This is a genomic window from Streptomyces sp. NPDC007905 (genome assembly GCF_042959345.1).
Taxonomy (GTDB): domain Bacteria; phylum Actinomycetota; class Actinomycetes; order Streptomycetales; family Streptomycetaceae; genus Streptomyces.
Map to the genome: position 1 here is coordinate 1 of NZ_JBIBKS010000012.1, position 56794 is coordinate 56794.

At 70.8% G+C, this 56794-nt stretch carries 52 protein-coding genes and 1 riboswitch (1 of these 53 cut by a window edge); of the genes, 18 read left to right on the forward strand and 34 right to left on the reverse strand.

The features are described from left to right. From ACFZDC_RS21685 to ACFZDC_RS21695, 3 genes are all read left to right on the forward strand, one after another. A partial coding sequence (locus ACFZDC_RS21685; protein WP_391326103.1) for a transposase occupies positions 1-391 on the forward strand: 391 nt, incomplete at its 5' end. 355 nt (positions 392-746) lie between these two features. Then, positions 747-2675, forward strand: coding sequence for a Stk1 family PASTA domain-containing Ser/Thr kinase (pknB, locus tag ACFZDC_RS21690; protein WP_391326105.1), 1929 nt, complete (start codon positions 747-749; stop codon positions 2673-2675). A 58-nt stretch (positions 2676-2733) separates the two neighbouring features. Beyond that, complete coding sequence (locus ACFZDC_RS21695; RefSeq protein WP_391326107.1) at positions 2734-3633, forward strand: deoxyribonuclease IV; 900 nt, start codon at positions 2734-2736, stop codon at positions 3631-3633. Between the two features lie 21 nt (positions 3634-3654). Here the strand turns inward: ACFZDC_RS21695 and ACFZDC_RS21700 are convergent, their stop codons facing one another. Then, on the reverse strand, positions 3655-4287 hold the full coding sequence (locus ACFZDC_RS21700) for a molybdopterin-dependent oxidoreductase (RefSeq protein ID WP_391326108.1): 633 nt from the start codon (positions 4285-4287) through the stop codon (positions 3655-3657). Positions 4288-4464: 177 nt separating this feature from the next. Between ACFZDC_RS21700 and bfr the strand changes: the two genes are divergently transcribed. Then, entirely contained in the window at positions 4465-4944 is a 480-nt protein-coding gene (gene bfr / locus ACFZDC_RS21705; RefSeq protein WP_391326110.1) for a bacterioferritin, read from the forward strand. On the opposite strand, the gene ACFZDC_RS21710 is transcribed toward bfr, so the two are convergent. Beyond that, positions 4941-5201 (reverse strand): (2Fe-2S)-binding protein, encoded by a 261-nt coding sequence (locus ACFZDC_RS21710; RefSeq protein WP_391326111.1) that lies wholly within the window; start codon positions 5199-5201, stop codon positions 4941-4943. The two genes, bfr and ACFZDC_RS21710, sit on opposite strands and share 4 nt — an antisense overlap. Before the next feature lie 139 nt (positions 5202-5340). After that, the gene (locus tag ACFZDC_RS21715) at positions 5341-6693 is read right to left on the reverse strand and encodes a class II 3-deoxy-7-phosphoheptulonate synthase (protein ID WP_391326113.1); all 1353 of its coding nucleotides are present in this window, start codon (positions 6691-6693) and stop codon (positions 5341-5343) included. A 105-nt stretch (positions 6694-6798) separates the two neighbouring features. Here ACFZDC_RS21715 and ACFZDC_RS21720 point away from each other — a divergent pair, with 105 nt between their 5' ends. Continuing rightward, positions 6799-6867 carry a trp operon leader peptide gene (locus tag ACFZDC_RS21720; RefSeq protein ID WP_391326534.1) on the forward strand — a complete coding sequence of 23 codons (69 nt, stop codon included), beginning with the start codon at positions 6799-6801 and terminating at the stop codon, positions 6865-6867. Between the two features lie 90 nt (positions 6868-6957). Then, entirely contained in the window at positions 6958-8820 is a 1863-nt protein-coding gene (locus tag ACFZDC_RS21725) for a chorismate-binding protein (protein ID WP_391326115.1), read from the forward strand. Between the two features lie 55 nt (positions 8821-8875). Here ACFZDC_RS21725 and ACFZDC_RS21730 read toward each other — a convergent pair whose 3' ends face one another. The 4 genes from ACFZDC_RS21730 to ACFZDC_RS21745 all read right to left on the reverse strand — a co-directional run bounded on the left by ACFZDC_RS21730 (position 8876) and on the right by ACFZDC_RS21745 (position 12688). Further along, positions 8876-9904, reverse strand: coding sequence for an ATP-dependent 6-phosphofructokinase (locus tag ACFZDC_RS21730; protein ID WP_391326117.1), 1029 nt, complete (start codon positions 9902-9904; stop codon positions 8876-8878). Positions 9905-10027: 123 nt separating this feature from the next. Then, positions 10028-10705: a response regulator gene (locus tag ACFZDC_RS21735; protein ID WP_391326119.1), complete on the reverse strand. Its 678-nt coding sequence runs from the start codon at positions 10703-10705 to the stop codon at positions 10028-10030. Continuing rightward, positions 10702-11925, reverse strand: coding sequence for a MacS family sensor histidine kinase (macS, locus tag ACFZDC_RS21740; protein WP_391326121.1), 1224 nt, complete (start codon positions 11923-11925; stop codon positions 10702-10704). The genes ACFZDC_RS21735 and macS overlap by 4 nt, the downstream gene beginning before the upstream one ends. 31 nt (positions 11926-11956) lie before the next feature. Further along, a complete protein-coding gene (locus ACFZDC_RS21745) occupies positions 11957-12688 on the reverse strand; it encodes a 1-acyl-sn-glycerol-3-phosphate acyltransferase (protein ID WP_391326536.1) in 732 nt (243 codons plus the stop codon). 162 nt (positions 12689-12850) lie between these two features. On the opposite strand from ACFZDC_RS21745, the gene ACFZDC_RS21750 reads away from it, so the two are divergent. Beyond that, positions 12851-13630 (forward strand): alpha/beta fold hydrolase, encoded by a 780-nt coding sequence (locus ACFZDC_RS21750; RefSeq protein ID WP_391326122.1) that lies wholly within the window; start codon positions 12851-12853, stop codon positions 13628-13630. Further along, positions 13623-14186 (forward strand): hypothetical protein, encoded by a 564-nt coding sequence (locus ACFZDC_RS21755; protein ID WP_391326124.1) that lies wholly within the window; start codon positions 13623-13625, stop codon positions 14184-14186. The genes ACFZDC_RS21750 and ACFZDC_RS21755 overlap by 8 nt, the downstream gene beginning before the upstream one ends. 8 nt (positions 14187-14194) lie before the next feature. Here the strand turns inward: ACFZDC_RS21755 and ACFZDC_RS21760 are convergent, their stop codons facing one another. The 6 genes from ACFZDC_RS21760 to ACFZDC_RS21785 all read right to left on the reverse strand — a co-directional run bounded on the left by ACFZDC_RS21760 (position 14195) and on the right by ACFZDC_RS21785 (position 19844). Further along, a complete protein-coding gene (locus tag ACFZDC_RS21760) occupies positions 14195-14947 on the reverse strand; it encodes an endonuclease/exonuclease/phosphatase family protein (protein ID WP_391326126.1) in 753 nt (250 codons plus the stop codon). 129 nt (positions 14948-15076) lie between these two features. After that, a complete protein-coding gene (locus ACFZDC_RS21765) occupies positions 15077-16030 on the reverse strand; it encodes an ROK family glucokinase (protein WP_391326128.1) in 954 nt (317 codons plus the stop codon). 67 nt (positions 16031-16097) lie between these two features. Continuing rightward, entirely contained in the window at positions 16098-16583 is a 486-nt protein-coding gene (locus ACFZDC_RS21770; RefSeq protein WP_391326130.1) for a DUF5304 family protein, read from the reverse strand. 57 nt (positions 16584-16640) lie between these two features. Beyond that, on the reverse strand, positions 16641-17858 hold the full coding sequence (locus tag ACFZDC_RS21775; protein ID WP_391326132.1) for an ArsA-related P-loop ATPase: 1218 nt from the start codon (positions 17856-17858) through the stop codon (positions 16641-16643). A 620-nt stretch (positions 17859-18478) separates the two neighbouring features. Continuing rightward, positions 18479-18919, reverse strand: a complete 441-nt coding sequence (locus ACFZDC_RS21780; RefSeq protein WP_391326134.1) for an SRPBCC family protein — start codon at positions 18917-18919, stop codon at positions 18479-18481. A 127-nt stretch (positions 18920-19046) separates the two neighbouring features. After that, on the reverse strand, positions 19047-19844 hold the full coding sequence (locus ACFZDC_RS21785; protein WP_391326136.1) for a metallophosphoesterase: 798 nt from the start codon (positions 19842-19844) through the stop codon (positions 19047-19049). Between the two features lie 296 nt (positions 19845-20140). Here ACFZDC_RS21785 and ACFZDC_RS21790 point away from each other — a divergent pair, with 296 nt between their 5' ends. Further along, entirely contained in the window at positions 20141-21940 is a 1800-nt protein-coding gene (locus tag ACFZDC_RS21790) for an AMP-binding protein (RefSeq protein ID WP_391326138.1), read from the forward strand. Positions 21941-21956: 16 nt separating this feature from the next. Here the strand turns inward: ACFZDC_RS21790 and ACFZDC_RS21795 are convergent, their stop codons facing one another. Both ACFZDC_RS21795 and ACFZDC_RS21800 read right to left on the reverse strand, forming a co-directional pair. Continuing rightward, positions 21957-23594: a GMC oxidoreductase gene (locus ACFZDC_RS21795; RefSeq protein WP_391326140.1), complete on the reverse strand. Its 1638-nt coding sequence runs from the start codon at positions 23592-23594 to the stop codon at positions 21957-21959. Between the two features lie 150 nt (positions 23595-23744). Next, a complete protein-coding gene (locus tag ACFZDC_RS21800) occupies positions 23745-24887 on the reverse strand; it encodes a glycosyltransferase (protein ID WP_391326142.1) in 1143 nt (380 codons plus the stop codon). A gap of 136 nt (positions 24888-25023) precedes the next feature. Here ACFZDC_RS21800 and ACFZDC_RS21805 point away from each other — a divergent pair, with 136 nt between their 5' ends. Further along, positions 25024-26250, forward strand: coding sequence for a glycosyltransferase 87 family protein (locus ACFZDC_RS21805; protein ID WP_391326144.1), 1227 nt, complete (start codon positions 25024-25026; stop codon positions 26248-26250). Here ACFZDC_RS21805 and ACFZDC_RS21810 read toward each other — a convergent pair. Continuing rightward, positions 26214-27533 (reverse strand): MATE family efflux transporter, encoded by a 1320-nt coding sequence (locus ACFZDC_RS21810; protein ID WP_391326146.1) that lies wholly within the window; start codon positions 27531-27533, stop codon positions 26214-26216. The genes ACFZDC_RS21805 and ACFZDC_RS21810 overlap by 37 nt on opposite strands. Before the next feature lie 108 nt (positions 27534-27641). On the opposite strand from ACFZDC_RS21810, the gene ACFZDC_RS21815 reads away from it, so the two are divergent. Further along, positions 27642-28172, forward strand: coding sequence for a helix-turn-helix transcriptional regulator (locus ACFZDC_RS21815; RefSeq protein ID WP_391326148.1), 531 nt, complete (start codon positions 27642-27644; stop codon positions 28170-28172). 127 nt (positions 28173-28299) lie between these two features. Here the strand turns inward: ACFZDC_RS21815 and ACFZDC_RS21820 are convergent, their stop codons facing one another. From ACFZDC_RS21820 to ACFZDC_RS21840, 5 genes are all read right to left on the reverse strand, one after another. Continuing rightward, positions 28300-29502, reverse strand: a complete 1203-nt coding sequence (locus ACFZDC_RS21820) for a hypothetical protein (RefSeq protein ID WP_391326151.1) — start codon at positions 29500-29502, stop codon at positions 28300-28302. Between the two features lie 29 nt (positions 29503-29531). Beyond that, entirely contained in the window at positions 29532-30554 is a 1023-nt protein-coding gene (locus ACFZDC_RS21825; protein ID WP_391326153.1) for an NlpC/P60 family protein, read from the reverse strand. Between the two features lie 233 nt (positions 30555-30787). Next, on the reverse strand, positions 30788-31822 hold the full coding sequence (locus tag ACFZDC_RS21830) for an NlpC/P60 family protein (protein WP_391326155.1): 1035 nt from the start codon (positions 31820-31822) through the stop codon (positions 30788-30790). A gap of 211 nt (positions 31823-32033) precedes the next feature. Further along, complete coding sequence (locus ACFZDC_RS21835) at positions 32034-33377, reverse strand: NYN domain-containing protein (protein WP_391326157.1); 1344 nt, start codon at positions 33375-33377, stop codon at positions 32034-32036. Positions 33378-33414: 37 nt separating this feature from the next. Next, on the reverse strand, positions 33415-33654 hold the full coding sequence (locus ACFZDC_RS21840; protein ID WP_014672226.1) for a hypothetical protein: 240 nt from the start codon (positions 33652-33654) through the stop codon (positions 33415-33417). A 152-nt stretch (positions 33655-33806) separates the two neighbouring features. Here ACFZDC_RS21840 and ACFZDC_RS21845 point away from each other — a divergent pair, with 152 nt between their 5' ends. Both ACFZDC_RS21845 and ACFZDC_RS21850 read left to right on the forward strand, forming a co-directional pair. After that, positions 33807-34604, forward strand: coding sequence for a rhomboid family intramembrane serine protease (locus tag ACFZDC_RS21845; protein WP_391326160.1), 798 nt, complete (start codon positions 33807-33809; stop codon positions 34602-34604). Beyond that, on the forward strand, positions 34601-34882 hold the full coding sequence (locus ACFZDC_RS21850) for an Lrp/AsnC ligand binding domain-containing protein (protein ID WP_353605249.1): 282 nt from the start codon (positions 34601-34603) through the stop codon (positions 34880-34882). Before ACFZDC_RS21845 ends, ACFZDC_RS21850 begins: the two co-directional genes overlap by 4 nt. A 55-nt stretch (positions 34883-34937) precedes the next feature. Here the strand turns inward: ACFZDC_RS21850 and ACFZDC_RS21855 are convergent, their stop codons facing one another. The 6 genes from ACFZDC_RS21855 to ACFZDC_RS21880 form a co-directional block, all read right to left on the reverse strand. After that, a complete protein-coding gene (locus ACFZDC_RS21855; protein WP_391326162.1) occupies positions 34938-36311 on the reverse strand; it encodes an aminotransferase class V-fold PLP-dependent enzyme in 1374 nt (457 codons plus the stop codon). A 189-nt stretch (positions 36312-36500) separates the two neighbouring features. Beyond that, positions 36501-36617, reverse strand: a riboswitch (SAM riboswitch). 159 nt (positions 36618-36776) lie between these two features. After that, positions 36777-37841, reverse strand: a complete 1065-nt coding sequence (gene trpD / locus ACFZDC_RS21860; protein WP_391326164.1) for an anthranilate phosphoribosyltransferase — start codon at positions 37839-37841, stop codon at positions 36777-36779. Positions 37842-37962: 121 nt separating this feature from the next. Beyond that, the gene (locus tag ACFZDC_RS21865) at positions 37963-39600 is read right to left on the reverse strand and encodes a cytochrome b N-terminal domain-containing protein (protein ID WP_391326165.1); all 1638 of its coding nucleotides are present in this window, start codon (positions 39598-39600) and stop codon (positions 37963-37965) included. Continuing rightward, positions 39597-40655 (reverse strand): Rieske 2Fe-2S domain-containing protein, encoded by a 1059-nt coding sequence (locus ACFZDC_RS21870; protein WP_391326167.1) that lies wholly within the window; start codon positions 40653-40655, stop codon positions 39597-39599. The genes ACFZDC_RS21865 and ACFZDC_RS21870 overlap by 4 nt, the downstream gene beginning before the upstream one ends. Then, complete coding sequence (locus ACFZDC_RS21875) at positions 40652-41464, reverse strand: c-type cytochrome (RefSeq protein WP_391326169.1); 813 nt, start codon at positions 41462-41464, stop codon at positions 40652-40654. The genes ACFZDC_RS21870 and ACFZDC_RS21875 overlap by 4 nt, the downstream gene beginning before the upstream one ends. Positions 41465-41526: 62 nt before the next feature. Then, entirely contained in the window at positions 41527-42147 is a 621-nt protein-coding gene (locus tag ACFZDC_RS21880) for a heme-copper oxidase subunit III (RefSeq protein WP_366017117.1), read from the reverse strand. A gap of 146 nt (positions 42148-42293) precedes the next feature. Between ACFZDC_RS21880 and ACFZDC_RS21885 the strand changes: the two genes are divergently transcribed. Further along, the gene (locus ACFZDC_RS21885; RefSeq protein WP_391326171.1) at positions 42294-42695 is read left to right on the forward strand and encodes a hypothetical protein; all 402 of its coding nucleotides are present in this window, start codon (positions 42294-42296) and stop codon (positions 42693-42695) included. A 105-nt stretch (positions 42696-42800) separates the two neighbouring features. Here ACFZDC_RS21885 and ACFZDC_RS21890 read toward each other — a convergent pair whose 3' ends face one another. From ACFZDC_RS21890 to coxB, 4 genes are all read right to left on the reverse strand, one after another. After that, the gene (locus tag ACFZDC_RS21890; protein ID WP_391326173.1) at positions 42801-44060 is read right to left on the reverse strand and encodes an Ig-like domain-containing protein; all 1260 of its coding nucleotides are present in this window, start codon (positions 44058-44060) and stop codon (positions 42801-42803) included. A gap of 132 nt (positions 44061-44192) precedes the next feature. After that, entirely contained in the window at positions 44193-44591 is a 399-nt protein-coding gene (locus ACFZDC_RS21895; RefSeq protein ID WP_391326175.1) for a cytochrome c oxidase subunit 4, read from the reverse strand. Continuing rightward, positions 44588-46321 carry a cytochrome c oxidase subunit I gene (ctaD, locus tag ACFZDC_RS21900; protein ID WP_391326177.1) on the reverse strand — a complete coding sequence of 578 codons (1734 nt, stop codon included), beginning with the start codon at positions 46319-46321 and terminating at the stop codon, positions 44588-44590. Before ctaD ends, ACFZDC_RS21895 begins: the two co-directional genes overlap by 4 nt. Continuing rightward, positions 46318-47277, reverse strand: coding sequence for a cytochrome c oxidase subunit II (coxB, locus tag ACFZDC_RS21905; protein WP_391326179.1), 960 nt, complete (start codon positions 47275-47277; stop codon positions 46318-46320). The genes ctaD and coxB overlap by 4 nt, the downstream gene beginning before the upstream one ends. 292 nt (positions 47278-47569) lie before the next feature. Here coxB and ACFZDC_RS21910 point away from each other — a divergent pair, with 292 nt between their 5' ends. After that, a complete protein-coding gene (locus ACFZDC_RS21910; protein WP_391326181.1) occupies positions 47570-48946 on the forward strand; it encodes an aminotransferase class V-fold PLP-dependent enzyme in 1377 nt (458 codons plus the stop codon). Between the two features lie 184 nt (positions 48947-49130). Here ACFZDC_RS21910 and ACFZDC_RS21915 read toward each other — a convergent pair whose 3' ends face one another. Next, positions 49131-50105, reverse strand: coding sequence for a PfkB family carbohydrate kinase (locus ACFZDC_RS21915; RefSeq protein ID WP_391326183.1), 975 nt, complete (start codon positions 50103-50105; stop codon positions 49131-49133). A gap of 130 nt (positions 50106-50235) precedes the next feature. Here ACFZDC_RS21915 and ACFZDC_RS21920 point away from each other — a divergent pair, with 130 nt between their 5' ends. After that, entirely contained in the window at positions 50236-50445 is a 210-nt protein-coding gene (locus tag ACFZDC_RS21920) for a hypothetical protein (protein ID WP_391326185.1), read from the forward strand. A gap of 100 nt (positions 50446-50545) precedes the next feature. Next, positions 50546-52174: a hypothetical protein gene (locus tag ACFZDC_RS21925; RefSeq protein WP_391326187.1), complete on the forward strand. Its 1629-nt coding sequence runs from the start codon at positions 50546-50548 to the stop codon at positions 52172-52174. Positions 52175-52450: 276 nt separating this feature from the next. Here the strand turns inward: ACFZDC_RS21925 and ACFZDC_RS21930 are convergent, their stop codons facing one another. Continuing rightward, complete coding sequence (locus tag ACFZDC_RS21930) at positions 52451-52807, reverse strand: iron-sulfur cluster assembly accessory protein (RefSeq protein WP_006135694.1); 357 nt, start codon at positions 52805-52807, stop codon at positions 52451-52453. Positions 52808-53100: 293 nt separating this feature from the next. On the opposite strand from ACFZDC_RS21930, the gene nadA reads away from it, so the two are divergent. Next, the gene (gene nadA, locus ACFZDC_RS21935; RefSeq protein ID WP_391326189.1) at positions 53101-54285 is read left to right on the forward strand and encodes a quinolinate synthase NadA; all 1185 of its coding nucleotides are present in this window, start codon (positions 53101-53103) and stop codon (positions 54283-54285) included. 347 nt (positions 54286-54632) lie between these two features. Here nadA and ACFZDC_RS21940 read toward each other — a convergent pair whose 3' ends face one another. After that, positions 54633-56794, reverse strand: the 3' portion of a protein-coding gene (locus tag ACFZDC_RS21940; protein ID WP_391326191.1) for an efflux RND transporter permease subunit. The gene runs 955 nt beyond the window's last position; the window shows 2162 of its 3117 coding nt (coding positions 956-3117); its start codon lies beyond the right edge, outside the window — the gene reads right to left on this strand; the stop codon is at positions 54633-54635.

Here is a 56794-nt window from a genome sequence, read left to right on the forward strand (position 1 = left end):
CGGCGAACGGGAGGTGCTCGCCGCGATGCTGGAAGTGGATGCCGGGCTGGTCCGTGAACGGCTGGGGCTGTTGTTGATCACCGACAAGGGGTTCGCGTCCAAGCCGTTCGAGCGGTCACTGTCCGAACAGGGCATTACGCTGCTGCGGCCCTCCCGGAAACGAGAGGTGCTGCGGCCGGGCGAGCCGATGCTGAAGAAGGTCCGCCAGCTCATCGAGTCGGTCAACGACACCCTCAAGGGCCAGCTCGACCTGGAACAACACGGCGGACGCACTATCGAAGGCGTCTCTGTGCGCGTCGCCCAGCGCATGCTCGCGCTGGCCGCCGCGATCTGGCACAACTTCCAGACCGGGCAGGCGGTCAGCCGATCACTGACCGCCTATGACCACTGACCGTATTCGGAAAGACTCGTCTAGGGTCCGTCCGGCGGATCCGGCCGGCTCCGGGCGACGGCGTCTTGTCGGTACGGGTGAGCGGGGCACGGTGCGTCCAGCCGCAGGGCGGAGGAGGGCGCCGATGCGATGGTGGACCCCCGGCGCGAGCGCAGCCGAGCGCGGGAGGATCGGGAGCCGACGACAACGCCGCAGACAGGCGTGCCATGCCCCGCGATTTCCGGCATGATCCGCCGGACAAGCCCTGGTCGCGCGCCGGTCACGGCGGCGGCGCAAGAGTCACAGCTCTGCTGCATTCGTCACCGGAACGGCCGAGTGGGCGGGAGTGTCGGTCTCCCCTCGTACACTCGCCTGCGTGGATACGACCCTTCAGGACCCTCTCGTCGGGCAGGTGCTCGACGGCCGGTATCGCGTCGACGCGCGGATCGCGGTCGGTGGGATGGCCACGGTCTACCGGGCCGTGGACACCCGCCTGGACCGGGTCCTCGCGCTCAAGGTGATGCACCCGACGCTGGCGGCCGACGGGTCGTTCGTGGAGCGGTTCATCCGGGAGGCCAAGTCGGTCGCCCGGCTCGCCCACCCCAACGTGGTGCAGGTCTTCGACCAGGGCACCGACGGGTCGTACGTGTACCTGGCGATGGAGTACGTCGCGGGGTGCACCCTGCGGGACGTGCTGCGCGAGCGGGGCGCGCTGCAGCCGCGGGCCGCGCTGGACATCCTGGAGCCCGTGCTGGCCGCGCTCGGCGCCGCCCACCGGGCCGGGTTCGTGCACCGGGACATGAAGCCCGAGAACGTGCTGATAGGCGACGACGGCCGGGTCAAGGTCGCCGACTTCGGGCTGGTGCGGTCCGTGGACACCGTGACCAGCACGACGGGTGCCGTGCTCGGGACCGTGTCGTATCTCGCGCCCGAACAGATCGAGCAGGGCAGCGCCGACCCGCGCGTCGACGTGTACGCGTGCGGTGTCGTCCTGTACGAGATGCTGACCGGCGGCAGGCCGCACGCCGGGGACTCCCCCGCGCAGGTGCTCTACAAGCACATCCACGAGGACGTGCCGCCGCCCTCGGCGCTCGTACCGGGGCTGCCGTACGAGCTGGACGAGCTGGTCGCCTCGGCCACCGCGCGCACCCCGGACGTGCGGCCGCACGACGCGGCGGCGCTGCTCGGGCAGGTGCTGCAGGCGCGTGCCGGTCTCAGCGCCGAGCAGCTGGACGCCGTACCGCCGCAGGCGCTGTCCGCGGAGCACGACAACGCCCAGGACCGCACGAGCGTGATCCCCCGCTCGCTGACCGTACCCCGGCCGCTGCCCGTCAACGAGGAGGACGAGGCCGCGGCGGCCGTCCGGCACACCAGCCGGCTGGAGAGCGCGCCCCTGCCGCCCCGGCGGCGGCCGGCGCGGCCCCGGCGCGGACTCGTCACCCTGATCGCCGTCGTCCTGGTGGTCCTCGGCGTGGGGGCCGGGGTCTGGTACATCAACTCCGGACAGTTCACCAAGGTCCCGCCGCTGCTGGCCAAGACCGAGACGCAGGCGCGGGCGCGGCTGAAGGCGTCCGGCCTCGACGTCAAGCAGGTCAGGCGGGAGTACAACGACACGGTGAAGAGCGGCACGGTCATCAGCACCGACCCGGCGGCCGGGGCCCGCATCCGCAGCAACGACTCCGTGACGCTCGTGATCTCCCGGGGCCCCGAGGTCGTGAAGGTGCCGGACCTGCAGGGCGTCCCGCTGGGCACGGCGCAGTCGCGGCTGAGGGCGGCCGGGCTCGAGCCGGGCATGGTCAACCGGGCGTTCAGCGATGGCGTCGCCAGGGGCGCGGTGATCAGCACCGACCCGGAGGCAGGCATCAAGCGGCACGCCGGCTCGGCGATCGCGCTCCTGGTCAGCAAGGGCAGTCCGATCGACGTGCCGGACGTCACCGGGGAGGACCTGGACAGCGCCAGGCAGGACCTGGAGGGGGCGGGCCTGAAGGTGACCGTCTCCACGCAGCAGGTCAACTCCGAGTACGACAAGGGTCAGGTGGCCCGGCAGACCCCCGCGGCCGGCAACCGGGCCGCCGAGGGCGACACGGTGACGCTGACGCTGTCCAAGGGCCCGGAGATGATCGAGGTGCCGGACGTGGTCGGCTCGAGCGTCGCCGACGCGAGGAAGCAGCTGGAGGCCGCCGGCTTCCAGGTCGATGAGGACCGTGGGCTGCTCGGGATCTTCGGCGACACCGTGCGGAAGCAGTCCGTGGACGCCGGCGAGAGGGCACCCAAGGGGTCGACGATCACCATCACCATCCGGTGACGAAGTGTCCTCGCGGACCGGTGACGGGTACCCCCGCCGGGCATGACACCCTGACCGGGTGACACGTCAGCACTCCCGCTCCGCCTCCCTGCCCGCCGGTCCCGCCCGCAACCCCGTCGGCGGTCACGTCCCCGTGGCCGGCGGTCTGCACACGGTGGGGCTGTCGTACGCCCGTGATCTGCAGGCCGAGACCGTGCAGGTCTTCGTCGCCAACCCGCGCGGGTGGGCCACGCCGGCCGGGAACCCGCGGCAGGACGAGGCGTTCCGCGAGGCGTGCGCCGCGGAGTCGATCCCGGCGTATGTGCACGCCCCCTACCTGATCAACTTCGGCTCGCACACCGAGGCCACCGTGGAACGGTCGGTGGACTCGCTCAGGCACTCGCTGCGGCGCGGACGTGAGATCGGCGCGCTCGGTGTCGTCGTGCACACCGGCAGCGCGACCGGCGGGCGGGCGCGGGAGGTGGCGCTGAAGCAGGTGCGCGCACACTTGCTGCCGCTGCTGGACGAGCTGACCCACGACGACGACCCGTTCCTGCTGCTGGAGTCGACCGCCGGGCAGGGCGCCTCCCTGTGCGCGCGCACCTGGGACTTCGGACCGTACTTCGAGGCACTGGACGCCCATCCGAAGCTGGGTGTCTGCCTGGACACGTGCCACATCTTCGCCGCCGGGCACGACCTGACCGGCCCGAGCGGCATGCACCAGACCCTCGATCTGCTGGTGGACACCGTCGGCGAGGGCCGGCTGAAGCTGATCCACGCCAACGACTCCAAGGACGTCGTGGGCGCGCACAAGGACCGGCACGAGAACATCGGCGCAGGTCACATCGGCGAGGACCCTTTCCGCGCCCTGATGAGCCACCCCGCGACGGCGGGTGTACCGCTCGTCATCGAGACGCCGGGCGGCAAGGAGGGACACGCGGCGGACGTGGAGCGGCTGAAGAAGCTGCGGGACGGCTGAGCCGCCGGCCGTGAGCGGGAGTCAGAGCTCGGGGCCGTCCCCGGGCTCCTCCTGGTAGGAGTAACGCTGCTCCTTCCAGGGGTCGCCGATGTTGTGGTAGCCGCGCTCCTCCCAGAAGCCCCGGCGATCGGCGGTCATGTACTCCACGCCCCGCACCCACTTGGGGCCCTTCCAGGCATACAGGTGGGGGACGACCAGGCGGACCGGGAAGCCGTGCTCGGCGGTGAGGAGTTCGCCGTCCTTGTGGGTGGCGAAGATCGTGCGGTCGGAGGCGAAGTCCGACAGCCGCAGGTTCGAGCTGAATCCGTACTCCGCCCACACCATCACATGGGTGACGTCCGGCGACGGCGGGGCCAGGTCCAGGATCGTGCGGGCCGGGATGCCGCCCCACTCCGCGCCGGTCATGCTGAACTTCGTCACGCAGTGCAGATCGGCCACCACGGTGGTGTACGGCAGGGCCGTGAAGTCCTCGTGGTTCCAGGTGTGCTTGTCACCGCCGGCGGTCGCGCCGAAGACCCGGAACTCCCAGCGCTCGGGCCGGAACTTCGGTACGGGCCCGTAGTGCGTGAGCGGCCAGCCACGCTGGAGTCGCTGCCCCGGCGGAAGCTCGGACCCTGCCGCTGTCCCAGATTCGCGCTCCGCCGGATGACCCATGTCTCCATCCTGACAGACCTCGGGCAGTGCCCTTGACCACCCATTCGCGAATCGGACAAATATCATCAAGTCAGCGTGTACTTACTAAGTACGCACTTACTGGAACATCTCCGCCCCCGGTGCAATCATGCCGCCGCACGCCCCACCCGTCCCCTCCGTGTGGAAGGAGCCTCTGCGATGCAGGGCGACCCCGAGGTCATCGAGTTTCTCAACGAACAGCTCACCGGCGAGCTGACCGCGATCAACCAGTACTTCCTGCACGCGAAGATGCAGGAGAACTTCGGCTGGACGAAGCTCGCCAAGTACACGCGGCACGAGTCGTTCGACGAGATGAAGCACGCCGAGGTGCTCACCGACCGGATCCTGTTCCTGGAGGGGCTGCCCAATTACCAGCGGCTGTTCCATGTGCGGGTGGGGCAGACCGTCAGGGAGATGTTCGAGGCGGACCGGCAGATCGAGGTGGAGGCGATCGACCGGCTCAGGCGGGGCGTCAAGGTGATGCGCGAGAAGGGCGACATCACGTCCGCGAACATCTTCGAGGCCATCCTCGCCGACGAGGAGCACCACATCGACTACCTCGACACCCAGCTGGAGCTGGTGGACAAGCTCGGCGAGGCGCTCTACATCGCCCAGCTGATCGAGCAGCCGGACAGCTAGGCGGCTTCCGCGATCCCCGGCGTCCGGGGGGTTTCCGACGTGCGCGGGATCTCCGACAGGACCGACCTGCCCTGGTCGGCCGGTTCGCGGCTCGGGCAGGCACCGCGGCCGAGGATGGCCTGGATGCGACGGACGCACGAGCCGCAGTCCGTGCCCGCCTTGCAGGCGGAGGCCACCTGGCGGGGGGTGCAGGCACCGTTGTCCGCGTGCTGCCGGACCTGCGCCTCGGTGATGCCGAAGCAGCTGCAGACGTACACGCCGTTCACCTCCCGACGGGAATCGCTCTCTTACTGCCATCCCGTTTTTCCCGGTGAGGCAAACCTAACCTTACCCACCCTGCGGGAGCCGCGACAGTGGGAGGGGCGCGGATCCGGTGTGATCCGCGCCCCAGATCGGTCACTGGTCCCGGTACATCTCCGCGACGAGGAACGCCAGGTCCAGGGACTGGCTGCGGTTCAGACGGGGGTCACAGGCCGTCTCGTACCGCTGGTGCAGATCGTCGACGAAGATCTCGTCACCGCCGCCCACGCACTCGGTGACGTCGTCACCGGTCAGCTCGACGTGGATGCCGCCCGGGTGGGTGCCGAGGGCCTTGTGGACCTCGAAGAAGCCCTTGACCTCGTCCAGCACGTCGTCGAAACGACGCGTCTTGTGCCCGGAGGCCGCCTCAAAGGTGTTGCCGTGCATCGGGTCCGTCACCCAGGCCACCGTCGCCCCGGATGCGATGACCTTCTCGACCAGCTCCGGAAGCCTGTCCCGGATCTTGTCGGCGCCCATGCGCACGATGAAGGTCAACCGGCCCGGCTCGCGGTCCGGGTCGAGGCGGTCGATGTAGGTGAGAGCCTCCTCGGCCGTCGTGCTCGGGCCGAGCTTGATGCCGATCGGGTTGCGGATCTTCGAGGCGAACTCGATGTGCGCGCCGTCCAGCTGGCGGGTGCGCTCACCGATCCACACCATGTGCGCCGAGACGTCGTAGAGCCGGCCGGTCCGCGAGTCGACCCTGGTCAGCGCCGACTCGTAGTCGAGCAGCAGCGCCTCGTGCGAGGAGTAGAACTCGACCGTCTTGAACTCCTCCGGGTCGGCCCCGCAGGCGTGCATGAAGTTCAGCGCGTTGTCGATCTCGCGGGCGAGCTGCTCGTAGCGCTGGCCGGACGGGGACGACTTCACGAAGTCCTGGTTCCAGGCGTGCACCTGGCGCAGGTCGGCGTAGCCGCCGGTGGTGAAGGCGCGCACCAGGTTCAGCGTGGAGGCGGACGCGTGGTACATCCGCTTGAGCCGCTCGGGATCCGGGATCCGGCTGGCCTCGGTGAAGTCGAAGCCGTTGACGGAGTCGCCCCGGTAGACGGGCAGGGTGACGCCGTCGCGGGTCTCGGTCGGCTTGGAGCGCGGCTTGGAGTACTGGCCGGCGATCCGGCCCACCTTGACCACGGGCACCGAGGCCGCGTAGGTCAGCACGGCGCCCATCTGGAGCAGCGTCTTGAGCTTGTTGCGGATCTGGTCGGCGGACACCCCGTCGAATGCCTCGGCGCAGTCGCCACCCTGGAGGAGGAACGCCTCTCCCTTGGCGACGGCCGCCATCCGGGCGCGCAGCTGGTCGCACTCGCCCGCGAAGACGAGCGGCGGATACGACTCGAGGTCCGCGATCGCTGCGCGCAGAGCCTCGGCGTCGGGGTACTCGGGCTGCTGCGCCGCGGGCAGGTCTCGCCAGGTGTTGCCAGCGCTCGGGCTGGTCTTAGCGTTCACGGTCACCTCGTAAACATTACGGGGTCGTGTCGCCATATTTTCCTCCGGCTCGACTGGTGAGACGGAGTGCTCGCCTCATGGACACCACGGCCGTGCGGTAGGATTTCCCGCATGTTCGCGCCTTCGATCCAGAGCTGCTCTCAGAACTGGTGGTGGACCGCTCATCCGGCGGCCCACTGACTGCGCGTACACAAGACTGCGCGAAGGCCGCCCGAGGGGCGGCCTTCGGTGTTTTCCGGGGTCGTTCCTCTCCACTGAGAAGGATGACCCGTGAATCTCCAGGACCTCTTGCACGACCCCCGCCCCTTCGCCCTGCTCCGCCGCCGCACGCCGGGCCGCGACGAGCACACGGTGGAGGTGCTGCTCGGCCCGGTCACCTCGTGTGAGCGCCTCGCCGACCTGCCCGGCGAGGGCCTCGCGCTCGTCCCGTTCCGGCAGATCCGCGAGCGCGGCTTCGACGTCCGCGACGACGGCACCCCGCTGCTGGTGCTGACGCCCGAGGAGTCGTACGAGATCCCACTGGACGAGGCCCTGCGGTCACTGCCCGGGCACGAGGTGCGGGTCGAGGGCGGCCGCTTCGACGTCGGTGACGAGGAGTACGGCGAGATCGTCGGGCGGGTGCTGCGCGAGGAGATCGGCCGGGGCGAGGGCGCCAACTTCGTGATCCGGCGGACGTACGAGGGCGCGATCCCGGGCTTCGGCCGGGCCGACGCGCTGGCGCTCTTCCGGCGGCTGCTGGAGGGCGAGCGCGGCGCGTACTGGACGTTCGTGATGCACACCGGGGACCGGACGCTGGTGGGCGCCAGTCCGGAGGTGCACGTCCGGATGTCCGGCGGGACCGTCGTCATGAACCCGATCAGCGGGACGTACCGCTATCCCGCCCAGGGGCCGACCCCCGAGCATCTGCTGGACTTCCTCGCCGACGGCAAGGAGGTCGAGGAGCTGTCCATGGTCGTCGACGAGGAACTGAAGATGATGTGCACCGTCGGCGACATGGGCGGGGTGGTCGTCGGCCCGCGTCTGAAGGAGATGGCGCACCTCGCGCACACCGAGTACGAGCTGCGCGGGAAGTCCTCCCTGGATGTGCGGGAGGTCCTCAGGGAGACCATGTTCGCGGCGACGGTCACCGGGTCGCCGGTGCAGAACGCGTGCCGGGTGATCGAGCGCCATGAGGTCGGGGGCCGCGGGTACTACGCCGGTGCGCTGGCGCTGCTGGGGCGGGACTGCGGGGGTGCGCCGACCCTCGACTCCCCCATCCTGATCCGTACCGCCGACATCTCCGCGGGCGGCAGGCTGCGCGTCCCGGTCGGCGCGACGCTCGTGCGCGGCTCGGACCCGGCGGCCGAGGTGGCGGAGACCCACGCGAAGGCGGCGGGCGTGCTGGCGGCCCTCGGGGTGCGGCCGTCCCGGCCACGCGAGGAGCGGGAGCGGCCCCGGCTGGCCGACGACCCCCGGGTGCGGGCCGCGCTGGACGGGCGCCGCTCGTCGCTGGCGCCGTTCTGGCTGCGGATGCAGGAGCGGTCCGCGGCCCTCGACGGTCACGCGCTCGTCGTCGACGGTGAGGACACCTTCACGGCGATGCTGGCGCACGTGCTGCGCTCGGGCGGCCTGGAGGTGACCGTCCGGCGGTACGACGAGCCGGGGCTGCGGGAGGCCGTGCTCGCGCACGAGGGGCCTGTCGTGCTCGGCCCCGGCCCCGGTGACCCGTCCGACGCGGCCGACCCGAAGATGCGGATCCTGCGGGCGCTCGCCGCCACGCTGGTCCGGGAGCACTCCCACGGTGTGCTCGGGGTCTGCCTCGGCCACGAGCTGATCGCGGCCGAGCTGGGGCTGGAGATCGTACGGAAGGAAGTTCCGTACCAGGGGGCGCAGACCACGATCGACCTGTTCGGGCGGCCGGAGACCGTCGGGTTCTACAACAGCTTCGTGGCCTGCTGCGACGAGGAGGCTGCCCGGGAGCTGGCCGCGCACGGGGTGGAGGTGAGCCGGGCCGGGAACGGGGAGGTGCATGCCGTACGGGGGCCCGGGTTCGCCGGTGTGCAGTTCCACCCCGAGTCGGTTCTCACCCTGAACGGGGCCTCGGTCGTGCGGGAGCTGATCGGTCGGCTGCGCGGGGCCAGCAGGTCGAGGTGACGGAAGGGGCCTGCGGACCGCGGTCCCAGGCCCCTGCTTCGGCCCCGAGGGGCTGTCAGCCGAAGAACACCCCGACCTCCTCGTACAGCTTCGGATCGACCGTCTTCAGCTTGGCCGTGGCCTCGGAGATCGGGACGCGGACGATGTCGGTGCCGCGCAGGGCGACCATCTTGCCGAAGTCGCCGTCGCGGACGCAGTCGATGGCGTGCAGGCCGAAGCGGGTGGCGAGCCAGCGGTCGAAGGCGCTGGGGGTGCCGCCGCGCTGGATGTGCCCGAGGACGGTGGTGCGGGCCTCCTTGCCGGTGCGCTTCTCGATCTCCTTGGCCAGCCACTCGCCGACCCCGGACAGCCGCACATGCCCGAAGGAGTCCAGCGTCCCGTCCTTGAGGACCATCTCGCCGTCCTTCGGCATGGCGCCCTCGGCGACGACGACGATCGGGGCGTACGAGGCCTTGAAGCGGGAGGTGATCCAGGCGCACACCTGGTCGAGGTCGAAGCGCTGTTCGGGGATGAGGATGACGTTGGCGCCGCCGGCCAGGCCGGAGTGGAGGGCGATCCAGCCGGCATGACGGCCCATCACCTCGCAGACCAGGACCCGCATGTGGGACTCGGCGGTGGTGTGCAGGCGGTCGATGGCCTCGGTGGCGATGCCCACCGCGGTGTCGAAGCCGAAGGTGTAGTCGGTGGCGGACAGGTCGTTGTCGATGGTCTTCGGTACGCCGACGCAGGGCACGCCGTACTCGTCGGACAGCCGCGCGGCGACACCGAGGGTGTCCTCACCGCCGATCGCGACGAGTGCCTCGACCTCCTGCTTGGCCAGGTTGTCCTTGATCCTGCGAATGCCGCCCTCCAGCTTGAGGGGGTTGGTCCGCGAGGAGCCGAGGACGGTGCCGCCGCGGGGCAGGATGCCGCGCACCGCGGGGATGTCGAGGCGGACGGTGTCGCCTTCGAGAGGTCCGCGCCAGCCGTCCCGGAAGCCGACGAAGTCGTATCCGTACTCCTGTACGCCCTTGCGGACGATGGCCCGGATGACGGCGTTGAGTCCGGGGCAGTCGCCGCCTCCGGTCAGTACTCCGACCCGCATGGAAATGTCCCTTCGCCGCGGTTGCCTGACGCTGAGTCACGGTAATGGTGATTCGCGTCACACAGCGAGAGGCGGGAAGGGTGATTCCGGTGAATTACCGGGAGGCCGCTTGACCAGTCGGTTCTACGCGTCGTCGAGTCCGCGCTCTATCGCGTACCGCACCAGCTCCACCCTGTTGTGCAGCTGCAGCTTGCCAAGGGTGTTCTGCACGTGGTTCTGCACCGTGCGGTGGGAGATGACGAGGCGTTCGGCGATCTGCTTGTAGCTCAGGCCCTTGGCCACCAGGCGCAGCACCTCCGTCTCCCGCTCGGTCAGCCGGGGCGCCCCCGGCTCGTCGGCGTCCGGGGCGGGCGCGGGCTCGGAGGCCAGGCGCCGGTACTCGCCCAGGACCAGTCCGGCGAGGCCCGGCGTGAACACCGGGTCGCCGGCGGCGGTACGGCGCACCGCGTCCAGGAGGTCCTCGGTCGAGGCGGACTTCAGCAGATAGCCGGTGGCACCGGACTTCACGGCCTCCAGGACGTCGGCGTGCTCGCCGCTCGCCGAGAGGACGAGGACCCGCAGGGCGGGGTTGTGGGCGACCAGTTCCCTGCACACCTGGACACCGGGCTTGGCGGGCAGGTTCAGGTCCAGAACCAGAACGTCGGGGGCGGCCGCCTTGGCCCGGCGGACCGCCTGTTCGCCGTCCCCGGCGGTGGCGACCACCTCCAAGCCGGACTCGGTCAGATCCCGGGCGACCGCGTCCCGCCACATGGGATGGTCGTCGACCACCATGACCCTGATCGGGTCCTGCTGCCGTGTCATCGCCGCTCCGCCTTCCCCCGCGCCCGTGCGGCGCCCTTCGGTACCTTCAACTCGACTTCCGCGCCCTGCCCGGGGACGGAGATCAGCTCGGCGCCGCCGCCGAGGTCGCGCAGCCGGCCCCGGATCGACTGGGCCACGCCGAGCCGGCCCTCGCCCTCGGCCTGGGCGAGCCGGCCCTCGGGGATGCCGGGGCCGTCGTCCCGGACGGTGACGACGATCTCGTCGGGCTCGTCCTCGACCAGGATCCAGGCCCGGGCGTCCCGGCCGGCGTGCTCGCGCACGTTGTCCAAAGCGGCCCCGACGGCCGCTGCCAGCTCCCGCGCCGCCCTGGGCGGCAGCGGCACCGGGGCGCCCGGTTCGGCGAGGCTGACCCGGGCGCCGGCGAAGGGGGCGAGCAGGGCGCGCAGGTCGACCGGGCCGTCGTCGTCCGGTTCCTCGACGGCACGTACGACGGCTCCGGCGGCCGCGTCCTCCGAGACCCGGGAGAGCGGCAGCAGCCCGCCGGAGACCAGCGTGCGCAGCGCCACCTCCTGCTCCCCCGCCAGGCGCCCCAGGTCGGCCGCCTCGCCGCCGATGACCGCGCCACGCCGCTGCACCATCGCGAGCACCTGGAGCACGCTGTCGTGGATGTCCCGGGCCAGCCGCTCCCGTTCCCTGGTCGCGGCCTCGATCTCCAGGGCGCGGGCGAGGGTGCGTTCGGAGGCGCGGGCGACCTCCACGACGTAGCCGATGGCGATGGAGGCAACCCAGACCAGGATCACGTTGTGCACGGTGTCCCGGGCCGGGCTGCCGCGCTCGACCAGGTTGACGGCGGCCACGGCCGTGGAGGCCACGGCGGCCCAGCGCCAGCCGCCCTTGAGGGCGAAGGCCAGCACCGAGCCGGCGGTCCATATCGACGGCAGGGTCGGGCCGCCGCCCGCGATCCGCTCGTGGTTGTCGGCGAGCGGGGTGAGCAGGATGCCGGTGAGCGCGACGGTCAGGTCGGCGGCGAGGAAGCGCTTGGTGCAGCTCACCGCGTTCGCCACCTTGGGCAGCGTGGCCAGGGTCCACACGACCAGGACCGCGTAGTAGGCGACGGCGACCCAGGGGCGCAGGAAGTGGTCGTACGCGGTGGCGCACAGGCCGATGGCGTACAGCATCGTCAGCACCCGGTAGCCGGCGAGCGCACGCCACAGCGGCAGCTCGACCGACATGCGCATGACGCGCTCGCGCTTGACCATGGCCGCCTCCCCCGATCCCCCCGGCCGCCGGCTAGGCCTCGGCCGTCTTCTCCGCCTCCTTGGCGGCCTTCTCCGCTTCCCTGGCCGCCTTGGCCGCCTCAGCGATCTGCCGCTTGGCGGCGGTCGCGTACATGTCGACGTACTCCTGGCCGGAGAGCTTCATGATCTCGTACATGACCTCGTCGGTCACCGCGCGCAGCACGAACCGGTCGTGCTCCATGCCGAGGTAGCGGCTGAAGTCCAGCGGCTTGCCGATGCGGATGCCCGGACGCATCAGCTTGGGCATCACCTTGCCCGGCGGCTGGATCTTCTCGGTGTCGATCATCGCGACCGGGACGACCGGTGCGCCGGTGGCGAGTGCCACCCGCGCGAGGCCGCCGGGCTTGCCCCGGTACAGACGCCCGTCGGGCGAACGGGTGCCCTCCGGGTAGATGCCGAACAGCTCGCCGCGCTCCAGCACGTCTATGCCGCTCTTGATCGCCGCCTCGCCGGCACCGCGCGCCCCGGAGCGGTCCACCGGCAGCTGTCCGACGCCCTTGAAGAAGGCAGCCGTGAGCCGGCCCTTGACGCCGGGGGTGGTGAAGTACTCGGCCTTCGCGATGAAGGTGACCTTGCGGTCCAGGACCGCGGGCAGGAAGAACGAGTCCGAGAAGGACAGGTGATTGCTCGCCAGGATGGCGGGACCCTCGGCCGGAATGTTCTCCAGGCCCTCCACCCAGGGTCTGAAGGCGACCTTCAGCGGCCCTCCGATGGCGACCTTCATCGTGCCGTACAACACCCGCGTGCCTCCCGTATCCGTCGATCAGACCTTAACCCGGAGTGCCGCCAATGGGACCGACGACCCTGGTCGGTGTCAGTGCGGTCGCGTACGGTGAAGCACATCCGCCAGTTCTTCACGCCTCTCTCAGGAACAGGAGCCCGAAACGTGCCGGTTCTTCCCGGAGCCGAGCCGTACCGCCACGAGGGCGGGGAGGTGGGTGTCCTCCTCTGCCACGGCTTCACCGGCTCGCCCCAGTCGCTGCGCCCGTGGGCGGAGCACCACGCGGCGCACGGACTGACCGTGTCGCTGCCACTGCTGCCCGGGCACGGCACCCGCTGGGAGGACATGCAGGTCACGGGCTGGCAGGACTGGTACGCGGAGGTGGACCGCGAGCTGCGCCTGCTCTCCGAGCGCTGTACCCGGGTGTTCGTCGGGGGGCTGTCGATGGGCGGGGCGCTGGCGCTGCGGCTGGCGGCCGGACACGGCGAGCGGGTCGCCGGGGTGGTCGTGGTCAACCCGGCGAACCGGGTGCACGGCCTGTCGGCATACGTCCTTCCGGTGGCCCGGCACCTCGTGCGGACGACACAGGGCATCGCCAGCGACGTGGCCAGGGGCGGGGCGGCGGAGCTGGGGTACGACAAGGTGCCGCTGCACGCGGCGCACTCCCTGCGGGTGTTCCTGCGCCGGCTGGACGGCGAGCTGCCCCAGGTCACCCAGCCGTTGCTGCTGCTGCGCAGCGCCCAGGACCATGTGGTCCCGGCGGCCGACTCGGCGCGGGTGCTGAGCCGGGTGTCCTCCCTGGACGTAACGGAGATCGTGCTGGAACAGAGTTACCACGTGGCGACGTTGGACCACGATGCGGACCGGATCTTCGAGGAGAGCCTCGCCTTCATGGGCCGGCTCGCACCCAGTGTCGGCAAGGAAGGGACGGCCGCAGTTGGCTGAGCACGACTCCGACCGCGAGGACCGCGAGCCGGACGAGAAGGGGGTGCCCTTCGACGAGGACGCCGTGTGGCGGGCCATCGTCGCGGGGTACGGCGACGAGCCGCCGGACCCGCCGGGGGCGCGGCCCTTCAAGCCGGTCGAGGATCTCGCGCTGCTCGAGAAGGAGCCCCCGAACGAGGGCGCCGACGGCTTTGAGGAGCCGCGGCCCGCCCGGCCGCTGGGCAGCTCGATCTCGTTCGCCCCGGGCGTCGGCCCGCGCGACCACACCGCCCCGGACCCGTCCGAGGACGACTTCGACGAGGACGACGAGGGCCACTTCGTGCCGCCCGAGCCGCCACCGCTGCCGGCCGCCGACGCGGCCGCCAAGTTCGCCTGGCTCGGGGTGGTCGGCGGGCCCCTCCTGCTGCTCCTCGCCGTGGTCCTGGGCTGGGACGTCACGTGGTGGCTGACGACCCTCGGCATCGGCGGGTTCCTCGGGGGCTTCGCCACGCTGGTGATGCGGATGCGCACGGACGACGACGAGGGCGACGACCCCGGGCGCGGGGCGGTCGTCTGAGCGACGCCCTACGCGGCGGGGATTCTGAGGGCGGCAAGGACCGGAAGGTGGTCTGTGGCCGCCCTCAAGTCTGCGTCCGTGATGCCGGGGTGCCCGATCGGCACCCCGCAGCCGAGCACGTCGACGCCCTTGGTCGCGAAGATCGCGTCGATGCGCTGGTGGGGGTCGGCGGGGGTCGAGGTGAACTCGGCGCCCCAGGGGGCGGTGGCCCGGCAGTCCTGGAGACCGGCGGCGAGCCTGCGGAAGGTGCGGCCGTCCGGGCGTTCGTTGAGGTCGCCGCCCGCGACGGCGTGCTCCACACCCAGGCCGGCGAGCCGGTCGAGCAGCATGCCGGCCTGCTCGTAACGCTCGTCCTTCTGCAGGCTCAGATGGCAACTGAGCACGCCCAGGCGGGCGCCGCCGAACCGGACGACGGCCGTGGCGAAGCCGCGGCGGTGCAGGCCCGGGGTGAGCGGGAGGAGCACGTCCTCGGTTCGCTCGACGGTGGCCCGGAGCGAGCAGAGGATCGCGGGGCCCGCGGCGGTGGCTCCGCCGGTGAGGATCACCTGGCCGGCGGCTGCCGCGAGCCGGGCCAGCTTCTTGCGCCAGCGGAGGAAGCGGGGGGCTTCCTGGACGAGGACCAGGTCGGGGGCGCAGGCGGTGATCACCCTGGCCAGGGCGTCCGTGTCGTCGCGCATCGAGCGGATGTTGTAGCTCAGGACGCGGATGAGGGCTGAACCGTCGGGCTCTGTACAGGAGTTGGGGAGCAGCGGGGTTGCCATGCCGTCAATGTACGCCGCGAGGCAGTGGCGGGCGCCTCATGGCCAGGGGCGCGAGACCCGTGTGCGACCGCCGGTGGTTCATGGCTTGTCGCGCAGTTCCCCGCGCCCCCCTTGTGCCGAGCACGTTTCTTACATGATCGGGTCGGGCTCGCGGGCCAGGTCGGCCGCCCCCACCAGGCCCGCCTCGTTGCCGAGCTGGGCTGCGATCACGTCCGCGACCGGGCGCCAGTTTCCGCCGACCAGCCAGCGCTTGTACGACTTGCGGATCGGGTCGAGGACCAGCTCGCCCTCGTCCGAGAGGCCCCCGCCGACGATGAAGGCCGAGGGGTCGAAGAGGGACGCCAGGTCGGCGAGGCCGGCGCCGGCCCAGCGGGCCAGCTCCCGGTAGGAGTCGACGGCGACCGGGCAGCCCTGGCGGGCGGCCATGGAGATGTGCTTGCCCTCGATGCCCTCCGGGGTGCCGTCGCCCAGGTCGAGCAGGATCGCGGCGTGCTCGGGGGTGGCGTTGGCGCGCTGCTTGGCGTAGCGGACCAGGGCGCGGCCGGAGGCGTACTGCTCCCAGCAGCCCTGCGAGCCGCAGCCGCACAGCAGGCCGTCCGGGACCATCCGGATGTGGCCGAACTCGGCGGCCACGCCGAAGTGGCCGCGGCGCAGCTTGTTGCCGATGATGATGCCGCCGCCGAGGCCGGTGCCGAGCGTGATGCAGATGACGTTGCGGTGGCCCTTGCCGGCGCCGAACTTGTACTCGCCCCAGGCGGCGGCGTTGGCGTCGTTCTCGACCACGACCGGCAGGCCCACGCGGGCCTCGACCTTCTCCTTCAGCGGCTCCTGGCGCCAGTCGATGTTGGGCGCGAAGTACACCGTGGAGCGCTGCCGGTTCACGTAGCCGGCCGCACCGATACCCACGCCGACGATCTCGTGCCCCGCACGCGCCCCCTCCACCGCCGAGGCGATGGCGTCCACGATGGCCTCGGGCGTGGTGGGGGTCGGCACCTTGAAGGTCGAGAGGATGTTGCCGTCCTCGTCGACCACGCCGGCCGCGATCTTGGTGCCGCCGATGTCGACGCCGATGGTGAGTCCCATGAATCCCTCAGTTCCGGTCGAGCCCCGCTACGGCCAACCGTACCCGAGGCCCTGCCGTGGGAGGGCTTCAGTCCAGGTCGATGCGCTCCCCTGAACCGGTGCCCTCGCCCCGGTCGGGACGGTCGGGCCAGTCGTCCTTCAGGTCGGCCGCGCCGGTGGTCCAACGGCGCTCCTGGGCCTGGACGGCGGAGCGGTAGGCGGCCAGCAGCTCGGTGCCGGCCGCGGCGAGGTGGTCGAAGACCTCCGGGTTGCGCTCGATGACGGGCTCGACGGCGGCCTTGGCCTGCTGGACGACCTGGCGCACCACCTGCTGGGCGGCGGGCCCGGCGACGGCGCCGAGGAGCGGGGACTGGAGGCCGGACAGCTTGTCGGCCACCGAGTCGACGAACCTGCGCAGTTCCTCGGCGGCGGAACCCTGGGGCGGGCCGTGCTCGGCGCGGCGGCGGGCCTTCTCGGCGTCGAGGTCCTCGGCGCAGGCCGCGGCCCAGGCGTCGGCGTCGGTCGCCCTCTGCTCCTCCTCGGAGGGTTCGGGTGCGGGGCGCTCTTCGCTCATGGCGGACTCCTGACTACGGTTCGCCCTTACGACGTTACCCGAATGGGCGTACGCCGTTCATCGTCCGGCGGGCCACAGGTCGGGATCGGGCGTGAACCGGATGCGCAGCTCGCCCTCGCGCAGCCCGGCGCCGGCGACGGTGCAGCGGCGCAGGGCCGAGGGCAGCGGAACGATCCGCCGGAAGGGGCCCGCGCTGATCAGGAGTTCGTCGCCGCGCCGGATCAGATCCAGGTCCTCCCGTATCGCGCCGGGCAGCGGAATGTGCCAGACCAGCACCCTGTCCTCGGCGGTGGGGGTCCCCCCGCTCGAGCGGAGGCGAGAGTCGGGGAAGTCGGCGACGACGGGCCACTCGACCGGGGCGGGCACGGGGTTGACGCCGGGGACGGCGAGGGCGACGAGGTCGTCGGGGCCGTGGGGATCGCGGCCGAGGTGCGGGACTGGGTGGACGTCGTACGAACGCTGTGTGTCCTGCCAGTCGGCGAGGGTCTTGCGCTGCTGTGCGAGGAGGCCCGCGAGCCAGGTGTCGGGGGCGGTGTCGGGCAGGACGCGGTTGGCGATCAGGGCCTCGGTGCGCAGACCGCGCAGGGCGAGGCCGAGGGTGGCGGTGCGCAGGGCGTCGGCGCCGGCGGGACCTGGTTCGGCGACCAGGCGCACGGCGGTGTGGCGGTCGGCGAGCACCGCCTCCACGGCGGCCAGTTCCACGTCCCAGCGGGCCGCCGTCTCGTACAGCCACTCGGCGGGCATGGGCACACCGGCCAGCCGGCCGAGGACCGGGCGCAGGGCGCGGGCCGCCTGCCGCTCGGGCGGGAGCAGGCGCCGCAGGTAACGGCGCAGCTCCTCGGGGAGGGCGAGCAGCGGGAGGGCCTGCGGGAGGGGCGGGAGGTCCACCACGAGGAGGTCGTAGCGCTCGGAGAGGGCGGCGTCCCTCAGGGCGCGCAGGAAGGACAGCTCCTCGGCACCGGGCAGCGGGGTGACTTCCTCGGCGTCCAGGCGGGAGGCGCCGAGCAGGTCCAGGACGCCTGCGGCGCGGGCCTGGAAGGCGGTGAGGTCCTGCCGGAAGCGGTCGACGGCGTCGGGCCTCCACACGGTCAGGAGCGGGGCGGCTTCCGTGGGGGTCGGTCCTGTCCCGGTGCCCAGGGTCACGCCCAGGGTGTCGGTGTGATCGGCGCTGAGCAGGAGCGTGCGGGTGCCTTCGCCCGCGGCGCGCTGTGCTGTGGCGGCAGCGATGGTCGTACGACCGCTGCCGCCCGGGCCCGTGATCAGGATGGTGCGCATGAGGGTGAACGGTAACGGAGCGCAGGGAGCGGCGGCGTTTGTGTGTCCCCTGCGTGGCAGCTGGGCGGGGGTGGGTCGCGCAGCCGGGGCGCCGGCGGGTTGCCGTCCGCGCCCACCCGTGCCACCCCGGCGGCACGCCTGCCCGCCGCCGGCCGACAGGGCCGAGGCACGTACCCGACCGCAGCGGTGCGACCACCGGCCGCCGGGAGCGAAACGCCCGCCCAGGGCCGGCCGACAGGGCCACGGCACCTACCCGACCGCAAGCGGTGCGACCACCGCCTGCCGGGAGCGAAACGCCCGCCCACGGCCGACTGACCGCCGACCTCGGTGTGGCCCTGGTCGACGAGGCGCCCGGCTGTCCTACCCGGTGCTGCGCGCGGTACGCCAACTGCTCGCGTTCTCCGACCAGCAGGTCCAAGGCGCCTACACAACCGCAGCCTGGGAGCACCGGCGAGCGGGAGCGACCCGCCCGCCCCCAACTGGACGGCAGGGCCACGGCGCGTACCTACCGCAGCCCTGCGACCACCGGCCGCCAGGAGCGAAACGCCCGCCCACGGCCGGCCGGTCGGGTTGCCGCGGCTGTCCGGCCTCTCGGGCTGCCGAAGGGGTGGGTGGGAGGACTACTGGTCCGACTCCACCCGCTTCTTCAGGCCCGCCAGGGCGCGGTCGATGATGACCTTCTCCGCCTTGCGCTTGATCATGCCGAGCATGGGGATCTTGACGTCGACGGTGAGCTGGTAGGTGACCTCGGTGGCGCCCTCACCGGCCGGTTTCAGGAGGTAGGAGCCGTCGAGGGAACGCAGCATCTGGGACTTCACCAGGGTCCAGGAGACCTCGCGCTCCCCGGTCCAGGTGTACGCGAGGGTCTGGTCGTCCTTGATCGCGCCGGCGTCCATGACGAGCCTGACCTGCTCGGCGCGGCCCCGCTCGTCGGCCGCGAGGACCTCCGCCTCCTTGACCTCGCCGGTCCAGTCCGGGTAGCGGGCGAAATCGGCGATCACCGCCATGACGTCGGCCGGAGCCGCCTCGATCGTGATGCTCGAACTGGTGTGTTCCGCCATCGCCGTGGCTCCTCCAGATGCGGACCGAAGAGGGTCTTCGTGCGCGGGGTGCGCACGTCTGTGCAGCGTGAAGGCTACCGCGCCACCGACCCGCCGCCTTCACCCCGTCTCCCCCGTCCCCGGGTTCTCACCATTCGAGTGCCCAGGGCCTGCCCGTGCCGGCGAAGTGGCCGACGTTCACGCACTCGGTCGCGCCGATCCGCATCCGGCGGGCCAGCGGCTGGTGGACGTGGCCGAAGAGGGAGTACCGCGGCCTGGTGCGGTGGATCGCGGCCAGCAGCGCACGGCTGCCCCGCTCGAAGCGGCGGGCGACGGTGTCGTACACCAGCTCGGGCACCTCCGGCGGGATGTGGGTGCACAGCACGTCCACCTCGCCGACCGCCTCGATCTTCGCCGCGTACTCCTCGTCGCTGATCTCGTAGGGCGTGCGCATCGGCGTGCGCAGCCCGCCGCCGACGAAGCCGAAGGTCCAGCCGCCGATCTCGACCCGCTCCCCGTCCAGCACCGTGGTGCCGGGTCCGGCGTACTCGCTCCACAGCGGAGGCATGTCGACGTTGCCGTAGGTGGCGTACGTAGGGGTGGGGAACGCGGCGAACAGCTCGGCGTACTGCTTGCGCACCGCGTTCTCGATCGCGGCGGCCCGGTCGGAGCCGATCCCGGCCCACAGCCGGGCGCCGAAGGCGCGCGCCTCCTCGAAGCGACGGGCGGTGCGCAGCTCGACGATGCGGTCGGCGTTCTCCTTGCCGAACAGGTCGGGGAAGATCCCGCGCGAGTGGTCGGCGTAGTCGAGGAAGAGGACGAGGTCGCCGAGACAGATCAGGGCGTCCGCACCTTCGCCGGCCCGGGCCAGGTCACGGGCGTTGCCGTGCACGTCACTGACCACATGGACGCGCGTCCTTCGGTTACCGGAGCGTGTGGGTGCCATGGCGATCAAGCGTAGGCGTGCGGGATGTGCGGGAACAATGACGGCCGGGCCTGCGGTTACTCGCCGGTCGGTCAAGCCGTGGACTACTGTGCGCGAAGGAACGCCATCCCGTGTGACGCAGCGAACATCTCGCCGGAACCCCCTGTCGTAGAAGCCATACCGGCGGGTAACGTCCGGGCAGTCCAGTCGTGCTCTGGATTTCAACATGTGAATTCCCGAGCACTTGCCCGAGCCTTGGACCGCACCGTCGCATCACACAGTGTCGTGGCGCCGGCGCCCTATGAGGAGCAGCAGTCTTGCGCGAGTTCAGCCTTCCGGCTTTGTACGAGGTCCCTGCGGACGGCAATCTGACCGACATCGTCCGCAGAAACGCCGCGCAGCATCCCGACGTCGCCGTCATCGCCCGCAAGGTGGACGGTGCCTGGCAGGACGTCACGGCCGGAGAGTTCCTGGCCGAGGTGCACACCGCCGCCAAGGGCCTCATCGCCGCCGGCGTGCAGCCGGGCGACCGGGTCGGCCTGATGTCCAGGACGCGCTACGAGTGGACCCTCCTCGACTTCGCGATCTGGAGCGCGGGCGCGGTCACGGTGCCGGTGTACGAGACCAGCTCGCCGGAGCAGGTGCAGTGGATCCTGTCCGACTCCGGCGCGACCGCCTGCGTCGTGGAGCTGGACACCCACGCGGCCGCCGTCGACTCGGTGCGCGACGCGCTGCCCGCCCTGAAGCACGTCTGGCAGATCGAGGCCGGGGGCGTGGAGGAACTGGGGCGGCTCGGTCAGGACGTCGCGGCCGCGACCGTGGAGGAGCGCAGCTCGCTCGCCAGGGCCGACGACCCGGCGACCATCGTCTACACGAGCGGCACGACCGGCCGCCCCAAGGGTTGCGTGCTCACCCACCGCAGTTTCTTCGCCGAGTGCGGCAACATCGTGGAGCGGCTGCGGCCGCTGTTCCGCACCGGTGAGTGCTCGGTCCTGCTCTTCCTCCCGCTCGCGCACGTCTTCGGGCGCCTCGTGCAGATCGCGCCGATGATGGCGCCGATCAAACTGGGCTGCGTTCCGGACATCAAGCACCTCACCGACGAGCTGGCCGCGTTCCGGCCGACGCTGGTCCTCGGCGTCCCGCGCGTCTTCGAGAAGGTCTACAACTCGGCGCGCGCGAAGGCCCAGGCGGACGGCAAGGGCGCGATCTTCGACAAGGCCGCGGACACCGCGATCGCCTACAGCAAGGCGCTGGACGCCCCGTCGGGCCCGCCCCTGGGCCTGAAGATCAAGCACAAGGTCTTCGACACGCTGGTCTACAGCAAGCTGCGGGCGGTCCTCGGCGGCCGGGGCGAGTACGCGATCTCCGGCGGCGCCCCGCTCGGCGAGCGGCTCGGGCACTTCTTCCGGGGCATCGGCTTCACCGTGCTCGAGGGCTACGGCCTGACCGAGTCCTGCGCGGCGACCGCGTTCAACCCCTGGGACCGGCAGAAGATCGGCACGGTCGGCCAGCCGCTGCCGGGTTCGGTGATCCGGATAGCGGACGACGGCGAGGTGCTGCTGCACGGCGAGCACCTGTTCAAGGAGTACTGGAACAACCCGGGCGCGACGGCCGAGACGCTGGCCGACGGCTGGTTCCACACCGGTGACATCGGCACCCTCGACGAGGACGGCTATCTGAGGATCACCGGCCGCAAGAAGGAGATCATCGTCACCGCGGGCGGCAAGAACGTGGCCCCGGCCGTGATCGAGGACCGGATCCGGGCGCACGCGCTGGTCGCGGAGTGCATGGTGGTGGGCGACGGGCGGCCGTTCGTGGGCGCGCTGGTCACCATCGACGAGGAGTTCCTGGGCCGTTGGGCCGACGAGCACGGCAAGCCGGCGGGCTCCACCGCGGCGTCGCTGCGCGAGGACCCGGAGCTGCGCGCGGCGATCCAGGCGGCGGTCGACGACGGCAACGCCGCGGTGTCGAAGGCGGAATCGGTGCGGAAGTTCCGCATTCTGTCCTCCCAGTTCACGGAGGAGTCGGGCCACCTCACTCCGTCGCTGAAGCTCAAGCGGAACGTGGTGGCGAAGGACTACGCGGACGAGATCGAGGCGATCTACGCGAAGCAGTAGGCCTGCTGAAAGCGCGTCATGGCGCGGTGTCCTCGGCGAGGACCCGCGCCATCGTGCGTTCGGCGAGCGCGGTGATGGTGACGAAGGGGTTCACACCGATCGAGCCGGGCACGAGCGAGCCGTCGGTGATGTAGAGCCGGGAGTAGCCCTTCACCCGGCCGTAGTCGTCGGTCGCCTTGCCCAGGACGCAGCCGCCCAGCGGATGGTAGGTGAAGTCGTCGGCGAAGACCTTGCCGGCCGACCCGAAGAGGTCGTACCGGTAGATCGTGGCGTTGGCCAGGTTGATCCGGTCGAACAGCTTCTTGGCCATGCCGACCGACACCGCGCTCTGGGCGGCGGTCCAGCCGAGTTTCACCGCGCCGGACGAGGAGTCGTACGAGAACGACGCCCGCTCCGGGTTCTTGGTGATCGCCAGGTACAGGCTGATCCAGTGCTCGAACCCCATGGGCAGTGGCGCTATTTCGGCGAAGACCGGGTTGTCGGGGTTGGCCCAGTCGTCGACGCCCATGACGGGCATGGTCGCCTGGTCGGCGCCGACGGTGTCCCAGACGTGGTTGGCGCGGGCGAGCATGGTGTTGCCGTTGGTGCCCCAGCCCGCGCCCACGGCGGAGTTCAGGTCCGGCAGGGTGCCGGTGTCCCGGGCGCGGACGAGGAGTTCGGTGGTGCCGAGGCTGCCGCCGCCGAGGAAGAGGTACGTGCAGCTGTACTGCTTGGTCTCCACGACCGCGCCGGTGATGTCGATGCGGTCGGCGGTCAGCAGGTACGACCCGTCGCTCGCCCTGCTGACCGCCTTCACCCTCTCCAGGGTGTGAATGGCGACGTTGCCGGTGCCGAGGGCCGCGGCCAGGTACGTCTTGTCCAGGCTGCGCTTGCCGTGGTTGTTGCCGTAGATGACCTCTCCGGCGAGCGCCGACCTGGTGGCCGTACCGGCGGCTTCCCGCTGCATGTAGCCGAAGTCGTAGACGTTGGGCACGAAGGTGGTCTTCAGCCCGGCGTTGGCCGCGGCCTTCCGGGAGGTGCGGGTGAACCGGTACCAGTCCGTGGACTCGAACCAGACCGGGTCGACGGTGTTGACGCCGAGCATGGAGCGGGCGCGCGGGAAGTAGGTGCCGTACATCTCGTCGGGGTCGACGGTCGGGAACTGCTCGGTGAAGTAGGACTTCAGGGGCGTGACCGCCATGCCGCCGTTGACGAGGGAGCCGCCGCCGACACCCCGGCCGACGTACACGGACATGTGGTCGTGGTGCACCCGGTCCAGGACTCCCGGGTAGGCGCTGATGTCCTTGTTGACGAGATCCAGCCACAGGAAGGTGGCCAGCGGGGCCTCCGTACGGGTGCGGAACCACATGGAGCGCTGGTCGGGGGCGCTGGTGGAGCAGAACACCTTGCCGTCACCGGCTGCCGTGTTCCAGAGCCGGCCCATCTCCAGGACGAGGGTGCGGATGCCGGCCTGGCCGAGGCGGAGGGCGGCGACGGCACCGCCGTAGCCCGAACCGACCACGATGGCCGGGGCGGATTCGGCTGCCGCGGGCTCAGCCGCATGAGCCGACTGGAGGCCGACGCGGGTGATGCCGAGGGTGGCCGCTGTCTGCAGAGCGGCCATACCGAGGATGTGACGTCTAGTCAGCTGATGCTGCGTCAGTTTTGCTGTCATGCGCGCAGCATGTGCGGATTTTGCGGTTCCGCCTAGGGGCTGCGCCGAGGAACGGGGGCGCCATCCGGGGAAAGGAGTGCGCTTCGCGGGCGGTTGCGGGTCGTTCGTGGCTGGTCGCGCCGTTCCCCGCGCCCTCTTCGGGGCGCCTGCCTAGAGCAAGTCTTCAAGTTTCCCGGCGAGCAGGTCCCAGCGCCACTTCTCCTCGACCCACTGCCGTCCCCGCTCCCCCATCCTGCGGCGCAGCCCGGCGTCACCGAGGAGGGCGACGATCCGCTCGGCGGCCTCCGCCGGCTCACCGCCGCGGACGACCCAGCCGGTCTCCCCGTCGAGCACGGCGTCCGGCGCGCCGCCCGAGTCGCCGGCGACGACCGGCAGACCGGTGGCGGAGGCCTCCAGGTAGACGATCCCGAGGCCCTCGACGTCCAGGCCGCCGCGCCGGGTGCGGCAGGGCATGGCGAAGACGTCACCGGCGCCGAAGTGCGCGGGCAGGTCGGACCAGGGCACGGCGCCGGTGAAACGCACCGAGGCCGCCACTCCCGTCTCCCGGGCGAGCCTGCGCAGGTCCTGCTCATAGGGCCCGCCGCCGACGATGAGCAGCACGGCGTCCGGCTCGGCGGCGAGGATCCCGGGCATGGCCCGGATGAGCGTGTCCTGTCCCTTCCTCGGCACGAGCCGGGAGACGCACACGACCACCGGCCGCTCGGTGAGTCCGAGCCGCGCGCGGACCTCGTCTCCGCCCGAGCCGGGGTGGAAGGTCTTCTCGTCGACGCCGGGCGGCAGCTGCACCATCCGCCGGGCCGCGTCCGGGGTGAGCGCGGCCGCTATCCGGGAGCGGGTGTACTCGCCGAGATAGGTGATCGTGTCCGTGGACTCCCCGATCCGGCCCAGCAGCTGCCGGGCGGCGGGCAGCTGGGCCCAGCCGGCCTCGTGGCCGTGGGTGGTGGCCACCAGCCGCTCGGCGCCGGCCTTCCTGAGCGCGGGCGCCATCAGACCGAGCGGCGCGGCCGCCCCGAACCACACCGATGTGCAGCCGTGCTCCCTCAGCAGCCCGACCGCCCGCCGGGTGGCCCCGGGCGTGGGCAGCAGCATGGTCGTACGGTCGCGTACGACGGTGAAGGGCTGCTCGGCGTCGAAGGCGGCCGTGGCCTCGGCGCCCTCCCGGCCGCGCTTCCAGGTGGAGGCGTAGACGACGAGCCGCTCCGGATCCAGCCGGAGGGCCATGTTGTGCAGGAAGGCCTGGATGCCGCCCGGCCGGGGCGGGAAGTCGTTGGTCACGATCAGGGTCTTGTGCATCGCCGCGGACTCTACCCGGCCGAAGCCTTTCGGACGGTGGGTGGACCGAGGCATCCGGCCGCGCTTCATGGCCCTCGCACACGCCGCCGGGGAATCATGGTCCCGGGCCACGGCGGGCGTACGGACAGGGGCACAGGTGAACAGGACGCAGGGGCGGCTCGCGGCGCTGCTGGGGACCTGGTGCGCCACCCGGGTGTTGCTGCTGCTCCTCGTGCTCCGGGTGCTCGCCGTGCCCGGCGTGGACGTCACCACCGACGTGTCGGTGATCTACCAGGGCTGGTACGAGGTGCTGCGCCAGGGGACGTTTCCGCTGGACGACGTGGCCTGGCAGTACCCGCCCGCCGCAGCCCTGGCGATCCTCGCCCCCGCCGCCCTGCCCTTCCTGACCTACCCGCACGCCTTCTTCGTCCTGGTGTGCCTCGCCGACCTGGCCGTCCTCTCCCTGCTGCGGTACGCGGGCCGGCGGCCCGGGCGGTCGCCGCGTGGCACCTGGATCTGGGTGGCGGGCGTGCCGCTGCTCGGCCCGACGGTGTACGCCCGCTACGACCTGTTGGTGACCGCGGTGGCCGTGGCGGCCCTGCTCGCGGGCATCCGGCACCCCCGTGCGATGGGCGCGCTGGCCGCCTTCGGTGCGCTGCTGAAGGTGTGGCCGGCCCTGCTCCTGGTGGGCGCGACCCGGCTGCGGGCGTGGGCGTCGGCCGCGGTGGCCGCGGGCGGCCTCGCGGGTCTGTTCGCGGTGGCCGGGCCCGGGGCGTTCGCCTTCCTCGGCTTCCAGCGGGACCGGGGCACCGAGGTGGAGTCGCTGGGCGGCCTGGTCTTCCATGTGGCCCGGCACTTCGGCTGGCGGGGCGAGGTGCTGCTGAGCTACGGGTCGATCGAGTTCCTCGGCCCCGGGGTCGGGCTGGTCAGCGGCGCCGCGATGGCACTGACCGGGGTTTCCTTCGGCTGGCTGGTGCTGTGGCGGCTGCGGGCGGCCCGGTTCGCCTCGCACACGCTCGCCGACGCGGCCTTCACGGCGGTGCTGCTGTTCACGGTCACCAGCCGGGTGATCAGCCCGCAGTACCTGGTGTGGCTGATCGGCCTGGCCGCGGTGTGCCTGTGTTTCCGGGCGAGCCGTATGGGCGCGCCCGCCGTGCTGCTCCTGGTGGCGGCCCTGCTGACGGTCATGGAGTTCCCGATCGGCTTCGCGCACGTGGTGGTGAGCGACGCGTACGGCGTCACCCTGCTGTTGCTCCGCAACGGGCTGCTGGTCGCCGCCGCACTCATGGCGGCCCGTGAGCTGTGGCGGTCCACGGTCCCGGCGGCCACCGCGGCCCCGCTGCCCCCTCAGGCGACCCGCACGAGGGAAACCTCGCCCTCCTGACGCCGGGCCCGCCGCAACAGCACCGCCACGACGCCGCCCTGCACGGCCATCGCGAGCGCCGACGCCAGGCAGACACCGGGCAGTCCCAGGCCGCCGAGGGCGTGGGCCAGCGGCAGTTGGACGGCGGTGCCGAGCACGGTGACGCGGAGCAGTGCCGGGGCTCCCCCGCTGCCCTCGAAGACTCCGCCGACCGCGACGACGCAGGCCATCAGCAGCAGGTAGGGGCCGACGCAGCGCAGGAACAGCACGCCCTGGTGGGCCACTTCGGGTCCGGCGCCGAAGGCGGCCATGATCCAGGGGGCGGTGGCGGCGAACAGGACGGCGGCCGTCAGGCCCAGCGCCGCGGCCAGGAGCACCGCCTGCCGGCCGATGGCCCGGTGCGCGTCCTGCCCGGCACCCCGGGTGTGCGCGGTGTGGATCGCGGCGGCCTGCCGCACCGAGTAGAAGGCCATGGTGACCACGTACATGACCTTGTACGCGATCGAGTAACCGGCCACCGCGGGCACACCGAGCCGCGCCACGAGCGCCACCAGTACCAGCGCCCCGCCCTGGCGCACGGTGAAGTCGGCGGACATGGGCAGGCCGGTGGTGAGGGTGCGGCGCAGGGCGGCGGGGACCGGTTCGGCGGGAGCGGCCTCGGCCGCCGTCCGCAGCTGGGCGTCCCGCACGAGGGCGCGTACGCCCACCGTCAGGGCCACGCAGCGGCACAGCACGGTCGAGGCGGCGGCGCCCCGGACGCCGTAGAGGTGGATCAGGACCGGGTCGCAGAGCAGGATCAGTCCGTTGGCCAGCAGGGCGAGCCGCATCGGGGTCCGGGTGTTCCCGGTGCCCTTGAGGATGCCGTCGACGAGCTGCTGGGCGAAGAAGACGGCCATGCCCGGCAGGGAGATCGCGAAGTAGGCGGTCGCGAGGCGCGGGGCCGCAGCGCCGTGGCCGCCGAGGACCAGGCGGGCCAGCGGCGCGCGCAGCAGGAATCCGGCCCCCACGACCACCGGCGTGACCAGCCCGCCGAGCGCCCAGCCGCCGCGCACCGCGGCCCACAGGGCGGCGGGATCGCGGGCTCCCCTGGCGTGCGCGACCAGCACGGTCGTGCCGGAGGCGAAGACCAGGGCGACGCCGAGCAGCACGTTCTCGGTGGTGGTCGCGACGGCGACGGCGGCCACGGCCGCGCCGCCCAGCCGGGAGACCCAGACGGTGTTGATGATCCCGGACGCGACCGAGGCGAGGAGTGAGAGGTAGACGGGGTGGGCGAGCGAGACGAGTTGCCTGCGGTGAGCGTTCACGAAGTCCCCCTTATCGAGCTACCTCTAAACGAGGTAGCTCGATAAGAGCTAGCATGGTGTCCGCGCCCGCCGCAAGCCCACTGCAAGCCCACTGCAAGGAGAGTTCGCGTGCTGGAACTGTCGATCCTGGGCTTCCTCGCCGAGGAACCCCTGCACGGCTACGAGCTGAAGGAGCGCATCAAGGCGCTGAGCGGCCACGTCCGCCCGGTCAGCGACGGCGCCCTCTACCCCGCCATCAACCGGCTCGTCGCCGCCGGGCTGCTCGACCAGCACACCGAGGAGGGAGCGAGCGCCGCCCCGCGCCGGGTGCTGTCCCTGACCGAGAAGGGCCGCGCGGATCTGCTGGAGCGGCTGCGCCACCCCAAGCAGGCCGAGATCACCGACCACGTCCGCTTCAACACGGTCCTGGCCTTCCTGCGCCACCTGCCCGACCCCGCCGAACAGGCCGCCGTACTGCGCCGCCGCCTGGACTTCCTTCAGGCCCCGGCGAGCTTCTTCTACCGGGACGGCGAGCCGGTGCGCGCGGAGGAGGCCGGCGACCTGTTCCGGCAGGGCATGCTCCGGGTCGCCCGGGCCACCGGCACGGCCGAGCGGGCCTGGCTGCGCGAGGCCCTCGAGGCGCTCGGCAGGCCGAGCTGAGCGGGTGCGCTCAAGGCCGGCCGCCCGCCGCCGAACCCAGCGAGGCCACTCAAAGCCGGCCACCCACCGCCGAACCCAGCAGGGCCACTCAAAGCCGGCCACCCGCCGCCGAGCTGGGCGGGTCCGCTCAGGTCAGCTGATCGCGCACGTAGGCGCGCCACTCGGCGGTGAACGCCCCGGGCGTGGAGCCGAGCACCTTCTTCAGCGCCTCCTCGACCGCGCCCGCCCGCTGCGCGTGGGCGCCGACCGCCCGGTAGAAGGCACCGAGCCGCGCGTCGCCCCAGTGGCCGGCGATCATCCGGCAGGCCAGCCAGCCGCCCTCGTAGGCCTGGGCGAGGTGGGTGGGCTCGCTGCTGAAGCCGAAGTCCGCGTCGGCGGGAAGGGCCGACGGCACATGGCCGTCCCGGACCGCGCGGGCGAGCTCCGGTGCGGCCTCGGTGGGCGTGCGGCCGGTGCCGAGGTAGCCGATCCAGTCGGCGTAGCCCTCGGAGAGCCACAGCGGGGTGGCGGCGTCGGTGTGCGCGCGGGTGGCCACATGAGTGGCCTCGTGGGTGAGCACGACCTGCTTGCCGACGCTGCCGAGCATGGCGTACGCCTCCGGGTTGACGACCACCCGGTCCGCGGGCGTCCTGCCCGCGCCGCCCGCCTCCCCGGTGGTGACCGCGGCGATGCCCCGGTAGCTGGAGGCGGGCGAGCCGAGCAGGGCCGCCATGCCCTCCAGCGTGCGCGGGACGAGGACGACGATCCGGCGCGTCCAGTCCGTGCCCCACGCCCGGGAGACGACCGGGACCGCACGGTCCGCCAGCCGTGCGTACGCACGCAGGTCGCCGGCGCTCCGACCGGTCCCGAGGACCAGGCTGTGCGCGCCCTGCACGGCGGTCACCGTGCCCTGGTCCCACAACTGCTCCCCGGCCTTGCGCGCGGGCTCGTCGGCGCTGACGTACCACCTGCCGTCGGCGGTGCGGCTGAGGGTGAGGGTGCGGTGGACGCTGACCGGGGCCCTGTCGTAGCCGGCGATGCGGTAGCGCAGTTCGGCCTCGGCGGTGGTGCCCGGGCCGCCCCGGTGCAGGGCGGTCACCCGGTAGGTCCAGGAGGCCAGCGGCAGCGCGCGCAGGCGGACGTACTCGGTCCGGGTGCCCGTCGTGCCGTACGCCGTCTCGTCGTGCCCGAGCAGGGCCGCCGACCGTCGGTCGAGCACCCGCTGCACCTCCGCCGTCGCGGGGTCGGCCGCCGTCCGCCCGCCGCATCCGGAAAGGGGCGGTACGAGCAGCAGACAGAGTCCCGCCGCCGCGGTGCGCCACGTCCGCCGCACCCCTGCGCCATCAGCCATTTCCCGATCGTACGGCGCCGGGCGGGACGTCAGGGACGGGTCACCGAGGAGACGGGCATCATCCCGACCGGGTCGTAGCGCACCGGCGCTCCCGGGTAGGGCGCGTGGATCACCTGGCCGTTGCCGACGTACATCGCCACATGGCTGGCGTCGGAGCGGTAGACGACCAGGTCTCCGGGGCGCGCCTGCGAGAGCGGGATCTGCCGGCCCGCGTACCGCTGCTCCTGCGAGGTGCGCGGCAGATGGATGCCCGCGTGCGCGTAGGACCACTGCATCAGGCCCGAGCAGTCGAAGCCGGAGGGGCCGGTCGCGCCCCACACGTAGGGCCGGCCGAGGGCGGAGCGGGCCGCGGCCAGGGCGGCCGCGGCGCGGGCGTCGGGAGCGACGGCGCCGGACAGGTCGGGCAGGTCGGGCAGGTCATCGCGGCCGGCGCGGGAGGCCCGGACGTAGGCGGCGCGCTCGGCAGCGGGCAGGGAGTTGAGCAGTTGCCGCGCCTTGGCGAGCTTCTTCTCCACGGTCCGCTTGTGCGCGGCGACCGCCTTGCGGCTCTGTTCCAGGGCGGCGAGCTTGCCCGCGGTCTCGGCGCGCTCCTGGGCGAGTTCACGCAGGGCGGACCGCAACTCGCGCAGCTGTCCCACCTGCTGGGCGCCGATGTGGTCGAGGGTGGCCGCCTTGTCGAGGTAGTCGTCCGGGTCGTCGGAGAGCAGCAGGGCGACGGCCGGGTCGATGCCGCCGGAACGGTACTGGGCGCCGGCCAGCGCACCCAGCCGTTCGCGCATGGAGTTGATGCGCCGCTGCTGCCGGGCGATGTGGTCCTGGGTGTCCCTGACCTCCCGGCGCAGCACACCGGCCCGCTCGTCCGCCTTGTCGTAGGCCTGGGTCGCCTTCTCGGCCTCCTCGTAGAGGCGGTCCACCTCGGCACGGGTGCCCCCGTGCGGGGCTGCGTCGGCCGGTACGGCGCCCAGTGCGGCGGCGGCGGCCGACAATACGGACAGGGCGGCGCCGGCGCCCCGGTTGAACCCGGACGGTACAAGGCGGCGATGGGACCCCACGGCAGTCCTTCTGCTGGCGGACAGAGACCGTTTCCCCGGCGCCGGAGACGGGGCCCCCGCGCCGGGGAAACGCGGCAGACAGTAGCCGTGCGGACGGGTCCCGGCCAAAGACCACGGCGTCAACGCACACTGACGCCCCGCCGGTGACGCAGGTCACCGGCGGGGCGTGGAGTCAGCTTCGGTTCACGGGATTCGCCCGTTCGGGCGCCCCCGAGCCGGTGTCACGGGGTGGGTCAGATCCGGACGCCGAACTCGAACGTCATGTTGCTCATGGCCTCGTAGCGCACCACGGCTCCGGTGTGCGGGGCGTGCAGCACCTGGCCGTTGCCCGCGTACAGACCGACGTGGTGGTAGTCGCCGTAGAAGATGATCAGGTCGCCGACCTTCAGGTCGGCCTGGTTGTAGATCCTCGTGCCGGCGTTGGCCTGCGCCTCGGAGGTGCGCGGGATCGACACGCCGGCCTGGGCGTAGGCCCAGGAGGTCAGGCCCGAGCAGTCGAACGAGGAGGGGCCGGTGGCGCCGTAGACGTAGGGCGAGCCGATCTTGCTCTGGGCTGCGGAGAAGGCCGCGGCGGCCCGGTCGGAGGCGGGCGGGGCGTCGCCGAGGTCCACGCGCTCGGTGGAGGAGCGGTTGGCGCGCGCCTGCTGGGCGGCGAGTGCCGCCTTCTCCTTGGCGGTCAGGGTGTTGAGCAGCTTCTGCGCCTCGGCGAGCTTGCCCTGGACTTCCTTCTTCTTGTTGCCCAGCTCGGTGCGGGTGGAGGCCAGGTCCTTGAGCTTCTCGGTGGCCTCGGCGCGCTCCTGGGCGAGTTCGCGCTGTTTGTCCTGAATCTTCTTCAGGGCCTCGACCTGCTGGCTGCTCAACTGGTCGAGCGTGGAGGCCTTGTCGAGGTAGTCGTCCGGGTTGGAGGACAGGAAGAGCTGGACCGAGGGGTCTATGCCGCCGGAGCGGTACTGGGCCGTGGCCAGCGAACCCAGGCCGTCGCGGAGCTTGTTGAGCTCCTGCTGACCGCGGGCCACGTTGTCCTGAATGGTGGATATTTCCTTTTGCAGCTTCTGCTGCTTCTCCTTGGCCCCGTTGTACTTCTCGGTGGCCTGCTCCGCCTGCTCGTAGAGCTTGTCGACCTTCGCCTTGACTTCGTCCTTGCCGAGCTTCTCACTCGGCGCGGCATTGGCGGCGTTCGCGCTCAGCGCGACGGCAGCGGCGGCTGCGGTGGTCAGCACGGTGACACGCGTGCGGCTCGGCTGCTTGGGTCGACGATGGGACGCCACTGAGGACGAACTCCTTCTCGTGAGTGATCACCCGTTCGGAGGTTCGAGCCCAGACCCTAGTGACCCAGTTGTGATCAGTTCAAATCCTCGCGCCAAAAAACCCGTCACGCAATGCATTCTTTGCACATAACTCACGTGCGGTGATGCACGATTGACACTACGTTGCGTGACGGTTCGGTCAATTCGGGCATTGCGTATGTGCGTTGCACCTTCAGGACAGTCGCTTCAGAAGTACCGCAGAGGCGACGGGACGGGCACCCGCCCTGGCGACCCCGTCGGCCACCTCCCGGTCGGTCGAGACGACGATGACCGGACGGCCCGGCGGCTCCGCGCGCACCAGTTGGCGGATCAGCTCGTCGGCCGTGACCCCCGGCTTGGAGAACAGCACCCGCACCCCGCGCGGCGGCGCGAGCAGCACCGGCGCGGCCAGTTCGGCGCCGTCGAAGACGCATGTCACCTCGGCCCCGGTCTGCGCGGCGAGCGCGGAGAGCTGACCGAGGAGCCGCAACCGCTGCTTCTCCAGTGGCATCTGCGGATAGCCGGTCTTGGTGACGTTGTAGCCGTCGACCACCAGATGCGCCTGCGGCAGCGCGAGCAACTGGTCGAGGATCGCCGGGTCGTTCTCGGACAGGGCCCGGGCCGCGATGTCCTTCGGGGTCATTCGTCCCGGTTCGACCGCGTCCACGGTCTGGGCCGGGCGCACCGAGACCGGCGGCAGGGCGAGTTCGCGCCGCAACCCCTGGGTGGCTTCCAGCAGGGTGTCCAGCAGCAGCCGTACCCGCATGTCCTCGACGCTGCGTCCCTCGCGGGCCGCCCGGCGGGTGGCCTCCAGCGCGGCCTCGGCCTCGCCCAGGCGCGCCTTGAGCCGCCGGGACTCGCTCTCCGCGGCCGACACCTGCGCATGCGCCTCGGCGCGCACGGCCTCCGTCTCGCCCTGGACCTTGCGCAGCGCGGCCTCCCCGCGCTTGACGTCACTGAGGGCGGCACGGAGCTTGCGGTGCAGCGACTCCGCTTCCTTCTTCGCCGACTCCAGCTCCACGCGCAGCCGTTCGGTCTCGGCCCGGGTCTGCTCCCGGGCGTGGGCCAGCTCCTCGCGCAGCCGCTCCAGCTCGGCCCGGCTCTCCTCGTCGACCCGCTCGGCGTCGGCCCGCTGGGCCTCCTCGCCGGCCGCGGTGACCAGCTTCACCCAGCCCGCCGGGCGCAGTACGTAGGCCGCGGCCGCCACGTCGAGCGGGTCCGCGGCCGGGGGCGGCGAGCCGGAGTCGAGGGCGCCGGAGAGTTCCGGCTGCGCCTCTCTGAACTTCTCCCCGATCCGCTGCCGGAACAGCGGATCGGTCTCCAGCGCGGCCGCCATCGCGTTCCCGGCGAACTTGGCCCGCCGGTTCGGGGCGAACCGGGCGTACTGTCGCAACTGGGCGGGCAGCTCCGCCACGGTCAGGCCGCCGAAGCCGTCCGAGACGATCTGCACGACCCGCCGGCGCACACCGTCGGGCAGCGGACGGTCAAGCACCTCGGCGGTGCCGTCGCCCGGCCCCCCGCCTGCGGTCTCCACCATCCGTCACACCCCAATACCTGTACGGGGACCGCTCCGCTCAGGAGCCGGCGCCCGGCCTGTCCACGAGTTCCACCTGGTCCACCGCGTTGCACCAGCGGCAGCGGACCGACTCGATGGTCTCACTGACCACCTCGCGCTCCTCCACGGTCGGCTCACCCGCGAGGTCGAGGTGAACGTACTCGACCACCTTCGAGGAGCGGGTCACGTCGAAGCGGGTGAGATTGCCGCAGAGCGTGCAGCGCCATCGCGTCGTGGCGGTCGGCAGGGGAACCGTCATCGTGCCTGTTCGCTTCCTTCTCGGGTCGTTCGCGCCGCTCCTCGACGCGTGTGGCTCGTAACCCTACGGCCTGGCGGGTGCTCGCCGCCCGTCCGTCCACGGCGGCGAGGCGGTCTGTCAGCCTGCGTCCCGTTACGTCATGCTCTGTAGTCATGATCAGCACGTGGAGCACGGCGGCCGGCAGGACACTCAGGGCGGTCCGGGGCACTTCCGCGCCGACGACCTACGCCCTCATCGTCCTGTGCTCCCTGATCTTCGTACTGGGACCGGCCTCGGGACTCACGGGGGCGGCATACGGCTCCGGGGACGCCCTGCTCGCCGCGCAGCGCGCGTACTTCCGGCGCTGGGGGGTGGTCCCGGCCGAGCTGTTCGACGGACCGGCCCGGGAGGCGCTCACCCCCGCCACCGCCCTGTTCGTGCACGGCAGCTGGGTGCATCTGCTCGGCAACATGCTCTTCCTCTTCGTCTTCGGGATCATGACCGAGGAACGGATGGGCCGGGTGGAGTTCACCCTGTTCTACGTCGGCTGCGGTTACCTGGCCCTGCTGGGCTACGCGGCCGCCAACGCCACCTCCGAGCAGTCGCTGGTGGGCGCCTCCGGGGCAATCTCGGCGGTCCTCGGAGCGTTCCTCTACCTGTTCCCCCACGCCCGTGTGACCAGTCTCCTCCCCTTTCTCTTCTTCCTGCCGATGCGCTTCCCGGCCTGGGTCGTGCTGCCCTTCTGGGCGGCCCTGCAGTGGCTCGCGGCGGGCCGCTCGGGCGAGGGGCCCGGGGTGGCCTACCTCGCCCACCTCGTCGGCTTCGGCCTCGGCTTCGGCTACGCATGGGTGCGTTACGGAAGGAAGAGGGGCCCGACGGGCGGCCTCGGCAGGGCGGTGGTGGGAGACGGGCGGGCGACTAGAGTGAAGCCCGCAGCCGCTCCGGTACCCGAGGGAGAGAACCAGTCGTGATCACCGCGATCGTCCTGATCAAGACCAGCGTGGACCGGATCCCCGAGATCGCGGAGCAGATCGCCGCGCTGGAGAGCGTCAGCGAGGTCTTCTCGGTCACCGGCACCTACGACCTGATCGCCATGGTGCGGGTACGGCAGCACGAGGACCTCGCCGAGGTCATCCCCGGCCGGATCAGCAAGATCCCCGGCGTCGAGGGCACCGACACACACGTCGCGTTCCGCACCTACTCCCAGCACGACCTGGAGGCGGCCTTCGCGATCGGGCTGGACAACTGACCAGAGCGTCACGTCCACGGCCGCGACACCGGTGCCCGGCGGTGCCGGACGTCCGTCAGACGGCCGGGACGCAGCGGCCGTCCTCGGTGCGGTACTGCCACTTGGTGCCGTCCGTGACCAGCTCCCGCACGGCGTTGACGAACCGCTCGACGTGCTCGTCCGGGGTGCCCGCGCCGAAGCTGACCCGGATGGCGTTCAGGGACTTCTCGCCGGGCGCGGCCTCGGGGGCACCGCACTCGCCCTGGGTCTGCGGGTCGCTGCCCAGCAGGGTGCGCACCAGCGGGTGGGCGCAGAACAGGCCGTCGCGGACGCCGATGCCGTACTCGGCGGAGAGGGCGGCGGCGAAGTGGGAGCTGTTCCAGCCCTCGACGACGAAGGAGAGGACGCCGACGCGCGGGGCGTCGTCACCGAAGAGGGAGAGGATCCTGACCTCGGGGACGTCGGCCAGGCCCGCGCGCACCTTGCCGATCAGGTACTGCTCGCGGGCGACCAGGGTGTCGAAGCCGGCCTCGGTGAGCGCCTTGCACGCGGAGGCGATGGAGTAGGCGCCGATGACGTTCGGGGAGCCGGCCTCGTGACGTGCGGCGGTCTCGTGCCACTCCACGGTCACTCCCCCGTCCTCGCGTCGCGTGACCTTGCGGCTCGCGCCGCCGCCCGCGAGGTACGGCTCGGCCGCGACCAGCCAGTCGGCGCGGCCGGCCAGGACGCCGGAGCCGAACGGGGCGTACAGCTTGTGACCGGAGAAGGCGACCCAGTCGACGTCCAGGTCCGTCACCGACACCGGGTGGTGCGGGGCCAGCTGGGCGGCGTCCAGGACGATCCGGGCGCCGTGCGCGTGGGCCGCGGCGGCCAGCTCGCGCACCGGCCACAGCTCGCCGGTGACGTTGGAGGCACCGGTGACGCAGATCAGGGCCGGGGCGTGGGGGTCGCGGCCGGCCAGCGCCCGTTCCAGGGTCTCGACGGCCTGCCGCGGGGTGCGCGGTGCGTCGAGGTACGTGACTCGGGCGTCCTGCCAGGGCAGCAGGGAGGCGTGGTGCTCGGTCTCGAAGACGAAGACCTGGCAGTCGGCGGGGAGCGCGCGGGCGAGCAGGTTCAGGGAGTCCGTGGTCGACCGGGTGAAGATCACCTGGTCGGCCGCACGGCAGTCGAGGAACTCGGCGACCGTCCGGCGGGCGTTCTCGAACAGGTCGGTGGAGAGCTGGGACAGGTAGCCGGCGCCGCGGTGGACGCTGCCGTAGTACGGCGCGTACGCGGCCACGTCGTCCCAGACGCGCTGCAGGGCGGGGGCGCTGGCCGCGTAGTCGAGCGCCGCGTAGGTGACTTCGCCGCCCGTCACGAGCGGGACGGTGACATCCCGGCCCAGAACGGGCAGCGCCGCCGAAATGTCACGGCAAACGGTCTGGTCGGCGGCAGCGGTGAAGACGGACATGGGTGAACTCCCGTGCAAGCAGGTGGGACTCACCGCACGAGCGGACAGGGCTCAAGCGCGGGTGAGGGAAAAAGAAAAAGGGGTGTGCGGAGGCGGGGCTCTGCGGCCCTATCGCATTCGCTTGCTCACGGAAGGCTCCCTCGAACGACCAGGACCCCTGGCCCCACGCTCATTCAGAAGCGTGCGAGGGGTCCGCGCTTGCCGTAGACCTCACTGCCTACGGCCTGGTCTTCACCCGGGGCACCCCGCCACGGACGGAGGGTTGCCGGACAGCCGGCCGGGGCCGAATGACTGTCGCTCATGACCTGGTCGGAAAACTAGCCGAGCTGATCACCGGGGCGCAACTTCTGTCCGGATGCCGGGACGACGCCCAGCGCCGTGCCGCCGCGACGGCACGCGACCACGACGACGGAACCGGCGGTGCCGAGCCGACCACGACCCGATCGGCTCGGCCCGCCGCAGGCACTACGCGTTGCTCGCGGCCACCCACCGCTCCAGCGCCAGCTTCGCCGCGCCCGAGTCGATCGATTCCTTTGCCATGGTCATACCGGCGCGCAGCTGCTCGGCGAGCGGTGCGTCCGTCGGGTGCAGAGAGACGAGCGCGGCCGCCGAGTTCAGCAGGACCGCGTCCCGGACCGGCCCCTGCTCGCCGTCCAGGAGACGACGGGCGACCTCCGCGTTGTAGGCCGCGTCGGCGCCGCGCAGGGCGTCCACGGGTACGAGGTCGATGCCGACGTCCCGAGGGTCGAAGCTCTCCTGCGTGACCTTGCCGTCCCGGACCACCCAGACCCGGGAGGTGGACGTGGTCGTCAGCTCGTCCAGGCCGTCGTCACCCCGGAAGACCAGGGAGGAGTTGCCGCGCTCGGCGAGGACCCCGGCCACGATCGGCGCCATGCGCGGGTCGGCGACACCGACCGCCTGGGCGCGCACCTTGGCCGGGTTGGTCAGCGGACCGAGCACGTTGAACGTGGTGCGGATGCCCAACTGACCCCGGGCGGCCGCGACATGACGCAGCGACGGGTGGAACTTCACCGCGAAGCAGATGGTGATGCCGGCCTCGTCGGCGACCTCGGCGACCCGCTGCGGGGTGAGGTTCAGATTGATACCGAGCTTCTCCAGGACGTCGGAGGACCCGGAGGCCGAGGACGCGGCGCGGTTGCCGTGCTTGACGACCTTCGCTCCCGTCCCGGCGACGACGATCGACGACATCGTGGAGATGTTCACCGTCCTGGCGCCGTCGCCGCCGGTTCCGACGATGTCGACGGCCGGACCCGGTACCTCGATCACATTGGCGTGCTCGTACATGGTCCGCACGAGTCCGCTGATCTCCTGCACCGTCTCGCCCTTGGCCCGCAGGGCCACCATGAACCCGGCGATCTGCGCGTCGGTCGCCTCGCCGCGCATGATCAGGTCCATCGCCCAGGCCGTGTCGTCGGCGGACAGGTCCCGGCCGTCCAGCAGCCCGTTCAGCAGGGCGGGCCAGGAACGGCCCGCCGCGGTGTCGCCTCCAGCGGGGGTCACAGCGCTCATGAGCCGCTCCTGGGTGTCGTGGAAGAACAGTGTGAGGCCACCCTATCCAGCCCGCGGCACGGCGAAGGGCCCCGTCCGTAAGCCGGACGAGGCCCTTAGCCGTGGCGTGGCGACGCGGTGATCAGTGGTGGCCGTGGCCGCTCGTGATCTCCTTGTACTCCTCGACGGTGGGCTTCGGGATCTGGTTGTCCCCGCTGTAGTAGGCGTGGCTGAGCTTGGCGCGCAGCTTCTCGGACGCCTTCACCTTGCGCTCGACACCGTTCTCGTCGACCGCCGGGCCGACCTCGGCCGGCTCGTACTGGTGGTGAGCCGTGAGGGTGTGCAGCTGCTCCTGGCTGAGCGCCTCGTGGACCTCGATGAACTCACCGTGCGGCAGGCGCTTGATGATGCCGGTCTCGCGACCGTGCAGCACCTTGTCGCGGTCGCGGCGCTGCAGACCGAGGCAGATCCGCTTGGTGGTGATGAACGCGATGACCGGTCCGGCGAAGAAGAAGATCCGGACGAACCAGGTGACGTCGTTGATCGACAGGTGGAAGTGGGTGGCGAAGAGGTCGTTGCCACCACCGACCAGGCCGACCATGTACACGGTCACCCAGGCGGCACCGAACGCGGTACGGGTCGGGGCGTTGCGCGGGCGGTCCAGGATGTGGTGCTCGCTCTTGTCGCCGGTGACCCAGGACTCGATGAACGGGTAGAGCGCGATCACGCCCAGGACGAGGCCGAAGAGCACCAGCGGGATGAACACGCCCAGGACGAGTGTGTGACCCCAGAAGTTGATCTCCCAGCCCGGCATGTAGCGGACCAGACCCTCGGCGAAGCCCATGTACCAGTCGGGCTGGGCGCCGGTGGACACCTGGTCCGGGCGGTACGGGCCCATGGCCCAGATCGGGTTGATCTGGGCAACCGCGGCGATCGCCGCGATCACACCGAAGACCAGGAAGAAGAAGCCGCCCGCCTTGGCCATGTACACCGGCAGCAGCGGCATGCCCACGACGTTCTTCTCGCTCTTTCCGGGACCCGCGAACTGCGTGTGCTTGTGGTAGAAGACCAGGATCAGGTGGCCCACCACCAGGCCGAGCATGATGCCCGGCAGCAGCAGGATGTGGATCGAGTAGAACCGGGCGACGAAGTCGTGGCCGGGGAACTGACCGCCGAAGAGGAAGAACGAGATGTACGTTCCCACGATCGGCATCGACAGGATCGCGCCCTCGGTGAAGCGGACACCGGTGCCGGAGAGCAGGTCGTCCGGGAGCGAGTAACCGGTGAAGCCGGTGAACATGCCGAGGACGAACAGCAGGAAGCCGAACAGCCAGTTGATCTCACGCGGCTTGCGGAACGCGCCGGTGAAGAACACGCGCATCATGTGCACGAACATGCCGGCGAGGAAGATCAGCGCGGCCCAGTGGTGGATCTGCCGGATGAGCAGACCACCGCGCACGTCGAAGGAGATGTGCAGGGTCGAGCTGAACGCCTCGGACATCAGCTGTCCCTGCAGCGGGACGTAGCTGCCGTGGTACTCCACCTCGTTCATCGACGGGTGGAAGAACAGCGTCAGGTAGACACCGGTCAGGATGATGATGAGGAAGCTGTACAGGCAGACTTCGCCCAACATGAACGACCAGTGGTCGGGGAAGATCTTGCGCATGTTGGACTTGGCCAGGGAGTAGATCCCGAGCCGGCCGTCGGCCCAGTCGGCGACCCGCTCGCCGGCCGGTGCCTTCCCGCGGGGGCGGGGCTCTTCGTTCGCTGCAGTACTCATCCGCGCTCCCAGAATGCAGGACCGACGGGCTCCTCGAAGTCGCCGAGCGCCTGGAGGTAACCCTCGTCGTTCACGCCGATGCGCAGTTGCGGCAGGGCGTGACCGGCGGGGCCGAAGATCACTCGGGCACCGTCGGAGAGGTCGAAGGTGGACTGGTGGCACGGGCACAGCACATGGTGCGTCTGCTGCTCGTACAGGGAGATCGGGCAGCCCACGTGGGTGCAGATCTTCGAGAACGCGACGATGCCCTCGTGCGACCACTCGAGCTCGCGCTTGTCCTTGATGTTCTCCGGCTGGAGCCGGATGATCATCAGGGCCGCCTTGGCGATCTCGTTCTGGAAGTCCTCTTGGGTCTCCTCCAGGCCCTCGGGCTTGGCGAAGGTCAGCGAACCGACGGCGACGTCCTCGGGACGCAGCGGCTGGTTCGTGTTCGTGTTGACGAGCAGCTTGCCCTTCGCCCACAGGGTGTGGCGCAGCGAGGTACCGGGCAGCGGGCCGAGGTCGCGCAGCAGCATGACGCCGGAGAGCGGCACCAGGGTGAGCGCGCCGAACATCGTGTTGCGGATCAGCTTGCGGCGGCCGAGCGCCGACTCCTTCGCGCCCTCGCGGAAGTCGGCGTGGACCTTCGCGCGGACCTCGGGCGAGGCCTCGATCGGGTGACGCTCGTCGGCGACCTCCACGTCGGACATCAGGGTGCGGGCCCAGTGGACCGCGCCCGCGCCGATGCAGAACAGCGCCGTACCGAGGGTCATGCCGAGCGCGAAGTTCAGCGCGCTGAGGTGCCCGATCGGGAAGACGAAGATCGACTTGTCGTGCGGGATCGCCACGTACGACACGATGAAGCCGATGGTGGCCAGCATCGACACCGTGAACAGCAGGGCGACGACGCGCTCGGACCGCTTGGCGGCCCGCTCGTCGATGTCCTGGATCCGGTGCTCGTGAGGCGGCAGACCCGGGTCGGCGAACGGGTTCTCCTCGTCCGCGACGCTCACTGCGCCGTGCGCGTGGTCCTGCTCAGCGGGCAGGTTCTCTTCTGGAATGTCTTGGCTACTCATGACTTCTTGGCCTTTGCGGTCCGAGCGGCGACCCAGACGGCGACCGCGATCAGCGCGCCGAGACCGAAGATCCAGGCGAACAGACCTTCAGTGACCGGCCCGAGGCCGCCCAGCTCCATACCGCCGGGGTTGTCCGTCTCACTGCTGTCGACCGCGTGCAGGTACGCGATGATGTCCTTCTTGTTCTTCTCCGTCAGAGTGGTGTCGGGGAAGGACGGCATGTTCTGCGGGCCCGTCTGCATGGCCTCGTAGATGTGCTTCGGGTCGACGCCTTCCAGCGTCGGCGCGAACTTGCCCTTGGTCAAGGCACCACCCTTGCCGGTGAAGTTGTGGCACTGCGCGCAGTTGGTGCGGAACAGCTCGCCGCCCTTGGCGATGTCCGCGCCGTCCGGGCCGTACTGCTCCTTCGTCGGCACCGCGGGACCGGCACCCAGCGAGGCGATGTACGCCGCGAGCTGGTCGATCTCGGCCTGGGTGTAGATGTTCTTCTTCTTTGGGACCTGCGGGCCCTGCGAGGTGGCGGCGGGCATGCGGCCCGTGCCGACCTGGAAGTCGACCGCCGCGGCGCCCACGCCGACCAGGCTGGGGCCGTCGGAGGAGCCCTGGCCACCGGTGCCGTGGCAGCTGGCGCAGCCGACCTCGTAGAGCTTCTTGCCCTCCTTGATGGTCAGGGACTGGGAGGTTTCATCGGCCTGTGCCTTGCTCGCGGGCGCGAACGCGGCATACAGCCCCCCAGTGGCCGCCAGCGCGAGGAGTAGGACGACGACCGCCGCCAGCGGATGGCGTCGTCGTGCGGAGAGCTTTTTCACGGATTACCCCGGTGTCAGGATCTTCTGCGTCGATGCTTCTGGATGTGCGGGAGCGGTCCCGGCTACTTGATCAGGTAGATCGTGGCGAAGAGGCCGATCCAGACCACATCGACGAAGTGCCAGTAGTAGGACACGACGATGGCGGCGGTCGCCTGCTCGTGAGTGAACCTCTTCGCCGCGTAGGTGCGGCCGAGGACCAGCAGGAAGGCGATGAGACCGCCCGTCACGTGCAGGCCGTGGAAGCCGGTGGTCAGGTAGAACACCGAGCCGTACGGGTCGGAGGACAGGGAGATCCCGTCCTCCTTCACCAGCGAGGTGTACTCGTAGATCTGACCGCCGATGAAGATCGCACCCATGATGAAGGTGAGGATGAACCAGCCACGGAGCTTCTTCACGTCCCCGCGCTCGGCCGCGAACACGCCGAGCTGGCAGGTGAGCGAGGAGAGCACCAGGATCGTGGTGTTCGTCGCGGAGAAGGGCACATTGAGCGCATCGGCCATGTGCTTCCAGTGCGCCGGACCCGTCACCGATCGCAGGGTGAAATACATCGCGAAGAGGGCCGCGAAGAACATCAGCTCGGAACTCAGCCAGATGATGGTTCCGACGCTGGTGAGGTTCGGCCGGTTGACCGACGGGTGCGCGTGCCCGGTTTCTACTGTCGTTGCTGTCGCCACGACCGACATTATGTCGGTCGCTTATCCCGCCCTCACTCCGGGGGGTGCCGTTCGGAGTGTTGCTACCCGCCGAACCGGTGTTGACGTGGTGTTCAGGGGAGTAACATCCGGCCCGAACGGCCCTGTCCGTAGGACGCTGACGTCTCGGAGGAAGCATGCAGCCGACCGCCACAGTGCTGGTGTACAGCGACGACTCCAACACACGGGAACAGGTGCGGCTGGCCTCCGGCCACAGGCCGGCTCCTGATGTCCCCCTGGTCGAGTTCGTCGAGTGTGCGACTCCTGAGGCCGTGCTGCGCGAGCTGGACAAGGGTGGCATCGACGTCTGTGTGCTCGACGGCGAGGCCGTGCCGATGGGTGGCATGGGGGTGTGCCGGCAGATCAAGGACGAGGTCTTCAACTGCCCACCCGTGCTGGTGCTGATGGGACGGCCCCAGGACGCGTGGCTGGCCACGTGGAGCCGGGCTGACGCGGCGGTCACCCTGCCGGTGGATCCGGTGGAGTTCGCGTCCGCCTTGGCCGCCCTGCTCCGTCGGAAGAGGTTGCTGAGCGCCTGAGCGCCAGGGGCGCGAGGGGGGGTGCGCGACTGCCGGTCGTGTGTGGCTGGTCGCGCCCGCGCGGCGGAGCCGCACATCATCACGGCCCCGCGCCCCTGGAGGTAGTCACACCGCCGTTGGCTTCAGGCGCAGCGCGTCCTGTGGTGCGGGGCCGTCCGGGGTGCCGTTGACGAGGGCGCTGCCCGCGCGCCACTTCTTCCAGTCCACGTTCCAGTCGCCGAAGCCGTTGCCGAAGGGCTCCATCGGGTCGCCGTCGGAGTTGACGACCTTGACGATGTCGCCCTGGTGGATGTGGCCGAAGAACCACTCGGCGTTGGACGTACTCATGCCGGTGCAGCCATGGCTGACGTTCGCGTACCCCTGGGAGCCGACGGACCAGGGGGCGGCGTGGACGTACTCCCCCGACCAGGTGACCCGGGTGGCGTAGTAGACCGGGAGGTCGTACGAGTCGGAACTGCCCTCGGCGATGCCGACGGTGGTACCGCGCATCCGTACGAAGTACTGCTTCTCCAGTACGACCTTGACGCCGTTGCGGGTCTCGAAGCCGGGCTTGCCGGTGGTGACGGGGACCTGGTTGATCTCCTTGCCGTTCTCGTAGAACGTCAACTGGTGCGCCGAGGCGTCCGTGACGACCTCGACCTTCTCACCCGTGGTGATCTTCAGGGCCTTGGACTTGCCGCCCCACAGCCGGTCACTGATCTTGACGCCGTCCAGGTTGCTGTGGACCTGGATCGTGGCGTGCGCCGGCCAGTACTCCTTGGGGCGGTAGTGGAGTTCCTTGTCGCTCACCCAGTACCAGGCGCCCAGGACGGCCGGCGTGGAGTCGACCCTGAGAGCACGCTCCACGATGGCCCGCTGCGCCTTGTCCTTGACCTCGTGGTCGAGCTGGGCGGTGATGGGCTGTCCGACACCGTACTGGCCCGAGTCCGGCCCGAACGTGACGCCCAGACGCTTCTTGCTGGCCGGCTTGCTGGTGTCGAAGGCGAGAACCTTGCGGCCCGGCGCGCCGTCCTCGTCCTCCGTGCTCACCGTGACCGTGTAGTGGGCGTTGGCGGCCAGCGGGGAGGTGCTGTGCCAGCGGCTGCCGTCGGCGGCGAGTTCACCCGCCACATAGCGCCCTGTGGAGTCCTGGGCGGTGACGTCCGTGATCCGGCCGTCGCCGTTGGCGGTGATCTCCAGGGGCTTGTCCGGGTCGGCCCGCTTTCCCGCATCGGTGGGGCCGTTGAAGGAGATCTGATCCGCTGCGTCGTACGGCTTGTCCGACAGGGGGTTGCCGTCCGAACCGCAGGCGGTGACGCCCGCGCCGAGGACGGTCACCAGCAAGGTGCAGCTGACGACGGTGCGGGTCCGCGGAGTGTGGTTCATATGATCACACTATGAGACCGAGAGACTACCGGCGCGGCACGTAACTCGTACGAGGGACGGACGCTGCGGCAAAAGCAGGAGCCCGGACTCTCCTGCATGGAGTGTCCGGGCTCCCGGTGTGCTCGGTGCGTGCTACTGGGTGCGGTTCTCACCGTGGTAGTACTCGAACACCCAGCCGAACAGGCCGATCATGATGATCGGTGCGGCGAAGTAGATCAGCCACCAGCCGACAGCGACGCCGAGGAAGGCGATCGCACCGCCGAAGCCCAGGGCGAGCGGCTGCCAGCTGTGCGGGCTGAAGAAGCCCAGCTCACCCGCGTCGTCCGCGACGTCGGCCTCCTTGTCGTCCTGCGCACCCGCGTCGACCCGCCGGGCCGTGAAGCCCAGGTAGAAGCCGATCATGATGGACAGGCCGAAGGCCAGGAAGAGTGCGGTGGTACCGGCCGGCTCCTTCGACCACACGCCATACACGATGGCCATGGTCAGGATGAAGAAGCTCAGCCAGATGAACATCCGGCCCTGGATCTTCACTTGCCGGCCTCCTTGCTGCCCGCGATGGCGGCGCCGTGTCCGGCGTTCTCAAGCTGCTCCAGCGCGGCGATCTCGGGGTGGTGCAGGTCGAACGCCGGGGATTCGCTGCGGATCCGCGGCAGGGTGAGGAAGTTGTGCCGCGGCGGCGGGCAGGAGGTCGCCCACTCGAGCGAACGGCCGTAGCCCCACGGGTCGTCCACGCCGACCGGCTTGCCGTACTTGGCCGTCTTCCACACGTTGTAGAGGAACGGCAGGATCGACAGGCCGAGCAGGAAGGAGCTGATCGTCGAGATCGTGTTCAACGTGGTGAAGCCGTCGGCCGCCAGGTAGTCCGCGTAACGGCGCGGCATGCCCTCGGCACCCAGCCAGTGCTGGACCAGGAAGGTGCCGTGGAAGCCGATGAACAGCGTCCAGAAGGTGATCTTGCCGAGGCGCTCGTCCAGCATCTTGCCGGTCATCTTCGGCCACCAGAAGTGGAAGCCCGCGAACATCGCGAAGACGACCGTACCGAAGACCACGTAGTGGAAGTGGGCCACCACGAAGTACGAGTCGGAGACGTGGAAGTCCATCGGGGGCGAGGCCAGGATGACACCGGTCAGACCACCGAAGGTGAAGGTGATCAGGAAGCCGACCGCCCAGAGCATCGGTGTCTCGAAGGACAACGAGCCCTTCCACATGGTGCCGATCCAGTTGAAGAACTTCACGCCGGTCGGTACGGCGATCAGGAACGTCATGAAGGAGAAGAACGGCAGCAGCACACCGCCGGTGACGTACATGTGGTGCGCCCACACCGTCACGGACAGACCGGCGATCGCGATGGTCGCCGCGATCAGACCCATGTAGCCGAACATCGGCTTACGGGAGAAGACCGGGATGACCTCGGAGATGATGCCGAAGAACGGCAGCGCGATGATGTACACCTCTGGATGGCCGAAGAACCAGAAGAGGTGTTGCCATAGGAGTGCGCCGCCGTTGGCCGCGTCGAACACATGCGCACCGAACTTGCGGTCCGCCTCCAGGGCGAACAGCGCGGCCGCGAGGACCGGGAAGGCCAGCAGGACCAGGACGGCGGTCAGCAGCACGTTCCACACGAAGATCGGCATACGGAACATGGTCATGCCCGGCGCACGCATGCAGATGATCGTGGTGATGAAGTTGACCGCGCCGAGGATGGTGCCGAAGCCGGAGAAGGCCAGACCCATGATCCACAGGTCGGCCCCGATGCCCGGGCTGCGGACCGCGTCCGACAGCGGGGAGTAGGCGAACCAGCCGAAGTCGGCCGCGCCCTGCGGGGTGAGGAAGCCACCGACCGCGATGGTCGAGCCGAACAGGTACAGCCAGTAGGCGAACATGTTCAGCCGCGGGAAGGCCACGTCGGGCGCGCCGATCTGCAGCGGCATGATCCAGTTCGTGAAGCCGGCGAACAGCGGCGTCGCGAACATCAGCAGCATGATCGTGCCGTGCATCGTGAACGCCTGGTTGAACTGCTCGTTCGACATGAACTGCAGACCCGGCCGGGCCAGCTCGGCGCGCATCAGCAGCGCCATGACGCCACCGATCAGGAAGAACGCGAACGAGGTGACCAGATAGAGCGTGCCGATCGTCTTGTGGTCGGTGGTCGTCAGCCACTTCACCACGAGATTTCCGGGCTGCTTGCGCCTGACCGGCAGCTCGTTCTCGTACGAGTCCTCGGCTGCCGCGGCACCCTGGGGTTCATTGAGGATGCTCACAGGTTGTTCGTCTCCCGGTTCTTCTCGTGCGGCGTCTGTGCGATGCCGGCGGGAATGTAACCGGTCTGCCCCTTCTTGGCGAGGTCCTTGAGGTGCTGCTCATAACGCTTGGGGGAGACGACCTTCACGTTGAACAGCATCCGGGAGTGGTCGACACCGCAGAGCTCCGCGCACTTGCCCCTGAAGGTGCCCTGGCGGTTGGGGGTCACCTGGAAGACGTTGGTGCGGCCCGGGATGACGTCCTGCTTCATCAGGAAGGGCAACACCCAGAAGGAGTGGATGACGTCACGCGAGGTCAGGACGAAGCGGACCGTCTTGCCCTCGGGGAGCCAGAGCGTCGGACCGGGGTTGCCGGTCTGCGGGTTGCGGGTGCCGGGCGTACCGACGTCGTAGACACCGCCGGCGTTCGCGGGGAAGTCCTTCTTGAACCGGTCCGCGATCGCGTCCAGGTTCTTGTCGGTCTTGGCGTTGCCCGTGGAACCCGGGACGTCCGCGACGTAGTTGAAGCCCCAGCTCCACTGGAAGCCGACCACGTTGACCGTGACGTCGGGCTTCTTGGAGAGGCTGAGGAGCTTCGTCTCGTCCCGGGCCGTGAAGTAGAAGAGCACCGAGATGATGATGATCGGGACCACCGTGTACAGGGCCTCGATCGGCATGTTGTACCGGGTCTGCGGAGGTACCTCGACCTTGGTGCGGCTGCGCCGGTGGAACATGGCGCTCCACAGGATCAGGCCCCACACCAGCACGCCGACGGCGAGCGCGGCAGCCCAGGAGCCCTGCCACAGGGAGAGGATCCGCGGAGCCTCTTCCGTGGTGGGGGTGGGCATGCCAAGGCGGGGGAAGTCCTTGTATGTGCAACCGGTTGCGGTCGCCAGGACCAGGCCCGCGGTCAGTGCCTGCAGCAGCTTCCGCCGCATCGGGCGCCGCGGCGAGCGGTCGGAGCCGTTGGGACTCACGTAGCGCCTTCCCGAGAGTCTCGCCCGCGCGGTCGGCTGCGGCCTTCTCGCTGGTCGGTCGCCGCCCTGCGTCGGGCAGGGGTTTGGATGTTTATGCGGACCAAACCCTAGCCGACGCTCTCGGAGGGTTCGCGGGGAGGGTGCCATACGCGCCGCGGGTCAGCCCGAAGGGGTGGGTTTGGGCGCCCAATAGCTCGTTTTCTTGCGGTTTTGTGCCCGAGTGCAGGTGCGTTGTCGCTGGTCGCGCCGTTCCTCGCGCCTGTTTTGCTCACCGGCGTTCTAACGTTGCCGTGTGCCCTACTTCGACGCTGCGTCCGCCGCTCCCCTTCATCCCGTGGCCCGACAGGCGCTGTTGGCCTCTCTCGATGACGGGTGGGCCGACCCCGCCCGGCTGTACCGGGAGGGGCGGAAGGCCCGGATGCTGCTCGACGCGGCGCGGGAGGCGGCGGCCGACGCCGTCGGATGCCGGGCGGACGAGGTGGTGTTCACCTCCTCGGGGACCCGTGCCGTCCACACCGGCATCGCGGGGGCGCTGGCCGGGCGGCGGAGGGTGGGACGCCACCTGATCGTGTCAGCGGTGGAACATTCCTCCGTACTCCATTCGGCGGAGGTGTGGGAGGCGGAGGGTGGAACGGTCACCCAAGTGGCCGTGAACCGGGCCGGGGCGGTGGATCCGGCGGCCTATGCCGACGCGCTGCGGCAGGACACCGCGCTGGCCTGTCTGCAGTCGGCCAATCATGAGGTGGGGACCGTGCAGCCGGTTGCCGAGGTGGCCGAGGCGTGCCGGGCCGCCGGGGTGCCGCTGCTGGTGGATGCCGCGCAGTCGCTGGGCTGGGGCCCGGTCGAGGGCGACTGGTCCCTGCTGGCCGGCAGTGCGCACAAGTGGGGCGGCCCCCCGGGGGTGGGGCTGCTCGTCGTGCGGAAGGGCGCGCGGTTCGTGACGCAAGGGCCCGTGGACGAGCGGGAGTCGGGGCGGGCGCCCGGGTTCGAGAACCTTCCGGCGATCGTCGCGGCCGCGGCCTCCCTGCGGGCGGTGCGGGCCGAGGCGGCCCAGGAGGCGGTACGGCTGGCGGAGCTGACGCGGCGGATCCGGGCGCGGGTGCCGGAGCTGGTGCCGGACGTGGAGGTGGTCGGCGATCCGGAGCGGCGGCTGCCGGGGATCGTCACCTTCTCCTGTCTCTATGTCGACGGAGAGGCCCTGCTGCACGAGCTGGACCGGGAGGGTTTCTCCGTCTCGTCCGGGTCGTCCTGCACGAGCAGCACGCTGACTCCCAGCCATGTGCTGAAGGCGATGGGGGTGCTGAGCGAGGGGAATGTGCGGGTGTCGCTGCCGCCGGGAGTGTCCGAGGAGGACGTCGAACGGTTCCTGGCCGTGCTGCCGGGGGCCGTGGCGGGCGTGCGGGAGAAGCTGGGCGCGCCGGCCCCGGCGACCGCCGTCCAGGCGGAGGAGCTGGTCGTCGACTCCCTCGGCAAGCGGTGCCCGATTCCCGTCATCGAGCTGGCCAAGGTGATCGGGGAGGTGCCGCTGGGCGGCACGGTCCGGGTGCTGTCGGACGACGAGGCCGCCCGCCTGGACATTCCGGCGTGGTGCGAGATGCGAGGGCAGGAGTACGTCGGCGAGGAGCCTGCGGAGCGGGGCACGGCGTACGTGGTGCGCCGGGTGAGCTGAAAAAAGGAGGCCCCGGTCGGGTGTGGGGCTGTGCCGAGGTGCGGCTGCGCCGCGTGCGCGACCGGCCCCGACGCACCCGCGGCCGACGGGCCGCGCCGCGTGGGCGCGGCCGGCCCGACGACCGGCGGTCGCCGACGGCGAAGCCGAGGCGAACGTCCGGGCGCCCGGCGTCACCCGGGCCCTGTCAGCCGAGGTGAGCGCGAACCTCCTCCGCCGCCTCCTCCCCGTACGCCTTGGTGAACCGCTCCATGAAGTGCCCGCGCCGCAGCTGGTACTCCTGCGTGCCCACCGTCTCGATGACCAGCGTGGCCAGCATGCAGCCGACCTGGGCCGCGCGCTCCAGGGAGACGCCCCAGGCGAGGCCCGAGAGGAAGCCGGCGCGGAAGGCGTCGCCGACGCCCGTGGGGTCGGCCTTGCGCTCCTCCTCCGGGCAGCCGACCTCGATCGGGTCCTCGCCGACCCGCTCGATCCGCACGCCCCGCGAGCCGAGGGTGGTGACGCGGTGGCCGACCTTGGCCAGGATCTCGGCGTCGGTCCAGCCGGTCTTCGCCTCGATGAGCCCCTTCTCGTACTCGTTGGAGAAGAGGTAGGTCGCCCCGTCCAGCAGTATCCGGATCTCCTCGCCCTCCATGCGGGCGATCTGCTGGGAGAAGTCGGCGGCGAAGGGGATGTTCCGGGAGCGGCACTCCTCCGTGTGGCGGAGCATGGCCTCCGGGTCGTCGGCGCCGATGAGGACCAGGTCGAGGCCGCCCACGCGGTCGGCGACGGTCTTCAGCTCGATCTGCCGGGCCTCGCTCATGGCGCCGGTGTAGAAGGAGCCGATCTGGTTGTGGTCGGCGTCGGTGGTGCACACGAAGCGGGCGGTGTGCAGGGTCTCGGAGATACGGACCGAGTCGGTGTCCACGCCGTGCCGGTCGAGCCAGGCCCGGTACTCGTCGAAGTCGAAGCCGGCGGCCCCGGCCAGGATCGGCTTCGTGCCGAGCTGGCCCATGCCGAAGGCGATGTTCGCGCCGACGCCGCCCCGGCGTACGTCCAGGTTGTCGACCAGGAAGGAGAGCGAGACCGTGTGCAGCTGGTCCGCGACGAACTGGTCGGCGAAGCGGCCGGGGAAGGTCATGAGATGGTCGGTGGCAATAGAGCCGGTGACTGCGATGCGCACGACGGGCATTCTCCTGCGGGAGGCTGGATTGACAGTTCACGCTACCCCGCTCGGGCGGGCCGCTGAAGTTGGCAAAACTACCCGATAGTAGATCTTTTTTCGCGGCACCTCGCGTGCCTACGGTTCCGTCATGACGAATCTCAAGGTCAACTCGTCCGCCCCGGCCGACCTCGAAGGCGACCTCGCCTCGCTGCGCGGGGACTGCGCCCGGATGGCACCGCACTGGACGGCTCCGGAGCACGGTGACTCCCGGCCGGTGCCGCCGTCCCTGATCCACGGGGTGACCGTCCCGGTGCGGTCGGCCCGGCTGCTGGACGCGATGTCGGACTACGGCGACTGAGCCGAGGGCGCACGGTCGGGAACCGCGCGCTCCCCTCGCGCGTCCCATCGCCGTCCCCCGTGCCGGGGACGTGGGACACGATCCAGCGAGGAGCGATGCGGTGAACACCGAGCGACCCGAGAATCCCGAGGACCCCGAGGACTCCGAGGACCCCGAGCTTTCCGCCGACTCCGGGTCTTCGGAAGCCTCCGAGGACCCCGAGCTTTCCGACGGCTCCGGGTCTTCGGAGGTCTCCGAGGTCCCCGCCGTCTCCACGGTCTCCACGGTCTCCGAGAGCGCCGAGGAGTCCGGCGCGGGCGACGGCGCGGGCCCCGGTGAGCGGTCCGGGCGGCGCCGCTCCCCCGTGGTCGTCCTCTCGGTCGCGGCGGCCGTCCTGCTCGTCGGGGGCGGGGGCGCGTACCTCGCCGCGAGCAGTGGTTCCAACGGCCGTACGAACGCCGGCGCCTCCGGCGGTGGCGCCCCTCCCGCGCCCCTCGTCCTGGACGGCTGGGCGCAGGGCGGCACGGGCGACATCGCGCCCGGTGAGCCGGATCCGTACGGCGCGACGTACGTGGCCACCGGGAAGCTGCCCGACGTTCCCGGCTCGGCGCCGGTGTACGCCCCGAAGGGCGAGGTCGGCAAGGAGCGGGTGACCCGGCTGGCCAAGGCCCTCGGGCTCGACGGCACCCCCGTGGCCGACGGGGGCGGCTGGCGGGTCGGCGGGGGTGGGGACGGCTCCGGCCCGACGCTCCGGGTGAGCAAGGACGCCCCGGGCAGCTGGACCTTCAGCCGGTACGCGCCCGGCACCGACAACTGCCGGAAGGTCACCGTCTGCGCGCAGGACCCGGCCGACCCGGCCGGCGACCCGGTGAGCGTGGCGGCGGCGAAGCGAGCGGTGGCGCCCGTGCTGAAGGCGCTCGGGCAGGACGACGCGAAGATCGACGCGAGGCGGATCATGGGCGCCCAGCGGGTGGTCAACGCCGATCCGGTGGTGGGCGGCCTGCCCACGTACGGCTGGACCACCGGCCTGGTCGTCGACGAGCAGGGAGACCTGGTCGGCGGCCACGGGCTGCTGACGACCCCGGCCAAGGGGGACACGTACCCCGTGCTGGGCGCGCGGAAGACGCTGGCACTGATGAACACGGCGCACCAGCACGGCCACCGGATGGGCATCGGCGGCTGCGCGACCCCCGTCCCGCTGAAGGACCGGCTGGAGCAGCCGTGTGTCGCGTCCACCCCGGCACCCAGGACGGACGCGGTCACCGTGGACAAGGCGGTGTTCGGGCTGGCCGCGCATTCCGTCGCGGGGCGGCAGACGCTGGTGCCGTCCTGGCTGTTCGAGGTGCGGGGATCGGCGGCGCGGGGCGCCTTCACGGTGACGTATCCGGCGGTGGACCCGACGTACCTGACATCGCCGTCGCCGTCGGCGTCGTCCCCGGGGCCGACCTCGGCGCCGCGGACGCACGACGTCAAGGTCGACGGCTACGCCGCCGACGGCCGGGATCTGACCGTGAGCTTCACGGGCGGGGTGTGCGCCGACTACACGGCGTCGGCGAAGGAGACTGCGGGCCGGGTGACGGTGACGGTGACCGAGAAGTCCTGGCCGGACAAGGTGTGCGTCGCCATGGCCAAGATGTACGTGAAGACCGTACGGCTGGATGCTCCGCTCGACGGCCGGAAGGTGGTCGGCACGGACGGGGCGCAGATCACGAGGACGAAGCCGGGAGCGCTGCGGCCGCAGACTCGCTAACTGGTGCTGGCACCGGAAAGGTTTGCCGGAAAGCTCGCGGCGTCCGGTGCTGGGGGCACCTCCCACGCCGTTCACAGTGGGGGAGCCTCGCAAGGCGGAGCATCGCCCGCGTACTGGATGTACTCGGGTGATGCGACAACGCGGCGAGGTGCTGTGCCGGGCGTCGCGAGCCGGTGAACCCTTCCGGTCACAGCACTAGCTAGCTCCGGTACGTGACAAGGCGGCGGTCCCCTCGTGGGAGGGGACCGCCGCCTTGACCGTCAGAGCGTGGCCGGCTCAGCTGAAGGAGTCGCCGCAGGCGCAGGAGCCCGTCGCGTTCGGGTTGTCGATCGTGAAGCCCTGCTTCTCGATCGTGTCCACGAAGTCGATGGTGGCGCCGCCCAGGTACGGAGCGCTCATGCGGTCGGTGACGACCTTGACCCCGCCGAAGTCCTTCTCCACGTCGCCGTCGAGCGAGCGCTCGTCGAAGAAGAGCTGGTAACGCAGGCCGGAGCAGCCACCGGGCTGGACGGCGACGCGCAGCGCGAGATCGTCGCGGCCTTCCTGGTCGAGCAGGGCCTTGACCTTGGACGCGGCGGCGTCGGTCAGGATGATGCCGTCGGTGACGGTGGTGGTCTCGTCCGATACGGACATCTACATCTCTCCCGGGTTGTACGGAGACTGCTTGCCGACGAGTGCAACCGGCGTTTCCGCGGATTCATTCCGGGCCGGGCATTCGCGTGGTCGCGTTTGTGCTTCTGTCTTCATGCTCGCACATGCCCGCGAGGGCGGACAGCGGCCTCTGGAGGGACCTGGGGCGGCCGGGCGGGAGCCGGCAGGAGCCGGGCGGGATTCCGTCACATCGACGCTATGGTCATCGTCAAAGTGACGTGAACCAGCTATGATAGATAGCGTCAGTTAGACGAAAAGTAGAAAGGGTGCGTGTCGTGACCACCGCCCAGACCCCGGAGCTCGACGTACAGCCGTCTCCGCTCGCCCTGCTGCTTCTCGGCCGTGAGGCCGACCCGAAGAGCGAGCGGGGTGTCGAGTGTCCCGGTGACCTGCCCTCGCCGTCCGACCCCGATCTGGTCGAGCGCGCCCGCGCGGCCAAGGAGAAGCTCGGCGACAAGGTCTTCGTGCTCGGCCACCACTACCAGCGCGACGAGGTCATCCAGTTCGCCGACGTCACGGGCGACTCCTTCAAGCTGGCCCGGGACGCGGCCGCGCGCCCGGAGGCCGAGTACATCGTCTTCTGCGGTGTGCACTTCATGGCCGAGTCGGCGGACATCCTCACGTCCGACGACCAGAAGGTCGTCCTGCCGGATCTGGCCGCCGGCTGCTCCATGGCCGACATGGCCACGGCCGAGCAGGTCGCCGAGTGCTGGGACGTGCTGACCGAGGCGGGCATCGCCGAGCAGGTCGTGCCCGTCTCGTACATGAACTCGTCCGCGGACATCAAGGCGTTCACGGGCAAGCACGGCGGCACGATCTGCACATCGTCCAATGCCAAGAAGGCTCTGGAGTGGGCCTTCGAGCAGGGCGAGAAGGTGCTGTTCCTGCCCGACCAGCACCTGGGCCGCAACACCGCGGTGCGGGACATGGGGATGACGCTGGAGGACTGCGTCGTCTACAACCCGCACAAGCCGAACGGCGGCCTGACGGCGGAGGAGCTGCGCGCCGCGAAGATGATCCTGTGGCGCGGCCACTGCTCGGTCCACGGCCGCTTCAGCCTCGACTCGGTGAACGATGTGCGCGAGCGCATTCCCGGCGTGAACGTCCTGGTCCACCCCGAGTGCAAGCACGAGGTCGTGGCCGCTGCGGACTACGTCGGCTCGACCGAGTACATCATCAAGGCCCTGGAGGCGGCGCCGGCCGGTTCCAAGTGGGCCATCGGCACCGAGCTGAACCTGGTCCGCCGCCTGGCGAACCGTTTCGCGCCCGAGGGCAAGGAGATCGCCTTCCTCGACAAGACGGTCTGCTTCTGCTCGACCATGAACCGCATCGACCTGCCCCACCTGGTCTGGGCCCTGGAGTCCCTGGCCGAGGGCAACCTGGTCAACCGGATCGAGGTCGACAAGGAGACCGAGGCGTTCGCGAAGCTGGCGCTGGAGCGGATGCTGGCGTTGCCGTAGCCGCGGGACATGACTGTGCCCCGGCCGCCTCACGGTGGCCGGGGCACAGTCATGTCCCGCCGTTCGTCCTTGCGTACGGCTGCCCGACGCCCCTTCGTACGGCTGCCCGACGCCCCTTCGTGCGGCGTCCGCCGCCTCGCGCCGTAGCGGGCGTGTGGCCCGGGTGCGCCGGGTCCAAGGAGAAGACCGTTGCGTCGGGCGTGGCCACCACCAGCGCGACGGCGGCGATCTCCATGGGGATCGCGGCCCGCGTCCCCTCCCCCGCTGAGCTGTCCCTGTCCTGTGGGCTCGAACTGCTCTGCGGGGGAAGGGGAACGGAGCGGTGCCCCTGCGCATGGACGGGCGGACTACACGCCCGCGGGCTCCGGCTCGTCCGAGGCGGACTCCGTCCGGACCGGTACGCCCCTCTCCGCCGCCCGCTTCTTCGCCCGCCGCTCCTTGCGGAGTTCGAGCATCGCGTAGAGCGTCGGGACGAGCAGGAGGGTCAGCAGCGTGGACGAGATCAGCCCGCCGATCACGACCACCGCGAGCGGCTGGGCGATGAAGCCGCCCTCGCCGGTGACGCCCAGGGCCATCGGGAGCAGGGCGAAGATGGTCGCCAGGGCCGTCATGAGGATGGGGCGGAGACGGTGGCGGCCGCCCTCGACCACGGCCTCGACGACGCCGTAACCCTGCCCGCGGTACTGGTTGATCAGGTCGATCAGCACGATCGCGTTGGTCACCACGATGCCGATCAGCATCAGCATGCCGATCATCGCCGGGACGCCCATCGGGGTGCCGGTGGCGACCAGGAGCCCGATCGCGCCCGTGGCCGCGAAGGGGATGGAGACCAGCAGGATCAGCGGCTGGGCCAGCGAGCGGAACGTCGCCACCAGGAGCATGAAGACGATGGCGATCGCCGCCAGCATGGCGAGGCCGAGGTTCTTGAACGCGTCGTCCTGGTCGGAGGACACACCGCCGATCTCGGCCTGGGCGCCCGCCGGGAGCTTCAGGGCCTTGATCCTCGACTGGAGCTGGGTGCTCACCGCGCCGGTGTTGTCGCCGGTCGGCCGGGCCGTGATGGTGGCGGCACGCCGGCCGTCGATGCGGGTCATCGACACCGGCCCGTCCACCAGCTTCACGGTGGCGATGTCACCGAGCTTCACCGGGCCGAGGCGCAGCGCCTTCAGCCGGGCGAGGGTCGTGGCCGGCTCGGCCGACTTCACGACGACGTCGCGCTCGGTGTCGTCGAGGATCGCCTTCGCCGCCGTCGTACCGCGCACGGCCTGGGCGACGGCGGCGCCCAGCTTCTGGTCGTCGAAACCGGCCGCGGCCGCCTTGGAGTTGGCCCTGACCGAGATCCGGGGCACGCTCCGCGCCAGGTCGCTGGTGACGTCCGTGACGTGGTCGAGGCCGGCCACGGTGGAGCGCACCCGGTCGGAGGCCTCGCGCAGCACCTGCGGGTCGGACGCCTTCACCACGACGCGGAGGTCCTGGTTGCCGAAGCCGTCACCGGCGGACACGGTGGTCGTGCCGATGCCCTCGAGCTTCTTCAGGCCGTCCTCGAGATGCTTGTGCACCTCGTCGTAGGACGACGAGTCCTTCAGCATGACCTGGTAGGAGGCCTGGTTGGTGTCGGTGCCGCCACCGAAGGCCGCCATGAAGCCGGAGGAGCCGACGGTGACCTGGTAGTCCTTGACGCCCTTGGTGGCGGCGAGGAGCCTCTCCACCTTCCTGGCCTGGGCGTCCGTGGCCGCGAGGCTCGTGCCCGGCTTCAACTCCTGCTTGACGGTGAGGACTTCCTGCTCGCCCTGGTCGAAGAAGTTCGTCTTCAGCAGTCCGGACATGCCGAACGTGCCGACGAGCACGGCCACCGCGATCAGCACGCTGGTGAGCCGGCGGCGGGTGGCGAAGCGCAGGACGGGGACGTAGACGCGCTGGAGACGGCTCCTCGCCTCCTTCTCCTCCGCCCGCCGACGGGCCTCCTCGGCGTCCTGCGGGGTGCCCTTGGGAGGGCGCAGGAACCAGTACGACAGGACCGGCACGACCGTCAGCGACACCAGGAGGGAGGCCAGCAGGGCCGCCGTCACGGTGATGCTGAACGAGCCGAACAGGGCGCCCACCATGCCGCCGACCAGGCCGATCGGCAGGAACACGGCGACCGTGGTGAGGGTGGAGGAGGTGACCGCGCCGGCCACCTCGCGCACCGCGCCCAGGATCGCTTCCCTGCGCTCCTCGCCGTAGCCGAGGTGCCGCTTGATGTTCTCCAGGACCACGATCGAGTCGTCCACGACCCGGCCGATGGCGATGGTCAGCGCGCCGAGCGTGAGCATGTTCAGGGACAGGCCGCGGGTCCACAGCACGATGAGCGCGAGAACGACCGACAGCGGGATCGACACCGCCGTCACCAGCGTGGAGCGCACCGACGCCAGGAACACCAGGATGACCAGGACCGCGAAGAGCAGGCCGAGCGCGCCCTCCGTGGTCAGGCCCTTGATGGACTTGGACACCGCCGGGCCCTGGTCACTGA

Excerpts from the sequence above, each read along its gene's own strand:
- ACFZDC_RS21780 (WP_391326134.1), bottom strand. The coding sequence starts at position 18,919 with ATGGCGGAACACACCAGTTCGAGCATCACGATCGAGGCGGCTCCGGCC.
- bfr (WP_391326110.1), top strand. The coding sequence starts at position 4,465 with ATGCAGGGCGACCCCGAGGTCATCGAGTTTCTCAACGAACAGCTCACC.
- ACFZDC_RS21845 (WP_391326160.1), top strand. The coding sequence starts at position 33,807 with ATGATCAGCACGTGGAGCACGGCGGCCGGCAGGACACTCAGGGCGGTC.
- macS (WP_391326121.1), bottom strand. The coding sequence starts at position 11,925 with ATGGTCAAGCGCGAGCGCGTCATGCGCATGTCGGTCGAGCTGCCGCTG.
- ACFZDC_RS21700 (WP_391326108.1), bottom strand. The coding sequence starts at position 4,287 with ATGGGTCATCCGGCGGAGCGCGAATCTGGGACAGCGGCAGGGTCCGAG.
- ACFZDC_RS21870 (WP_391326167.1), bottom strand. The coding sequence starts at position 40,655 with ATGAGTAGCCAAGACATTCCAGAAGAGAACCTGCCCGCTGAGCAGGAC.
- ACFZDC_RS21795 (WP_391326140.1), bottom strand. The coding sequence starts at position 23,594 with ATGACAGCAAAACTGACGCAGCATCAGCTGACTAGACGTCACATCCTC.
- ACFZDC_RS21760 (WP_391326126.1), bottom strand. The coding sequence starts at position 14,947 with ATGGCAACCCCGCTGCTCCCCAACTCCTGTACAGAGCCCGACGGTTCA.
- ACFZDC_RS21920 (WP_391326185.1), top strand. The coding sequence starts at position 50,236 with ATGACGAATCTCAAGGTCAACTCGTCCGCCCCGGCCGACCTCGAAGGC.
- ACFZDC_RS21800 (WP_391326142.1), bottom strand. The coding sequence starts at position 24,887 with ATGCACAAGACCCTGATCGTGACCAACGACTTCCCGCCCCGGCCGGGC.
- ACFZDC_RS21840 (WP_014672226.1), bottom strand. The coding sequence starts at position 33,654 with ATGACGGTTCCCCTGCCGACCGCCACGACGCGATGGCGCTGCACGCTC.
- ACFZDC_RS21770 (WP_391326130.1), bottom strand. The coding sequence starts at position 16,583 with ATGAGCGAAGAGCGCCCCGCACCCGAACCCTCCGAGGAGGAGCAGAGG.
- ACFZDC_RS21890 (WP_391326173.1), bottom strand. The coding sequence starts at position 44,060 with ATGAACCACACTCCGCGGACCCGCACCGTCGTCAGCTGCACCTTGCTG.
- ACFZDC_RS21745 (WP_391326536.1), bottom strand. The coding sequence starts at position 12,688 with ATGAAGGTCGCCATCGGAGGGCCGCTGAAGGTCGCCTTCAGACCCTGG.
- ACFZDC_RS21775 (WP_391326132.1), bottom strand. The coding sequence starts at position 17,858 with ATGCGCACCATCCTGATCACGGGCCCGGGCGGCAGCGGTCGTACGACC.
- ACFZDC_RS21930 (WP_006135694.1), bottom strand. The coding sequence starts at position 52,807 with ATGTCCGTATCGGACGAGACCACCACCGTCACCGACGGCATCATCCTG.
- ACFZDC_RS21835 (WP_391326157.1), bottom strand. The coding sequence starts at position 33,377 with ATGGTGGAGACCGCAGGCGGGGGGCCGGGCGACGGCACCGCCGAGGTG.
- ACFZDC_RS21735 (WP_391326119.1), bottom strand. The coding sequence starts at position 10,705 with ATGACACGGCAGCAGGACCCGATCAGGGTCATGGTGGTCGACGACCAT.
- ACFZDC_RS21855 (WP_391326162.1), bottom strand. The coding sequence starts at position 36,311 with ATGTCCGTCTTCACCGCTGCCGCCGACCAGACCGTTTGCCGTGACATT.
- ACFZDC_RS21880 (WP_366017117.1), bottom strand. The coding sequence starts at position 42,147 with ATGTCGGTCGTGGCGACAGCAACGACAGTAGAAACCGGGCACGCGCAC.
- ACFZDC_RS21865 (WP_391326165.1), bottom strand. The coding sequence starts at position 39,600 with ATGAGTACTGCAGCGAACGAAGAGCCCCGCCCCCGCGGGAAGGCACCG.
- ACFZDC_RS21730 (WP_391326117.1), bottom strand. The coding sequence starts at position 9,904 with ATGCGGGTCGGAGTACTGACCGGAGGCGGCGACTGCCCCGGACTCAAC.
- ACFZDC_RS21885 (WP_391326171.1), top strand. The coding sequence starts at position 42,294 with ATGCAGCCGACCGCCACAGTGCTGGTGTACAGCGACGACTCCAACACA.
- trpD (WP_391326164.1), bottom strand. The coding sequence starts at position 37,841 with ATGAGCGCTGTGACCCCCGCTGGAGGCGACACCGCGGCGGGCCGTTCC.
- ACFZDC_RS21820 (WP_391326151.1), bottom strand. The coding sequence starts at position 29,502 with ATGGCTGATGGCGCAGGGGTGCGGCGGACGTGGCGCACCGCGGCGGCG.
- ACFZDC_RS21765 (WP_391326128.1), bottom strand. The coding sequence starts at position 16,030 with ATGGGACTCACCATCGGCGTCGACATCGGCGGCACCAAGATCGCGGCC.
- ACFZDC_RS21785 (WP_391326136.1), bottom strand. The coding sequence starts at position 19,844 with ATGGCACCCACACGCTCCGGTAACCGAAGGACGCGCGTCCATGTGGTC.